General features: G+C 72.5%; 53 protein-coding genes (2 of these 53 cut by a window edge). 29 read left to right on the top strand and 24 right to left on the bottom strand.

Annotation, left to right across the window (positions count from 1 at the left end; genetic code table 11):
- The 5 genes from ACFQS1_RS03815 to ACFQS1_RS03795 form a co-directional block, all read left to right on the top strand.
- On the top strand, positions 1–331 hold the final stretch of the coding sequence (locus ACFQS1_RS03815; protein WP_378964583.1) for a S1 family peptidase. The gene continues 1,523 nt to the left of window position 1, outside the view; the window shows 331 of its 1,854 coding nt (coding positions 1,524–1,854); the start codon falls outside the window, past its left edge; its stop codon occupies positions 329–331.
- An 18-nt stretch (positions 332–349) separates the two neighbouring features.
- Positions 350–5,134, top strand: a complete 4,785-nt coding sequence (locus ACFQS1_RS03810; RefSeq protein WP_378964582.1) for a DddA-like double-stranded DNA deaminase toxin — start codon at positions 350–352, stop codon at positions 5,132–5,134.
- A gap of 115 nt (positions 5,135–5,249) precedes the next feature.
- Positions 5,250–5,789: a hypothetical protein gene (locus ACFQS1_RS03805; RefSeq protein WP_378964581.1), complete on the top strand. Its 540-nt coding sequence runs from the start codon at positions 5,250–5,252 to the stop codon at positions 5,787–5,789.
- A 197-nt stretch (positions 5,790–5,986) separates the two neighbouring features.
- On the top strand, positions 5,987–8,239 hold the full coding sequence (lon, locus tag ACFQS1_RS03800) for an endopeptidase La (protein ID WP_378964641.1): 2,253 nt from the start codon (positions 5,987–5,989) through the stop codon (positions 8,237–8,239).
- Between the two features lie 134 nt (positions 8,240–8,373).
- Positions 8,374–9,195 carry a hypothetical protein gene (locus tag ACFQS1_RS03795; protein ID WP_378964580.1) on the top strand — a complete coding sequence of 274 codons (822 nt, stop codon included), beginning with the start codon at positions 8,374–8,376 and terminating at the stop codon, positions 9,193–9,195.
- Here the strand turns inward: ACFQS1_RS03795 and ACFQS1_RS03790 are convergent.
- Positions 9,179–10,165, bottom strand: coding sequence for a quinone oxidoreductase family protein (locus ACFQS1_RS03790; protein WP_378964579.1), 987 nt, complete (start codon positions 10,163–10,165; stop codon positions 9,179–9,181). The two genes, ACFQS1_RS03795 and ACFQS1_RS03790, sit on opposite strands and share 17 nt — an antisense overlap.
- A gap of 74 nt (positions 10,166–10,239) precedes the next feature.
- On the opposite strand from ACFQS1_RS03790, the gene ACFQS1_RS03785 reads away from it, so the two are divergent.
- Together ACFQS1_RS03785 and ACFQS1_RS03780 are read left to right on the top strand one after the other, a co-directional pair.
- The gene (locus ACFQS1_RS03785) at positions 10,240–10,563 is read left to right on the top strand and encodes an ArsR/SmtB family transcription factor (RefSeq protein ID WP_378964578.1); all 324 of its coding nucleotides are present in this window, start codon (positions 10,240–10,242) and stop codon (positions 10,561–10,563) included.
- Between the two features lie 66 nt (positions 10,564–10,629).
- Entirely contained in the window at positions 10,630–11,898 is a 1,269-nt protein-coding gene (locus ACFQS1_RS03780; RefSeq protein ID WP_378964577.1) for a cation:proton antiporter, read from the top strand.
- 29 nt (positions 11,899–11,927) lie between these two features.
- Here ACFQS1_RS03780 and ACFQS1_RS03775 read toward each other — a convergent pair whose 3' ends face one another.
- The 4 genes from ACFQS1_RS03775 to ACFQS1_RS03760 are packed head-to-tail and all read right to left on the bottom strand — an operon-like array spanning position 11,928 to position 15,861.
- Positions 11,928–12,740, bottom strand: a complete 813-nt coding sequence (locus ACFQS1_RS03775; protein ID WP_378964576.1) for a carbohydrate ABC transporter permease — start codon at positions 12,738–12,740, stop codon at positions 11,928–11,930.
- A complete protein-coding gene (locus ACFQS1_RS03770) occupies positions 12,734–13,642 on the bottom strand; it encodes a carbohydrate ABC transporter permease (protein ID WP_378964575.1) in 909 nt (302 codons plus the stop codon). Before ACFQS1_RS03770 ends, ACFQS1_RS03775 begins: the two co-directional genes overlap by 7 nt.
- Positions 13,642–14,913 carry an ABC transporter substrate-binding protein gene (locus tag ACFQS1_RS03765; protein ID WP_378964574.1) on the bottom strand — a complete coding sequence of 424 codons (1,272 nt, stop codon included), beginning with the start codon at positions 14,911–14,913 and terminating at the stop codon, positions 13,642–13,644. Before ACFQS1_RS03765 ends, ACFQS1_RS03770 begins: the two co-directional genes overlap by 1 nt.
- Positions 14,914–14,931: 18 nt before the next feature.
- Positions 14,932–15,861 (bottom strand): N-acetylmuramic acid 6-phosphate etherase, encoded by a 930-nt coding sequence (locus ACFQS1_RS03760; RefSeq protein ID WP_378964573.1) that lies wholly within the window; start codon positions 15,859–15,861, stop codon positions 14,932–14,934.
- Positions 15,862–16,048: 187 nt separating this feature from the next.
- Here ACFQS1_RS03760 and ACFQS1_RS03755 point away from each other — a divergent pair, with 187 nt between their 5' ends.
- Positions 16,049–17,737 carry a serine hydrolase gene (locus tag ACFQS1_RS03755; RefSeq protein WP_378964572.1) on the top strand — a complete coding sequence of 563 codons (1,689 nt, stop codon included), beginning with the start codon at positions 16,049–16,051 and terminating at the stop codon, positions 17,735–17,737.
- A 5-nt stretch (positions 17,738–17,742) separates the two neighbouring features.
- Positions 17,743–18,660 carry a MurR/RpiR family transcriptional regulator gene (locus tag ACFQS1_RS03750; protein WP_378964571.1) on the top strand — a complete coding sequence of 306 codons (918 nt, stop codon included), beginning with the start codon at positions 17,743–17,745 and terminating at the stop codon, positions 18,658–18,660.
- Positions 18,661–18,692: 32 nt separating this feature from the next.
- Here the strand turns inward: ACFQS1_RS03750 and ACFQS1_RS03745 are convergent, their stop codons facing one another.
- On the bottom strand, positions 18,693–19,682 hold the full coding sequence (locus ACFQS1_RS03745) for an N-acetylglucosamine kinase (protein WP_378964570.1): 990 nt from the start codon (positions 19,680–19,682) through the stop codon (positions 18,693–18,695).
- Between the two features lie 209 nt (positions 19,683–19,891).
- On the opposite strand from ACFQS1_RS03745, the gene ACFQS1_RS03740 reads away from it, so the two are divergent.
- On the top strand, positions 19,892–20,449 hold the full coding sequence (locus ACFQS1_RS03740) for a hypothetical protein (RefSeq protein ID WP_378964569.1): 558 nt from the start codon (positions 19,892–19,894) through the stop codon (positions 20,447–20,449).
- A gap of 18 nt (positions 20,450–20,467) precedes the next feature.
- On the opposite strand, the gene ACFQS1_RS03735 is transcribed toward ACFQS1_RS03740, so the two are convergent.
- From ACFQS1_RS03735 to ACFQS1_RS03715, 5 genes are all read right to left on the bottom strand, one after another.
- Entirely contained in the window at positions 20,468–21,091 is a 624-nt protein-coding gene (locus ACFQS1_RS03735; protein ID WP_378964567.1) for a TetR/AcrR family transcriptional regulator, read from the bottom strand.
- 25 nt (positions 21,092–21,116) lie between these two features.
- Complete coding sequence (locus ACFQS1_RS03730; RefSeq protein WP_378964566.1) at positions 21,117–23,225, bottom strand: heterodisulfide reductase-related iron-sulfur binding cluster; 2,109 nt, start codon at positions 23,223–23,225, stop codon at positions 21,117–21,119.
- A 1-nt stretch (position 23,226) separates the two neighbouring features.
- The gene (locus tag ACFQS1_RS03725) at positions 23,227–24,297 is read right to left on the bottom strand and encodes an electron transfer flavoprotein subunit alpha/FixB family protein (protein ID WP_378964565.1); all 1,071 of its coding nucleotides are present in this window, start codon (positions 24,295–24,297) and stop codon (positions 23,227–23,229) included.
- A 20-nt stretch (positions 24,298–24,317) separates the two neighbouring features.
- Positions 24,318–25,103: an electron transfer flavoprotein subunit beta/FixA family protein gene (locus tag ACFQS1_RS03720; RefSeq protein ID WP_378964564.1), complete on the bottom strand. Its 786-nt coding sequence runs from the start codon at positions 25,101–25,103 to the stop codon at positions 24,318–24,320.
- 127 nt (positions 25,104–25,230) lie between these two features.
- On the bottom strand, positions 25,231–25,716 hold the full coding sequence (locus tag ACFQS1_RS03715) for a glutathione peroxidase (RefSeq protein WP_378964562.1): 486 nt from the start codon (positions 25,714–25,716) through the stop codon (positions 25,231–25,233).
- Between the two features lie 49 nt (positions 25,717–25,765).
- On the opposite strand from ACFQS1_RS03715, the gene ACFQS1_RS03710 reads away from it, so the two are divergent.
- Positions 25,766–26,983 (top strand): serine/threonine-protein kinase, encoded by a 1,218-nt coding sequence (locus ACFQS1_RS03710; protein WP_378964561.1) that lies wholly within the window; start codon positions 25,766–25,768, stop codon positions 26,981–26,983.
- 180 nt (positions 26,984–27,163) lie between these two features.
- Positions 27,164–28,168 (top strand): TauD/TfdA family dioxygenase, encoded by a 1,005-nt coding sequence (locus ACFQS1_RS03705; protein ID WP_378964560.1) that lies wholly within the window; start codon positions 27,164–27,166, stop codon positions 28,166–28,168.
- On the opposite strand, the gene ACFQS1_RS03700 is transcribed toward ACFQS1_RS03705, so the two are convergent.
- From ACFQS1_RS03700 to wrbA, 3 genes are all read right to left on the bottom strand, one after another.
- Positions 28,064–29,092, bottom strand: a complete 1,029-nt coding sequence (locus ACFQS1_RS03700; RefSeq protein WP_378964559.1) for a DUF6879 family protein — start codon at positions 29,090–29,092, stop codon at positions 28,064–28,066. The genes ACFQS1_RS03705 and ACFQS1_RS03700 overlap by 105 nt on opposite strands.
- 269 nt (positions 29,093–29,361) lie before the next feature.
- Positions 29,362–30,759 (bottom strand): MFS transporter, encoded by a 1,398-nt coding sequence (locus ACFQS1_RS03695; RefSeq protein WP_378964558.1) that lies wholly within the window; start codon positions 30,757–30,759, stop codon positions 29,362–29,364.
- A gap of 2 nt (positions 30,760–30,761) precedes the next feature.
- Positions 30,762–31,394: an NAD(P)H:quinone oxidoreductase gene (gene wrbA / locus ACFQS1_RS03690; protein ID WP_378964556.1), complete on the bottom strand. Its 633-nt coding sequence runs from the start codon at positions 31,392–31,394 to the stop codon at positions 30,762–30,764.
- A gap of 117 nt (positions 31,395–31,511) precedes the next feature.
- On the opposite strand from wrbA, the gene ACFQS1_RS03685 reads away from it, so the two are divergent.
- Complete coding sequence (locus ACFQS1_RS03685; RefSeq protein WP_378964555.1) at positions 31,512–31,979, top strand: MarR family winged helix-turn-helix transcriptional regulator; 468 nt, start codon at positions 31,512–31,514, stop codon at positions 31,977–31,979.
- 50 nt (positions 31,980–32,029) lie between these two features.
- On the opposite strand, the gene ACFQS1_RS03680 is transcribed toward ACFQS1_RS03685, so the two are convergent.
- Together ACFQS1_RS03680 and ACFQS1_RS03675 are read right to left on the bottom strand one after the other, a co-directional pair.
- A complete protein-coding gene (locus ACFQS1_RS03680; RefSeq protein ID WP_378964553.1) occupies positions 32,030–32,590 on the bottom strand; it encodes a Uma2 family endonuclease in 561 nt (186 codons plus the stop codon).
- Positions 32,591–32,620: 30 nt separating this feature from the next.
- Complete coding sequence (locus ACFQS1_RS03675; RefSeq protein ID WP_378964552.1) at positions 32,621–33,151, bottom strand: hypothetical protein; 531 nt, start codon at positions 33,149–33,151, stop codon at positions 32,621–32,623.
- A 137-nt stretch (positions 33,152–33,288) separates the two neighbouring features.
- Here ACFQS1_RS03675 and rph point away from each other — a divergent pair, with 137 nt between their 5' ends.
- From rph to ACFQS1_RS03655, 4 genes are all read left to right on the top strand, one after another.
- A complete protein-coding gene (gene rph / locus ACFQS1_RS03670; protein WP_378964550.1) occupies positions 33,289–35,874 on the top strand; it encodes a rifamycin-inactivating phosphotransferase in 2,586 nt (861 codons plus the stop codon).
- A 45-nt stretch (positions 35,875–35,919) separates the two neighbouring features.
- Positions 35,920–36,606, top strand: a complete 687-nt coding sequence (locus ACFQS1_RS03665; protein ID WP_378964549.1) for an HAD family hydrolase — start codon at positions 35,920–35,922, stop codon at positions 36,604–36,606.
- A gap of 65 nt (positions 36,607–36,671) precedes the next feature.
- Entirely contained in the window at positions 36,672–37,001 is a 330-nt protein-coding gene (locus ACFQS1_RS03660) for a tryptophan-rich sensory protein (protein ID WP_378964548.1), read from the top strand.
- Entirely contained in the window at positions 36,944–37,141 is a 198-nt protein-coding gene (locus tag ACFQS1_RS03655; protein ID WP_378964547.1) for a tryptophan-rich sensory protein, read from the top strand. Before ACFQS1_RS03660 ends, ACFQS1_RS03655 begins: the two co-directional genes overlap by 58 nt.
- Before the next feature lie 77 nt (positions 37,142–37,218).
- On the opposite strand, the gene ACFQS1_RS03650 is transcribed toward ACFQS1_RS03655, so the two are convergent.
- The 3 genes from ACFQS1_RS03650 to ACFQS1_RS03640 form a co-directional block, all read right to left on the bottom strand.
- Positions 37,219–38,334: an aminotransferase-like domain-containing protein gene (locus ACFQS1_RS03650; RefSeq protein WP_378964546.1), complete on the bottom strand. Its 1,116-nt coding sequence runs from the start codon at positions 38,332–38,334 to the stop codon at positions 37,219–37,221.
- 211 nt (positions 38,335–38,545) lie between these two features.
- Positions 38,546–38,779, bottom strand: a complete 234-nt coding sequence (locus tag ACFQS1_RS03645; RefSeq protein ID WP_378964545.1) for a type II toxin-antitoxin system antitoxin — start codon at positions 38,777–38,779, stop codon at positions 38,546–38,548.
- A 12-nt stretch (positions 38,780–38,791) separates the two neighbouring features.
- Complete coding sequence (locus ACFQS1_RS03640) at positions 38,792–39,673, bottom strand: SPFH domain-containing protein (RefSeq protein ID WP_378964543.1); 882 nt, start codon at positions 39,671–39,673, stop codon at positions 38,792–38,794.
- 63 nt (positions 39,674–39,736) lie between these two features.
- Here ACFQS1_RS03640 and ACFQS1_RS03635 point away from each other — a divergent pair, with 63 nt between their 5' ends.
- The 4 genes from ACFQS1_RS03635 (at position 39,737) to ACFQS1_RS03620 (ending at position 43,778) form a co-directional block, all read left to right on the top strand.
- The gene (locus tag ACFQS1_RS03635) at positions 39,737–40,654 is read left to right on the top strand and encodes an ABC transporter ATP-binding protein (RefSeq protein ID WP_378964542.1); all 918 of its coding nucleotides are present in this window, start codon (positions 39,737–39,739) and stop codon (positions 40,652–40,654) included.
- Entirely contained in the window at positions 40,651–41,820 is a 1,170-nt protein-coding gene (locus ACFQS1_RS03630; RefSeq protein ID WP_378964540.1) for an ABC transporter permease, read from the top strand. The genes ACFQS1_RS03635 and ACFQS1_RS03630 overlap by 4 nt, the downstream gene beginning before the upstream one ends.
- Positions 41,821–41,944: 124 nt before the next feature.
- Positions 41,945–42,463, top strand: a complete 519-nt coding sequence (locus ACFQS1_RS03625) for a CBS domain-containing protein (RefSeq protein WP_378964539.1) — start codon at positions 41,945–41,947, stop codon at positions 42,461–42,463.
- A 31-nt stretch (positions 42,464–42,494) separates the two neighbouring features.
- Entirely contained in the window at positions 42,495–43,778 is a 1,284-nt protein-coding gene (locus ACFQS1_RS03620; protein ID WP_378964538.1) for an ArsB/NhaD family transporter, read from the top strand.
- Positions 43,779–44,133: 355 nt separating this feature from the next.
- On the opposite strand, the gene ACFQS1_RS03615 is transcribed toward ACFQS1_RS03620, so the two are convergent.
- The gene (locus tag ACFQS1_RS03615) at positions 44,134–44,778 is read right to left on the bottom strand and encodes a response regulator (RefSeq protein WP_378964537.1); all 645 of its coding nucleotides are present in this window, start codon (positions 44,776–44,778) and stop codon (positions 44,134–44,136) included.
- The gene (locus tag ACFQS1_RS03610; protein ID WP_378964536.1) at positions 44,775–45,815 is read right to left on the bottom strand and encodes a sensor histidine kinase; all 1,041 of its coding nucleotides are present in this window, start codon (positions 45,813–45,815) and stop codon (positions 44,775–44,777) included. Before ACFQS1_RS03610 ends, ACFQS1_RS03615 begins: the two co-directional genes overlap by 4 nt.
- Before the next feature lie 110 nt (positions 45,816–45,925).
- On the opposite strand from ACFQS1_RS03610, the gene ACFQS1_RS03605 reads away from it, so the two are divergent.
- From ACFQS1_RS03605 to ACFQS1_RS03595, 3 genes are all read left to right on the top strand, one after another.
- On the top strand, positions 45,926–46,228 hold the full coding sequence (locus tag ACFQS1_RS03605; protein WP_378964534.1) for a potassium transporter TrkA: 303 nt from the start codon (positions 45,926–45,928) through the stop codon (positions 46,226–46,228).
- Between the two features lie 52 nt (positions 46,229–46,280).
- The gene (locus ACFQS1_RS03600; protein ID WP_378964533.1) at positions 46,281–47,636 is read left to right on the top strand and encodes an FAD-binding oxidoreductase; all 1,356 of its coding nucleotides are present in this window, start codon (positions 46,281–46,283) and stop codon (positions 47,634–47,636) included.
- 175 nt (positions 47,637–47,811) lie between these two features.
- Positions 47,812–49,356, top strand: coding sequence for a methyl-accepting chemotaxis protein (locus tag ACFQS1_RS03595; protein ID WP_378964532.1), 1,545 nt, complete (start codon positions 47,812–47,814; stop codon positions 49,354–49,356).
- A 15-nt stretch (positions 49,357–49,371) separates the two neighbouring features.
- Here ACFQS1_RS03595 and ACFQS1_RS03590 read toward each other — a convergent pair whose 3' ends face one another.
- The gene (locus tag ACFQS1_RS03590; RefSeq protein WP_378964530.1) at positions 49,372–50,625 is read right to left on the bottom strand and encodes a VanW family protein; all 1,254 of its coding nucleotides are present in this window, start codon (positions 50,623–50,625) and stop codon (positions 49,372–49,374) included.
- Positions 50,626–50,695: 70 nt separating this feature from the next.
- Here ACFQS1_RS03590 and ACFQS1_RS03585 point away from each other — a divergent pair, with 70 nt between their 5' ends.
- Positions 50,696–51,628: a DUF5996 family protein gene (locus ACFQS1_RS03585; RefSeq protein ID WP_378964529.1), complete on the top strand. Its 933-nt coding sequence runs from the start codon at positions 50,696–50,698 to the stop codon at positions 51,626–51,628.
- A 37-nt stretch (positions 51,629–51,665) separates the two neighbouring features.
- Positions 51,666–53,264 (top strand): sensor histidine kinase, encoded by a 1,599-nt coding sequence (locus tag ACFQS1_RS03580; protein ID WP_378964528.1) that lies wholly within the window; start codon positions 51,666–51,668, stop codon positions 53,262–53,264.
- Here ACFQS1_RS03580 and ACFQS1_RS03575 read toward each other — a convergent pair.
- Positions 53,251–53,616, bottom strand: coding sequence for a response regulator (locus tag ACFQS1_RS03575; RefSeq protein ID WP_378964527.1), 366 nt, complete (start codon positions 53,614–53,616; stop codon positions 53,251–53,253). The genes ACFQS1_RS03580 and ACFQS1_RS03575 overlap by 14 nt on opposite strands.
- A 134-nt stretch (positions 53,617–53,750) precedes the next feature.
- Here ACFQS1_RS03575 and ACFQS1_RS03570 point away from each other — a divergent pair, with 134 nt between their 5' ends.
- The gene (locus ACFQS1_RS03570; RefSeq protein WP_378964525.1) at positions 53,751–54,290 is read left to right on the top strand and encodes a hypothetical protein; all 540 of its coding nucleotides are present in this window, start codon (positions 53,751–53,753) and stop codon (positions 54,288–54,290) included.
- A gap of 41 nt (positions 54,291–54,331) precedes the next feature.
- Here the strand turns inward: ACFQS1_RS03570 and phoU are convergent, their stop codons facing one another.
- Entirely contained in the window at positions 54,332–54,982 is a 651-nt protein-coding gene (phoU, locus tag ACFQS1_RS03565; RefSeq protein WP_378964524.1) for a phosphate signaling complex protein PhoU, read from the bottom strand.
- Positions 54,983–55,080: 98 nt separating this feature from the next.
- On the opposite strand from phoU, the gene ACFQS1_RS03560 reads away from it, so the two are divergent.
- Positions 55,081–55,644 carry an RNA polymerase sigma factor gene (locus ACFQS1_RS03560; protein ID WP_378964523.1) on the top strand — a complete coding sequence of 188 codons (564 nt, stop codon included), beginning with the start codon at positions 55,081–55,083 and terminating at the stop codon, positions 55,642–55,644.
- On the top strand, positions 55,641–55,953 hold the beginning of the coding sequence (locus tag ACFQS1_RS03555) for a hypothetical protein (protein WP_378964521.1). It continues 470 nt past the right edge of the window; only the first 313 of its 783 coding nucleotides appear in the window; its start codon is at positions 55,641–55,643; its stop codon lies off the right edge, out of view. The genes ACFQS1_RS03560 and ACFQS1_RS03555 overlap by 4 nt, the downstream gene beginning before the upstream one ends.

Genomic DNA, 55,953 nt, shown 5'->3' with positions numbered 1-55,953 from the left:
CTGGATCTTCCCGCAGAGCAACGCCAACAGCTCCGGGCTGGCCACCGGCACCAACAGCACCTGTGTCGGCGTCGATCTGATCTTCAAGGACGTGGTGACCGGCGCCGAGTCGAACCTGCGCGACACCCTCGCCCGCGACCAGTACGGCGTCTACGCGCACCCGGCCTGGCGGTGCGGCAGCACGACGCTCGACACCTGGAACTACGTCAGCATCCCGCTCGGTGAGATCGCGAAAGGCAAGCAGATCGTCCAGTTCGACATCGGCTACGACCAGGCCGCCAACACCGGTGGGTACCGCGGCTTCATCGACGACATCCGCATCAGTCGCTAGGCACGGGGGCCCGCGAAAATGTTCAAGAGAATAGCGCCCGCGCTGGCGCTGGCAATGCTGTCCACAGTGGCCGCCGTGGGACTGGGCGCCGCTCCGAGCCATGCCGAGGCCGCGTCCTCGGCGAACACCGTTCCGTCCACGCTCGCCGAGGACTTCAGCTATCCGGGACAGGCGCCCGCCGAGGGCGTCCGGCTGGTCTCCGGCGACGGCAACATCGTGCAGGCCGCCTGCGCGTCCGGGCTCATCTCGGTCCGCACCGGCGCCGGCGACCTCTGCTTCCGGGTGCTGGGCCTGCCGGGCAACATCAGGCTCGAGGTCCCGTCCGTCAGCCAGATCACCGGCGACGGGCACGACATCGTGGCCCTGATCGAGCCCACCGGCTCCCTGCCGTCGTCGATCCACCTGAGCTCGGCGGCCATCACCCCGGTCGTCGGCGCCACCACCGACACGGTCCTGCAGCTCAACGCGGGCACGCCGTCCAGCCCCGCGAAGCCGGCCATCCGCTGGCCGAACTGGGACGTCGGCAACCTGCCCGACCGCGGCTGGTTCGGGCACACGAACTGGACGCAGATCCCGCGCTCGTTCGACGGCGAACCGGAGCGGGCGTGGTCCTGCCAGATGGGCGCGGAACTGCATCACGGCGGTCCGCGCTCGCAGGCCCTCGCCGCGTCGGCGCTGCTGCAGCCGACCGGTGACCCGGAGGACCTGGCCGCGGACTTCGAGGCCGCGCGGGACCTGGACACGGCCGACTATCCGCTGGGCGACGAGAGGCGGGCACCGCAGGAGGCGGCCTGGATCGCCCAGCTCGCGCCGCTGCCGGGCGCGGACGTGATCTCGCCGTCGTTCGGCTACCCGTCCGACGCCTTCCTCTGGCATCACGTCAACTTCGACCGGGTCTTCGACATCGTCCCGATGGCCAGCGACGCCACCACCGCCAAGGTGCGCGAGATCGTCACCGCGAAGGTGTCGACCGATCCGTTCCTGAAGGCGTACGCGGCGTACTGGGACGACGTCTTCCAGGCGTTCGGCGCGCCACCCGGCTACGGCGAGATCGCCGCGGTCGAGGGCCTGGCGAGCGTCACGGCCGACGACGCGCGCCGGTTCCTGCAGTACGGCGGCTTCCCGACGGCCGCCCCGGTCAAGGGCACGCCGGAGTTCCGGGTCGAGGTCGAGTCGGTCAAGGCGCGCTGGGCCTCCTGCGACATCACCAACCCGCCGGACCCGTACGGCGTGCTGACCGAGGTCGTCGCGACCGCCCAGGCCGAATGGAACGCCGAGCGCGACGCCCAAGCGGCCGACCGCAACACGATCGTCGACTCCCACATGGCCGCATGGGACGACATGCAGCAGGCCAACGAGGCCATGATCGAGTCGGTCGGGCAGGCGTGGGTCGCCGAGCGCGCCCTGGCCTGGCAGAAGCTGAAGCTCTCGACCGGCAAGCCGCTGACCACGGCCGAGCAGACCGCGCTCAACGCCGTGCTCAAGGGCGCGCAGGACCGCATCACCGCGCAGATCGCCCGGGCGAACGAGTACGTCGCCGCGGCGACCGCCGAGGGCGCGGACGCGGACGCGGCCCAGGCCGACGCCAACGCGAAGGCGACGGTCGCCGGATATCCGCTGGGCCGCGGGCTCACCTACGCGCACCAGTCGGTGCAGGTGACGAAGGCGCTGATCGGCGCGGCGACGTCCGCGGCGGCGGCGTCGGCCACCGCCTTGCAGGCGGCCAAGACGACGGGTACGACAAGCGAGGCGCTCTGGGCGCAGTCGCAGGCCGAGATGTACGCGGTGCAAGCGAAGTTCCGCCGGCAGGCGGCCGAGTACGCGCAGTACGAGGCACACCAGGCGGCCATCGCGGCGGCCGGCGAGGCGCAGAAGGCCAAGGCGGCGGCCGACCGGGCGCACCAGGACCGGCTGGACGCGGAGGCGGCCGAGGCGATCGCGAAGGACAAGGCCGCCGACGCGCACGCGAAGATGCTGGCGGCCAAGGCCGAGCGGGACAACGCGGCGGCCAAGCGGGCCGAGGCGGACCGGCAGCGGGGCAACGCGGCGGACGCGAAGACCCGGGCCGAGCAGCAGCGCGACATCGCGGTCGCCAAGCGCAACGAGGCCCAGGCCCAGGCCGGCGTGGCGTCCCGCAAGCGCCAGGACGCCGAGGCCGACGAGCGGTACGCGGCCGATCAGCGCAACATCGCGATCAACGCGGCGATCGCCGGGAACACGCTGGAGCAGCGGGCAGCGGCCGCCGAGGCGTACGCCGATGCCAGCGCGTCCAACGACAACGCGGCGGAGGCCCGGGCCCCGGCCACCGAGGCGCGGGCCGCGGCGAATGCGGCGACCAGCGCGGCCGGTAGGGCGCAGGCGGACGCCGACGAGGCGACCGCGGCGGCGGTGGCGTCCCGCAAGGCGGCCACGGAGGCGAAGGCGGCCGCCGATCGGGCGGATGCCAACGCCGACGCGGCCGAGGCGGATGCCGCGGCCACCGCGGCGCAGTTGCGGACCGCGCAGGCGGCGGCCGCGGATGCGATCTCCGCGTCGAAGGAGGCCGCCGCGGCGGTCGTGGCCGCGCAGCAGCAGGCGGCCACCGCCGCCGCCAAGGCGCAGGAGGCCCGGGACCAGGCCGAGCAGGCCCGGGTGCAGGCGAACCTGTCGCTGAGCGCCAGCGCCGACGCGCTGGGCCGGGCCACCGCGGCTGCCGATCAGGCGGCCGCGACCCGGGACGCCGCGCTGCGCACGTTCGCGGCGGCGGATGAGACGGTGGCGATGGGCGAGCCGTTCGCGCAGACCGACACGTCCGCGGGCATGGCCGTGCTGGTCGGCATGGACGCGAAGACCATCGCCGAGCAACAGTCCGCGGCCGCCGACGCGCGGGGGGCCGAGGCGGCCCGGGCCGCGCAGGCCGCGCACGACGCGGCGGCCCAGGCCGATGCCGACGCGAAGGCGGCGGCGGAGGCCGCGGCGCAGGCGGCCGACGACGCTCTCGCCGCGCAGCAGAGCGTCAAGGCCGCCGCGGCCGAGGCGAAGCGGGCGGCGCAGGAGGCGTCGCTGGCGGCGGCTTCGGTGGCGCGGACGGCGCAGTACAACGCCAACGCGCAGGCGGACGCCGCGACGGCGGCCCGCTACGCGGCCGAGGCCATCAGCGAGGCCGACGCCGCCTGGGACGCCGCCGACGAGGCCGAACGCGACGCCGCGGCGGCTCATGCCGCGGCCGACCAGGCGTCTGCGGCGGCCGCGGACGCCCGGGCCGCCGCGGACCAGGCCGAGAAGGACGCCGAAGCGGCGGAGGCTGCCGCTCAACGAGCGCTGGAGGACGCGCAGGACGCGCAGAACGCCGCGGCGCTGGCCGAGAAGAACGCCGATGCCATCGCGCGCGGCGAGCTCGGGGTCAGCTCGCCGACGGGCGAGGCCGGTGTGCAGGCGATCCCGCACGTGCAGGCCGAGATCATCAGCCAGACGCCGATCGTCTGCCCGCCGCTGAGCAACTCCCGGTTCTGCGAGACCGAGGTCACGTTCCGCATGGTCGGCACGATGGACCTGGTGCTGGTCACCTGCCCGGACATGCAGCAGACCTACTGCCCCGGGCAGGAGGTCACCGACCTGCTCAGCACCGTGCCGGTCAACGACCCGCCGGAGAAGAGAACGGTCCAGCTGGACCGCAGCGATGTCCTCAACATCTTGAAGAAGGTCCTCGGGTCGCTGGTCAGCGACTACGTCACCTGTTTCAAGGGCGTCACGGTCGACAACGGCCACCTCGACGGTGGCGAGGTCAAGGACTGGGCGACCGCGTGCGCCTGGGTCGTGGCCGACTTCGTGCTGCCGGCGGTGGTCACCAAGACCGCCCGTGCCATCAAGGCCGTGCGTATCGCGATGCGCACCGGCGTGGGCCTTCGCGAGGCGTACGAGGAGCTGCGGCTCGCCGGTGTGTCCGCCGGCACGATCGCGAAGGTCGAGAGCGAGATGTACGAGGCGGTGATCCGCCTCTGCGGCGGACACAGCTTCGCGGCGGACACGCCGGTGGCGCTGGCCGGGGGCGGAACACGCCCGATCAGTCGGCTGGCAGTCGGCGACCTGGTGCGGGCCACCGACCCGGTCACCGGGCACATGCGGGCCGAGCCGGTCACCCGGCAATGGGTCAACCAGGACACCGACCTGACCGATGTCACGGTGCGCGATGCCGCCGGCAACACGAGCGTCGTGCACACCACGCCGCACCACCCGTTCTGGGCGGACGGCTGGGTCGACGCCGAGGACCTGACCGAGGGCGACCAGCTGACCGGGGGAGCCACGGTCGAGTCTGTCCGCACCTACCAGGGTGCGGAAGCCATGTACGACCTCACGGTCGACGAGGTGCACACGTACTACATCGGGGCCGGCGGCGCCGATGTCCTGGTGCACAACGTCAGCTGCCCGGCCTGGGTCACCCGGGCCTTGCAGGCGCTCAAGGGCAAGCGGCTCACCACCGGGCAGATGTTCGACGACCAGGGCAACCCGGTATTTGTGGAGATGACCAGTGGCGCCGACTCGTCGACGCCGCTCATCGACGACTTCCTGGCCAGGTCACCGGACATCTCGGGCGGGCCGTGGTCGGCTGCCAAGGACACCGAGACGAAGTTCGCCTGGTGGCTGCGTACCAGGGAGGGCCCCGGCACGTACGACGTGGTCATCAACAACCCCAAGGGCCCGTGCACGCCGAACGGCTGCCAGCAGCTCGTCCCGGTGATCCTCAAGCCGGGCCAGATCATGCGTGTCTGGTATGGGGACGCGCCGGAGTTCGTCTCGCTGGTCGGCCGGTCGACGGTGCCCTGATCGGCGTCGCCGTGCGGTCATAGCGAACCGGAAGCGCGCGCCGTCCGGGCGGCGTGCGCTTCCACCGCGCGATCGGCGAAGATGTTCCTCCGGCAACGAGATGGTGTGGAGCGGAATGACGATCTGGGAAGTAATGGCGGACGCCGACCGGGAACGATGGACGTATGTGCCGTCGGTCAGTGTCGGGCCGCTGCGCTTCGGGATGAGCCCCGCCGAGGCGGCCGCCGCAATGGCGGGTTTCACCGCGACCCTCACCCCGATTCGGCCCGACAACGTCCTGCGGGCCGAGTTCCGCCGGGCCGCGGAACCGCCGTCGTCCCGCGGTGCGCTGGCGGCCTATTTCGTCGAATCCGACAGCCTCTTCTGCGTCGTGGTGGACGCTCAGTCGGGGCCTCAGGTCACTATCGACGGTGTCGAGTTGGTGGGCCGCGTGCCGTCGCGCGTGGAGGCTCAGCTCCTCGAGCTCATGACGGCGCGGGGCTTCACCCTGCGGTACCAGTGGGAGGGCAACCCGGAGGCCGAGGAACTGGGCCTGAGCATGCGCGTGCAACGAGCCGGTGACGTCGTCCTGACGCGTCCGGTCTTCGCGGTCTTCGGCGATCGGGCCGCCACGTTCTGGGACATCATGCCGAGCGACGAGCTGAAGGTCCATTGATCACACCGGCGGAGAGGGCGGCCGCTCAGGCGCTCGGTGCGAGGCGGTAGTCAGAATCATGTTCGCTCGCAGTGAACGCCGGAAGATCGGGCGGCCGGCCGCGGTTGAGTCGGCCGTACTCAACTTCTGGAGGTGCCCCGGTGGCGAGCAAGAGACTTCCCGTGCTGTTCCTCGACGACATCGTCCTGCTGCCGGGCATGGTCGTCCCGATCGCGCTGGACGAGGCCGCCCAGGCCGCCGTCGACGCGGCCCGCACCTCGGCCGGCTCCGAGCTGCTCATCGCCCCTCGGCTCGAGGACCGCTACGCCACCCACGGCGTGGTGGCGAGCGTCAAGCAGGTCGGCAAGTCCCGCGACGGCTCGCCGGCCGCGGTGCTGCGCACCGGCGTGCGCGCCCGCATCGGCAGCGGCGTGACCGGGCCGGGCGCCGCGCTGTGGGTCGAGGCCGAGCCGGTCGACGCCGGCGCCCCGGGCGAGCACGTCCGCGAGCTGGCCGCCGAATACAAGCAGCTGGTGATCTCGGTGCTGGAGCGCCGCGAGGCGTGGCAGGTCATCGAGTCGGTCAGCGCCATCGACGACCCCGGCGACCTGGCCGACACCGCGGGCTGGGCGCCGTACCTGTCCACCGACCGCAAGCGCGAGCTGCTGGAGACCCCGGACGTCGAGGCGCGGCTGCGGCTGCTCATCGAGTGGACCAAGGACTTCCTGGCCGAGTCCGAGGTGAGCGACACGATCGAGAAGGACGTGCGCGAGTCGGTCGAGAAGCGCAACCGCGAGTACCTGCTGCGCGAGCAGCTCAAGGCGATCCGCAAGGAGCTGGGCGAGGGCGAGGCCGACGGCACCGACGACTACCGCGCCCGGGTCGAGGCGGCCGACCTGCCCGACGCGGTCCGCGAGGCCGCGCTGCGCGAGGTCGGCAAGCTTGAGCGGGCCGGCGACCAGAACCCCGAGGCGGGCTGGATCCGCACCTGGCTGGACACGGTGCTGGACCTGCCCTGGAGCGTCCGCACGACCGACGCCACCGACCTCACCGCCGCCCGCGCGGTGCTCGACGCCGACCACCACGGCCTGGACGAGGTCAAGGAGCGCATCGTCGAGTACCTCGGCGTCCGCGCCCGCCGCGAGTCCCGTGGCCTGACGGTCGTCGGTGGCCGAGGGTCCGGCGCGGTGATCCTGCTGGCCGGGCCGCCCGGCGTCGGCAAAACCTCGCTCGGCGAGTCGGTCGCGCGCACGCTGGGCCGCAAGTTCGTCCGGGTCGCCCTGGGCGGCGTGCGGGACGAGGCCGAGATCCGCGGCCACCGCCGTACGTATGTCGGGGCCCTGCCCGGGCGCATCGTGCGCGCCATCCGCGAGGCCGGCTCGATGAACCCGGTCGTGCTGCTCGACGAGGTCGACAAGGTCGGCAGCGACTACCGTGGCGACCCGGCGGCGGCGCTGCTGGAGGTGCTCGACCCGGCGCAGAACCACACGTTCCGCGACCACTACCTCGACCTGGACCTGGACCTGTCCGACGTGCTGTTCATCGCCACCGCGAACGTGCTGGAGACGATCCCGCAGGCGCTGTTCGACCGGATGGAGCTGATCTCGATCGACGGCTACACCGAGAGCGACAAGGTCGCCATCGCCCGTGACTACCTGGTGCCCCGGCAGCTGGAGCGGGCCGCGCTGTCGCCCGGCGAGGTGACGGTGACCGAGGAGGCGCTCCGCGAGATCGCCGCCAACTACACCCGGGAGGCCGGCGTCCGGTCGTTCGAGCGGCTGCTGGCCAAGGCGTTCCGGAAGGTGGCACTGCGCGAGCTACCGGCCACGGTGGACGCCGCCGGCCTCAAGGAGCTGATCGGCCGGCCGCGGTTCACCCCGGAGTCGTCCGAGCGCACCGCGGTCCCCGGCGTCTCCACCGGCCTCGCCGTGACCGGGATGGGCGGCGACGTGCTCTACATCGAGGCGTCGCTGCTGCCCGGCGACAAGGGCGGGCTGTCGGTCACCGGCCAGCTCGGCGACGTGATGAAGGAGTCGGCGCAGATCGCGCTCTCGTACGTGCGGGCCCACGCCGAGGAGCTCGGCATCTCGCCGGAGCAGCTGGACCACCCGATCCACCTGCACGTGCCCGAGGGCGCCGTGCCCAAGGACGGGCCGTCGGCGGGGGTCACGATGACCACCGCGCTGGTCTCGCTGCTGCTCGGCCGCAACGTGCGGGCCGAGGTCGGGATGACCGGCGAGGTCTCGCTGACCGGCCGGGTCCTGCCGATCGGCGGGGTCAAGCAGAAGCTGCTCGCCGCCCAGCGGGCCGGGCTCACCGAGGTGTACCTGCCCAAGCGCAACGAGCCCGACCTCGACGAGGTCCCGGCCGACGTGCTGGACGCGCTGACCGTGCACATCGTCTCCGACGTACGCGAAATCCTCGCCACCGCCCTGGAGCCGGTCGCCACCGCCGTCGCCGCCGCGGCCTGACGCCTGCGTCGAGGGGCACGCCCGGCCGCCTGCCACCGCCCGCCGGCGGTGACCGGCGGCCGGATCCGTGTCGCCGCCCGGCTGGACCGAACGGATGATGCCCGCCGTTTCCTCTACCTATATAGAGTTCCCGCATGCTTACGCTGCGCGGCGTGCTTCACCTGCTCGTGGTGCTGGTCGCGCTGCTGGCGATGCTGGTCTGGATCGCCACCATCGACTATCCGCCGCTGGCCGCCATCCTGTACGTGGTCGTGCCGATCCTGGCCGGGGTGAGCTGGCAGGCGCGGCGGGCGGGCATGCTCGGCCCGACCGGCGACGGCGTCGCGGCCTGGCTGCTGCGCGCCGGCGGTTATTTGATCGCCGCCGGCATCGTGGCGGTGTCCCTCGCCCATGCCCATCTGGCGACGCTGGAAGCCGCCGACGCCGGTGCCGGCGTTCTCGGACTCACCACGATCACGGGCAGCTTTCTGATCGGGCTGGCGGTGGTGAGCGCGAAGCGCTCGGCGGCGACCGCGTGGGTGCTGGTCATCGGGTTCGGCGCCGGCCTGGCCGCGACCGTGGGGTGGCTGATCGTCGTGCTGGCCGACCCGCCGATCCCGGCCTCGGTCGGCTGGGCGCTGACCGCCACCGGCCTGGCCGCCGTCGTCGCCGTCCTGGCGGGCGCCGGCCGCTCCGACAGCACCGCGGGCGCCCTGCTCGCCGGGCTGCTCGCCGTGACGACGGCCATGGGGCTGATCTTCGTCGCCGTGCTGCTGCTGGCGCACTGGGGTCCGGACCGGCTCATCCCGGACATCACCCCGCACGCGCTGCCCGGCTACCGGATCAGCGAGAGCCGGATCGAGCTCGTCGACCCGTACGTTCTGATCTTGTTCCTCAGTGCGGTCGCGGCGACCGCGCTGGGCCTCGCCGCGGTGGTCACCCGCCGGCCGGTCGCCGGCGTCAGCCGACCTCGATGACGTATTTTCCCTTGCCGGCGCCGTCGGCGAGGGCCTGCTGGGCCTCCGGCGCGGCGGCCAGGCCGGAAAGGATCGTCGGGTCGGCGGTCGCCCGGCCGTCGGCCAGCAGGCCGAGGGCGGTGCTCATCGCGGCGGCGACCGTCGCGGGCTCGGCGGCGGAGAGCGCCTCCAGGCTGAAGCCGCCCACGGACGCGTTGCGGCGATACAGCGAGCCCGTGGGCGGGAGCGCGGCGAGCGCCGCGCCGGAGGCGTTGCCGAACAGGATGACGCGGCCGGCCGGCGCGAGCATCGCGAAGTCCTGATCGAGGTACGTGGTGCCCTGCGGGTCGAGCACGATGTCGGCGCCCCGGCCGCCGGTCGCGGCCCGGGCCTCGTCGGCCAGCGTGTCGCCGCGGACCAGCACGTCGGGGTAGCCCGCGTCGTGCGCGGCGGCGACCCGCGCGGGCGCGCCGACGGCGCCGATCAGGCGTGCTCCGCTGCGGACGCGGGCGACGTCGGCGAGGGCCCGTCCGACCGCCCCGGCGGCGCTGTGCACGACGACCACGTCGCCGGCGCGCACCCGAGCGACGTGGTCGTGCAGCAGGACGGCGGTGGTGAGCGCGCCCGGGACGGTGACGGCCGCGGCGGCGTCGAGCCCCGCGGGCAGCCCGACGGTGAGCGCGGCGTCGGCGAGGGCGATCTCGGCCAGGCCGCCGTTGTTGGTCAGCGCCACCACCTGGTCGCCGACCCGGTGCGCGGTCACCCCGCGACCGGTCCCGACGACGGTTCCGGTGATCTCGAGGCCGGGGACGAACGGCCACCGCGTGACGTATCCGGGGTCGCCCCGGCGGGCCATGACGTCCTTGAAGTTGATGCCGGCGTACGCCACGCGGACGGCCAGCTGCCCGGGACCGGGCGCGGGCGTGGCGAGCTCGGCGACGCGGGTGGCGCTGGTGTCGGATGCGGGGCGGTCGAACACGAGGGCCTGCATGGCTAGACTTCCTTTCGACAATCATCGAAGGTCTGCACCGGACCTTACCTTCGACGACCATCGAAAGAGCCGTGATGCCCGCTACACCTCGCCCGCCGCTGGTCCATCCGGACGCGAGCTCGCTGAGCCTCGTCGCCGTGCTGCACGCGCTGGCCGATCCCACCCGGCTGACGATCGTGCGGACGCTGCGCGCCGACCCGGAGCGGGCGTGCGGCACCTTCCCGGTCAGCGTCGCGCCGTCGACGCTGAGCCATCATTTCCGCGTGCTGCGCGAGGCCGGCGTGATCCGCCAGCGCGACGAGGGCAACCGGCGGTGGACGACGCTCCGGCTGGCCGACCTGGACGCCCGGTTCCCGGGCCTGATCGACGCGGTGCTGGCCACCCCGCCCGACGAGTAGCGGGCGCCGGCCGCTTCGCCGGCGAGGACAGGTATGCCGCGCGCCCCGAGCGGGCAGTTGTGGGCTGTGCAGAAATCAGACGTGGTGTTCGCGGTCGTCGGCGTCGGGGCGCTGCTCGCCGGCATTCTCCCGCGCCTGCTGGAACGGCGGCCGCTGTCGATGCCGATCGCCTTCCTCGGTCTTGGCATGCTCGCGTTCGGATTGCCGATCGGCCTGCCCGACGCCGACCCGCTGGCCCATCCGGAGGTCGCGGAGCACCTCACCGAGGTGGGCGTGATCGTCGCGCTGATGGGTGCCGGGCTGAAGATCGACCGGCCGCTCAGCCGCACGGGCTGGGCGTCGACCTGGCGGCTGCTGGCGATCGCCATGCCGGTCACCATCGCCGCGGTCGCCCTGCTCGGCTGGTGGTGGGCCGGGCTCGTGCCGGCCGCGGCGCTGCTGCTGGGCGCCTCGCTCGCGCCCACCGATCCGGTGCTCGCCTCCGACGTGCAGGTCGGCGAGCCCACCGACGAGGAGGACTCCGAAGACGAGGTGCGGTTCGCGCTCACCTCGGAGGCGGGGCTCAACGACGGGCTGGCGTTCCCGTTCGTCTACGCGGCCATCGCGATGGCGAGCACGGCCGGGCTGGGCTGGATCGGTGAATGGGTGTGGCAGGACCTCGTCTACAAGATGGTGGTCGGCATCGGCGGCGGCCTGCTCGTCGGAAAATTGCTGGGCTGGCTGTTCTTCCGGCCGCGCGCCGAGGCCCTGCGCCTGGCCCGGCATTCGGAGGGGTTCCTGGCTCTGGCCGCGACATTTCTCGCGTACGGCGTCGTCGAGGTGGCCGGCGGCTACGGCTTCCTCGCGGTGTTCGTCGCCGCCCGGGGCATCCGCGCGGCCGAGCGCTCGCACGATTACCACCAGGTGCTGCACGACTTCGCCGAGCAGGTCGAGCGGCTGCTCACCGTACTCCTGCTGCTGTTGTTCGGCGGCGCGGTGGTGGGCGGGCTGCTCAAGCCGCTCACCTGGCAGGCGGTCCTGGTCGGGCTGGCGCTGATCCTCGTGGTCCGGCCGCTGGTCGGGTTCCTGTCGCTGCGCGGGGCGCCGGGGCACGCCGCCGAGCACGGGGTGATCGGCGCGTTCGGGATCCGGGGGATCGGCTCGTTCTACTACCTGTCGTACGCGCTGACCCACGCGGCCTTCCCGGACGCCGATCTGATCTGGGCGACCATCGGCTTCGTCGTGCTGGTGTCGGTGGTGCTGCACGGCGTGGCGGTCACGCCGGTGATGCGGCTGCTGGACCGGGCGAACGAGCGCACCGGCGGCCCGGGCCGGTCGCCCGCCGCCACCGGGTAGGGCGGAGGGGAGCGCGGTCGGCCGGATCGCTAACGGCTCATGCCGGCGGTCAGGCCGGCCACGATCTGCTTGGTCGCCACCAGGAACAGCACCACCAGCGGCACGGTGGCGATCACCAGACCGGCGAACAGCGCCGACCAGTTCGTCTGGAACTCGCCGAAGAACTGGGTGAGGCCGACCGGCAGCGTGTACCGGTCGGTCGTGCGCAGCAGCACCAGCGGGAAGAAGAAGTCGTTCCACAGCGGCACGAACCGGAAGACGACCACCGTCGCGATGGCCGGCTTGACCAGCGGGACCATGATGCGGGCGAAGAGCCGCAGCTCGCCCGCGCCGTCGATGCGCGCCGCCTCCTCCAGCTCGCGGGGCAGCCCGCGGAAGAACGCCGACATGATGAAGACCGAGAAGGGCACGCCGGCGCCCGCGTACACCAGCACCAGCCCGAGCCGGGAGTCGACCATGCCGAGGCTGCCGAGCAGATAGAAGATCGGCAGGATGCCGAGCCGGATCGGCAGCATCAGGCCGGCCAGGAAGTACGCGATCAGCACGCCGCTGCCGCGGAAACGATAGCGGCCCAGCGCGTACGCGGCGGGCAGCGAGACCAGCACGTCCAGCGCGACGGCGCCGACCGTCACCAGGACCGAGTTGCGCACGTACGTGGAGAACGAGGCCTGGGTCCACGCGGTCGAGTAACTGCCGAAGTCCAGCGTGCTCGGCAGCCCGAGCGGGTCGGAGAGCACCTCGGTGTTGGGCCGCAGCGAGTCGAGCACCATGACGATCAGCGGGACGAGCGCGACCGCCGCGTACGCCCACAGGATCAGGTATCCGGCGAACCTCTTCACCACAGCGTCGCTTCCCGGCGGCGGACGACCCGGTTGGCCACCACGGCGATGCCGAATGTGAACAGGAACAGCAGCGCGGCGAGCGCCGAGGACTGGCCGATCGCATTGGAGCCGCCCTCCTGGAACGCGACGCGGTAGAAGATGAGCCCGAGGACGTCGGTGGCGCCGCCCGGCCCGGTGGGCTGGTTGCCCTGCGCGCCGGACAGCGAGTAGACGAGCTCGAAGGTGTTCATCGAGCCGATGAACGTCAGGATCGAGACGACGCCGATCGCCGGGAGCAGCAGCGGCAGCGTCACCTTACGGAACCGCTGCCAGGCGCCCGCCCCGTCGACCCGGGCGGCCTCGCCGTACTCCGGCGGGAGGCCGGCCAGCGCCGCCCCGAACAGCAGGATCGGGAAGCCGATGTACTGCCACGCGTTGACCAGGATCACCACCGGCAGCGCGGTGGCCGGGTCGCCGAGCCACGGCCGGGCCAGCGAGCCCAGCCCGGCCGCGTCCAGCCCGGCGTTGACCGGGCCGAAGGTGGGGCTCAGCAGCAGGCTCCACAGGTATCCGACGACCAGCCCGCCGATCAGGTACGGCACCGTGTAGACGGTGCGCAGGAACCGCCGGGCGGCCGGCAGTTCGAACAGCAGCACCGCGATCAGCAGGCCGAAGGTGTTCTGGACGACCATCGTGCCGGCGAAGAACGCCATGGTGTGCCAGAACGCCGGCCACAGCTGCTGGTTGAGCGGGAACGTGGTGAACAGGCTGGTGAAGTTGTCCACGCCGGCGAACCCGCCCCGGGCCGTGCCCCGCCATCGCCAGAAGCTGTCGGCGAGCGCCGACACCAGGGGATAGACGGTGAACACGGTGTAGAGCAGGAACGCCGGCAGCAGGAACCAGACGGCCACGCGCCATTTCATCAGGGTTTGAACCACTGCGCGACGCCGTTCTGGATGTCCCCGGCGACCTGGGCCGCGGTCTGCTGGCCGAGCAGCATCTTCTGCAGGCCGGCCGCCTGCAGGTCGCTGCCGAGCGGCGTGCCGTAGCGGAAGTCGACCAGCATCAGGTACGGCGTCGGATCCTTCTGGTACGCCTGGACCATCTGGCTCAGCAGCGGGTCGCTCGACTGCACGCCCTTGACCAGCGACACCTGCTTGAGGTCGTCGGCCACCAGCTGCCCGAACTCGGCGGTGGACATCCACTCGAGCAGCTCCAGCGCCTCCTTCTGGTGGGCCGACTTCGTGTTCAGCCCGTAGGACGCGTCCACCCAGCCCACCTGCAGCGGCCGGTCCACCAGCGCGCCCGGCGTCGGCGGCGCGTTGAAGACGCCCAGGTTGAGCTTGGGATTGATGGCCTTGAGCGGGGCGAGCGCGAAGGAACCCTCCGGAATCATGGCGGCCTTGCCGGTGGCGAAGAGCGTCTGCGCGTCGGCCTCGCCGAGAGCCATCAGGTCCTTGGGGAAGAAGGGCTTCAATTCATTGAGTACGCCCAGCGCGGCGACGTACTCGGGGTCGGTGAACTTCGCCTGTCCGGCCAGGAGTTTCTTCTCGAAGTCCGGCCCGCCGTAGCGGGTGGCCGCGAACGTGTCGTCGTACAGCGGCAGCAGCCAGGTGTCCTTGCCCGCCGCCGCGAACGGGGTGACGCCGCCGGCCTGCAGCGTCTTGGCCGCCGAGATCATCTGATCCCAGGTCGTCGGCGGCTGCAGCTGGTGCTTCGCGAAGATGTCCTTGTCGTAGTAGATCTGGAAGGTGGACATCTCCAGCGGCACGCCGTAGACCTTGCCGTCCTTCTTGCCGCGGATGCCGTCGAGCGAGGCGGTCTCGAAGTTCGACAGTCCGGCGACCTTGCCCTCCAGCGGCACCAGGTTGCCCGCCTCGATCAGTGGCTGCGCCCCGCCGTACGCGCGAAGTTGCGCCACGTCGGGGCCGCCGGCCTGGGTCAGGCCGGTGGAAAGAATGGTGTTGTACTCGGTGGATTTGTACGGCTTGAAGTCCACGGTGATGTGCGGGTGCGAGTCGTGGAACTTGGCGAAGATCTGCTTGTAGACGGCCGCGTCCTCCGGCCGCCACGACCAGACCGACAGGGTGACGTCACCGTCGTCGTCTCCGGAGGATCCCGTCGCGGTGCAGGCGGCGGTGGCGGCCATCAAGGCCGCGACCGCGAGAACCGCGAATCCGTTGCGCGCTCTCATCTGTGTGCCCTTTCGCAGTCAGCTTCTCCGTCCGGCGAGCGCCAGCGCCTGCCGCACCGCGCCGCCCGACTCGGCCAGCGCCCGGCGTGCCGCGTCGACCGGGATCTCGGCCAGCAGCGACACCAGCGCCACCCGGCCGTCGCCGCCGGCCCGCTCGGCCGCCTCGGCGCAGACCCGGGGATCGAGCCCGGTCGCCTCGACCAGGATCCGGACCACCCGGCCGCGCAGCTTGGCGTTGCGGGCGCCGACCGCGACCATCAGGTTGGAGAACGTCCGGCCGGTCCGGATCATCAGCGCGGTCGAGAACGCGTTGAGCAGCATCTTCTGCGCCGTGCCGGCCTTCATCCGGGTGGACCCGGCGACCACCTCCGGCCCGGTGGCGACGCCGGCGTGCACGTCGACCTCCGCGCCGAAACTCGCCGCCGGATTGGCGGAAATCAATATCGTACGGGCGTCGCGCGCGCGTGCCGCCCGCAACGCGCCGATCACGTACGGCGTGCGCCCGCTCGCCGTCAGGCCGACCGCCACGTCCCCGGGCCGCAGCCCGGCGGCGTCGGCGGCGCCGCTCGCCTCGTCGTCCTCGAGGTTCTCGATCGGCCGGCCCACCGCCTCGGTGCCGCCGGCGTGATGCGCGACGACCTGGGACGGATCGGTGCCGTACGTCGGGATCAGCTCGGCCGCGTCCATCAGCGCGATGCGGCCCGACGTGCCGGCCCCGAAGTAGTGCACGCGATGCCCGGCGCGCAGCGCCTCGGTGGCCAGGTCGACCGCCTCGGCCAGCGCGGGCAGCACGGCCCGGACCGCGCCCGCCACCTTGGCGTCCTCGTCGTTGATCATGCGCAGCACGTCGAGGGTGCCGGCGAGGTCGATGCCGACCGTGTCGGGGTTGCGCTCCTCGGTGGGGGCGACCACCCAGGGCGAGGCGGCGGGGGGATCGATCGGCGGCACGATAGAAACTTTCCACCATTCGCATCGATGCGTCAATAACTTACCAACGGGCCCGGCCGGCGGGTAACGTCCGCACTCACTCCGATCGGATCCCGCTACGGGGGCCCGCGGGTGGGCGTCGCGGATCCGGGTGCCGGCGACGCCCATCCGTGCGGGCCACGCCGCCCGCGGAAGGAGCGATGCGCCGATGATGTCCTGGCTCTTGACCGCCGCCGTGGCCGCCGCCCTGACGCCGGCGCCGCCCGCCGTGACCGCGGCCGACATCCACTTCACCCCGGGGCAGACCGTCCGGTACGGCAGCGCGGTGGAGGCCGGACTGATCCCCGGGTACGTGCACCGGATCGCCGGCGACATCGCCGCCTACACCAGCCCGTCGCCCACCTACCCGGAGTACGCGGGAGCGGTGGTCCTGGCCGCGCACAACGGCATCGTGGTCGCCCACGAGACGACCGGCTACGCGTTGCGCTACGCCGACGACAAGCCGACCGAGCTGCCGCCGGACCAGTGGATCCCGATGCGCCGGGACACCATCTTCGACATCGCCTCGATGACCAAGCTGTTCACCTCGATCGCCGCGGTCCAGCTCATCCAGGCCGGGCGCATCGGCCTCGACTCCCCGGTGGCCGATTACCTCCCGGCGTTCGCCGCCAACGGCAAAGGCGCCATCACCGTACGCAATCTGCTCACCCACACGTCGGGGCTGCCCCCGGACCCGGACCCGTCGCTGTGCGCCTATGCCACCGACGACGAGCGCTGGGCCGCCGTCTACGCAGTCGCGCCGACGGCGCCGCCGGACACGACCTATGTCTACAGCGACCTGAACATGATGACGCTCGGCCGGGTCGTCGAGGTGGTCACCGGGCAGACTCTCGACCGGGTGGTGGCCCGGCGCATCACCGGGCCGCTGGGGCTGACCGACACGATGTTCAACCCGCCCGCGTCGCTGCGGCCGCGGATCGCCGCCGAGGAGTATCAGCCCTGGACCGGCCGGGGGATCGTGTGGGGCGCCGTGCACGACGAGAACGCGTACTGCCTCGGCGGCGTCTCCGGGCACGCCGGCGTCTTCTCGACCGCGCGGGATCTGGCCGTGCTCGCCCAGACCATGCTCAACGGCGGGCGGTACCGGCACGCGCGGATCCTCTCCGAGCCGGGCACCCGCCTGCTGTTCACCAACTTCAACGAGGCGTACGCCGGGCACGCGCACGGCCTCGGCTTCGAGCTCGACCAGCGGTTCTACATGGACGCGCTCAGCTCGCCGGTGACCGCGGGACACACCGGGTACACCGGCACCTCGATCGTCGTCGACCCGCTGTCCCACTCGTACGTCATCCTGCTCAGCAACCGGGTGCACCCCAGCCGGAACTGGGGCAGCAACAACCCGGCCCGCCGCGCGGTCGCGCGCGACCTCGCGCTCGCCCTGCCGGTCCGGCCGGTGTCCGGCCGGACCGCGTGGTTCTCCGGGGCCGCCGACGCCACCACCTCGACGCTGACCGTGCCGGTGAGCGGCGCCCGCCTCGCGTTCGACCTCTGGTACGACACCGAGGCGACCGACGTGGGCTACCTGGAGTCGTCCGCCGACGGCGGCGCGTCGTGGCAGCTCGTGCCGTTCGCGCTGCGGGCCGGCGCCGACCGGTGGGCCACCGACGGCACGTTCTCCGGTTTCGCGGGCCGGCGGTGGCTGTCCGCGTCGGCCACCCTGCCGGCCGGGGCGACCGAGTTCCGCTGGCGCTACACGACCGACCCGGCCTATCAGGGGCGCGGGGTCCGCGTCGACGGCATCCGGGTGCTCGGCCCGCACGGCACGGTGTTCGACGACCGCCGCCCGGCGGACGCGGCCCGGGTGCGGCTCGACGGATGGGAGTCTCGGCTACGTTGAGCGCCATGGCCCGTACGCGTAAGACCGCTCCGCCGCGCTCGGCGACCGCGACCGCCGTGCACATCCGCGCGTTGCTGCCGAGCCTGCAGCCGTCGATGCGGCAGGTGGCCGAGCGGGTGCTGGCCGACACCACGGCCACGGCCGGCCTGACGGTCACCGAGCTGGCGGTCGCCTCCGGGGTCTCCGAGGCGACCGTGGTCCGGTTCTGCAAGGCGATCGGCTTCGCCGGGTATCCGCAGCTCCGGCTGGCCCTGGCCGCCGAGGCCGGGCGGGCCGAGGGCGCCGACCGCAACGGGCGCGAGATGGACACCGACATCCAGCGCGGCGACGACCTCGCCCGGGTGGTCGAGAAGATCGCCTTCGCCGACGCCCGCGCCGTCGAGGAGACCGGCGCCCAGCTCGACATCGTCGCCCTCGGGCGGGTCGTCGAGGCGTTGGTCCGGGCCGAGCGGGTCGACCTGTACGGGGTGGGCGCCAGCGCGTTCGTCGCTCTCGACTTCCAGCAGAAGCTGCACCGCATCGGCCGGGTGGCGTTCGCCTGGCCGGACACCCACGTCGCGCTGACCAGCGCGGCCCTGCTGCGGCCCGGCGATGTGGCGATCGGGATCTCGCACACCGGCACCACCACCGACACCGTGGACGCGCTGACCGAGGCCCGCTCGCACGGCGCCACCACCGTCGCGCTGACCAACTTCCCGCGCTCGCCGATCGCCCGGGCCGCCGAGCACGTCCTCACCACGGCCGCCCGGGAGACCACGTTCCGCTCCGGCGCCACCGCGAGCCGGCTCGCCCAGCTGACGGTGGTGGACTGCCTGTTCGTGGGGGTGGCCCAGCGGACGTACGACCGGACCGTCGCGGCCCTGGACGCCACCCGGGCCGCGGTCGGCTCCCGCCACCGGCCGACGCCGCGCCGGGCCCGCTAGGTCCCCGACGCCCCGGCCGCGCCACCGGCCGGCTAGCTCGACTCCTGCCCGAGGAGTGCGTGGACCTCGGCGAGCCGCTCGTCCGGCCACTGCGGGCGGAGGCTTCGCACCGCCAGCCAGGCGGCCCCGGCGATCCCGTCGGCCGGGGTCAGCACCTCGCCGCCGAACCGCTCGGCGATCAGGCGCCGCACGCGCCGGCCGACCGGAGCGTCCGGCTCGCGCACCACGCTGCCGTTGAGCACCAGCGGATCGGCGTCCCGGGGCCCGCGGATGTCGCCGACCAGCCGGACCAGCCGAGCGGCCGCGTCGTCGCAGATGGCGGCGGCCACCGCGTCCCCGGCCGCCTCGGCCTCGACCACCACCGGCGCCAGCGCGGCCAGCTCGACGGGCGGCCGGGCCGCGACCGCGCGGATCAGCCCGGACCGCAGCCGGTGCGCCGGGTCGGCCGGCGGCGCGGCGAGCAGCCGGGCGGTGACCGCGCCGGCCAGGGCGGTCGCCGGTCCGGTTCCGCCGATCGCGGCGATGGCCGCGCGGACCGCCTCGCGCCCGATCCAGTACGCCGACCCCTCGTCGCCCAGCAGCCAGCCCAGTCCGTCGGCGGTCGCGGCGGTGCGGCGGTCGCGGATCCGTACGGCCATGGCGCCCGTGCCGGCCAGCAGAATCGTGCCGTCGGGGTGGGGAGTGGCCGAGCAGAAGGCCACCTCGGCATCGCCGACGAACACCGGCCGGGCGGTGACCCCGGCCGCGGCCAGCGCGCCGGCGAAGGCTTGCGCGGCCCGCTCGTCGTCGAGCGTCGCCCGCCCGGCGACGCCGATGACGACGGCCCGCACGGCGCCCGGCTTGAGCCCGGACAGGGCCAGCCGGGCCGTCGCGCCGAGCTCGGCGGCGGCCCGTCGCACCCCGTGCGTGGTGGGGTTGCCGCCGGCGCCCGCCACCGTGGCCAGCCGGGCTCCGGCGCTGGTCGCCACCGTGAGGCGGGTCGAGGTGCCACCGAGGTCGGCCCCGATCACCAGCTCGTCCATGGATGTGATGTTCCCTTCGGCCGGCGGGAGCGTCGACCAGCAGGCTACGTCGTCGATGGCTCCGCGCTCCGGCGTGCCGCGGTGATCGGCGGCATAGGTAGAACGTTCGGTCTTGACAGGGTCGGGCTCGGCCGTCATCGTTAGCCGAGACAGAACGTTCGTTCTCCCACGTGCCGCCGGGTTCGGTCCGCGGCCGCGAAAGGATCGCCATGGCCACCCTCGCCGCACCCGGCATCTCGACGACGGCGGCTGCCCTGCGCCGGCTGTACTTCGTCCGCTTCGCGTTCGCCCTGGTCTGGGCGGTCGTGATGCTCCCGCTGGCCGAGCACCTCGACCCGCTCACCGGCACGCTGCTGGTGATCTATCCGTTGTTCGACGTGGCCGCCGCCGTCGTCGACGCCCGCGCGTCGCGGGCCACCGGGTCGCCCGTGCTCCTGTACGTCAATGTCGCGGTCAGCACGCTCGCCGCGGCCGGGCTGGCCGTCGCCGCCGCCTCCGGCGTCCCGGCGGTGCTGCGGGTGTGGGGCGCCTGGGCGGTCGTGGCCGGGCTGGTGCAGCTGGTCGTGGCGGTGCCCCGCCGCCGGATGGGCGGCCAGTGGCCGATGATCGTCAGTGGCGGGATCTCGGTGCTGGCCGGCGGATCGTTCATCGCCGCCGCGGCCGCGGACGACCCGGCGCTGACCAGCGCGGCCGGCTACGCCATCCCCGGCGCCGTCTTCTTCCTGATCGCCGCCATCCGGCTGGGCCGCGCGGCGAAGAACAACTGACGCGCCGGACAGCGCCGCTCAGCCGGCTGGTTCGGCCGGGCGGCGCTCGCCGTGCACCCGGACCAGGCCCTCGATGCCCTGCCGGAATGTCTCGGCCACCAGCGCCGGGTCGAAGAGGCAGCCCGCCGCCATGGCGCCGTCGCGGAGCATCGCGAAGTGCCGCGCGGCCGCATCCGACGAGTCCTCGGCGACCTGCGCCAGCAGCGTACCGAGCGTGTCGAGGAACCATTGCCGGTGGGCGATGATCTCCCGGTGCACGGGATGGGCGGCGTCCGGATACTCGGCCGCGGCGTTGAGGAACGCGCATCCCCGGAAGCCGGGGGACTGGATGGTGCGCGCGACGAAATCGGCGATCGCCAGCAGGCCGCCGGCCGGCGAGGGATGGGCGGCGATGGCCGCCTGGATCGCGCCGCGCTCCATCCGGTGGACCTCGCGCAGGTACGTCAGCACGAGGTCTTCCTTGCCCGGGAAGTGCCGGTAGAAGGTGGCCCGGGTGACCTTTGCCTCGGCGATGATCCGGTCGACGCCGGCCTGGTGGATGCCCTCGGCGTAGAAGATGCGGGTCGCGGTGCTCAGCAGCCGCTGCCGCGCTGCGGAGGGCCGGGTCTCCGAAGGCCGGGTCTCGGGTTCGCGGTGCGCCATGCGCCCACCTTAGCGGATAGAACGTTCAGTCTACGGCGCGGATCGAGCGCAGCAGCACCCGCGAGACGTCGACGACCTGGAGCTCGTCGGGGGCCTTGCCCTGCTGTTTGCGGACGGCGGCGCCGTCGGTGAGCATGACGATGCAGAACGGGCAGGCCGCGGTGATCAGCTCCGCGCCGGTGGCGATCGCCTCGTCGGTGCGGGTCTCGTTGATGCGTACGCCGATCGTCTCCTCCATCCACATCCGGGCGCCGCCGGCGCCGCAGCAGAACGACGTCTCGCGGTTGCGGGGCATCTCGGTGAGCCGGACGCCGGGGACACCGCCGAGCAGGTCGCGCGGCGGCGCGAAGACGCGGTTGTGCCGGCCGAGGTAGCAGGGGTCGTGGTAGGTGACCGCGGCGTCGACCGGGCGCACCGGCACCAGCTTGTTCTCCGCGACCAGGCGGGACAGCAGCTGGGTGTGGTGCAGGACCTCGTAGTCGCCGCCGAGCTGCTTGTACTCGTTGCCGAGCGCGTTGAAGCAGTGCGCGCAGGTGACCACGATCCGCTTGGCGCCGGCGGCGTCGAGGGTCTCGACGTTCTGCTTCGCCAGCTCCTGGAACAGCAGCTCCTGGCCCAGCCGGCGGGCGGCGTCGCCGGTGCAGGTCTCGGCGCCGCCCAGCACCATGAACTCAACGCCGGCCTCGTGCAGCAGCTCGGCCACCGCGCGGGTGGTCTTCTTGGCGTTCTCGTCCAGCGCGCCGGCGCAGCCGACCCACAGCAGATGGTCGACGTCCGCGGGCAGGGTCTGGCCGTCGCCGAGGACGCGTACGTCGAAGGGGAGCCCGGCCGTCCACTCCAGCCGGGCCTGCGCGCCCCGGCCCCACGGGTCGCCGCTGCGCTCCAGGTTGCGCAGCAGCGTGTGGGCCTCCTTGGGGAACTGCGACTCGATCAGGACCTGGTATCGCCGCATGTCGACGATGTGGTCGACGTGCTCGATGTCGACCGGGCACTGCTCGACGCAGGCGCCGCAGGTCACGCACGACCACAGCACGTCCGGGTCGATCACCCCGCCCTCGTCGGCCGTGCCGACCAGTGGGCGCTCGACCTCGGCGAGCACATCCTTGGGCAGCGCCGCCCGCTGCTCGTCCGAGCCGGCCAGCAGGTAGGGCGCCTTGGCCATCGCGTGGTCGCGCAGCCCCATGATCAGCAGCTTGGGGTTCAGCGGCTTGCCGGTGTTCCAGGCCGGGCACTGCGACTGGCAGCGACCGCACTCGGTGCAGGTGCCGAAGTCGAGCATGCCCTTCCAGGTGAAGTCCTCGATGACCCCGCGGCCAATCTTGTCGTCCTCGCCGGGGTCCTCGAAGTCGACCTCTTTGCCGCCGGAATACACCGGCAGCAGCGGGCCCAGCGCCCGCGGGCGGCGGGAGAACGCCACGTTGAGCGGCGCCAGGAAGATGTGCAGGTGCTTCGAGTAGAGCACGAGCACCAGGAAGCCCAGCACGATCCCGAGCGAGGCCAGCAGCCCGGCCGTCTCCAGCACGTCGTTGGCGGTTGCCCCCAGCGGCGCCAGCAGACGGGCGACGGCTTCCGAGGCAAAGGCGCCTTGGGCGTACGGGAAAACGCCGTTGTTGATCTGTGCCCCTCGGTACAGAAGCAGGGTCCACATCACGTTGAAGATCATGAAAAGGACCAGCCAGGCGGGTCCCAGATGGGAGCCGTAGAACCGGGACCGGCGGCCCTCGCGCTCGGGGCGCTGGGTCAGGCGCAGGACGGCGAACACGGCCAGGCCGGCGAGCACCGCCACGACGAAGAGGTCCTCGAGGAACCCCAGCCAGGCCTGGGTGCCGATCAGCGGGATGTGGAAGTCACGCTGGAACAGAGCGCCGAAGCCCTCCACGATCGTGGCGAGCAGGATCGTGAAGCCCCAGAAGACGGCGAAGTGCGCCACCCCGGGAACGGTCCACTTCAGCAGCTTGCGCTGGCCGAGAACCTCCGTCGCCACCGCCTCGGAGCGCTTGCCCACGCCGCTCGTGCGGCCCGGTTCGACCGGCTGCCCCGAGCGCGCCAGACGGTAGAGCAGGAACGCACGGCGACCGGCCACGGCGAGCGCGACCGCCGTGATCACCAGGCCGAGCACGAGTCGCAGGACCACGCTATTCCTCCGCAATCAGGGGTAGGGCCCGCCGCCGTTCGATCTCGGCGAGCAACTCCGGAACGACCTGGTGCACGTCGCCGACCGCGCCGAGGTCGGACAGCCGGAAGATCGGCGCCTGCGGGTCGCTGTCGATCGCGACGACCGTGCCGGCGCCGCGCATGCCCGCGCGGTGCCGCAGCGACCCGGAGATGCCCAGTGCCAGATAGAGGCTGGGATGGACCACCTGCCCCACCTGGTCGACCTGCATCTGCGGCGGGCACCAGCCCTGCTCGGCGGCGGCGTGCGACCCGGCCGGCACCCCGTCCAGCGCCGCGGCGAGCCGCCGGACCAGCTCGAACCCCTCGGCGGAGCCGACACCGCGGCCGCCCGCCACGATCACCGCGGCGGTCGACAGGTCGCGCGGACGCGCGCGGTGCCGGGCGACCTGCCGGACGGCGCGCACGCTCCGCGGAAAGGTCAGCCGCACGGTGGTGACCACCGGTCTCGCCGGCGCCGGGGCCGGGGTGATCGCGACGTGCTCGGTCCGCACCGCGAGCACGGGGACGCCGCGGACCACGCTGGACTCCACCCGCCACGCGCCGCCCTGCACCGACTGGACGGCGACCGGGCCGTCGGGGCCCGCGGTCACGTCGACGACGTCGCTGAGAAACCCGGAGTCCAGGCGCACCGCGACGCGCCCGGCGATCTCCAGGCCGTCGCGGTCGGCGGCGACCAGGATCGCGGCGGGCCGGTGCCGGGCCAGCCGGACCAGCATCTCGACCCGGGCGGCCACCGGGTGCTCGTCCATCTCGGGCGCGGTTGCCGCGTAGATCGTCTTGGCGCCGAAGCGGCCCAGCGTGGCCGCGCTCGCCGGGCCGCCGGCCACCGTTCTTGGCGTGCGGGCCTGTGTCGCCCCGTTCTTCCCGCCGCCGGTCACCGTCGCCGGCGTGCCGGCGCGGGCCCGCGTAGTCCCGTTTGCCGGGGCGCCGGCCACCACCGCCGGCGTGCCGAGGCGGCGGGCGAGGGTGAGCAGCGCGCACGTGGCGCGGGCCGCCCGGCCCGGACCGGCCAGAACCAGGACCTCCGCCATGCGTGCCTCCCGCCCTCGGCCTACAGGAACTGGCGCTCGGCCAGGAAGTCGGCGAGGCGGATCGCCACGCTGGTCGGGTCGCCCATGGCGAGCGCGTCGGGCCGGCCGCCCGAGCGAGGCGTCGCCGCGCGGACGACGCACGCCGAGCCGGCCAGGCCCACCTCCGCCGGATCGATACCGAGCGTGTCCAGCCCCCAGACGGCGATCGGCTTGTCCCGGGCGTCGAAGCGGGAGACGTACCGCGGGTAGTGCGGCTCGCCGCACCGCTCGGTCACCGAGATCACCATCGGCGGCGCGGCGACGAACACCCGCCGGTCGCCGCACCCGTCGTCCCGGTGGATCTCGACCTTGCGCTCGCGCACCAGCAGCCGGTCGGCGAAGCAGAGGGCCGGCACGCCCAGGCGCTCGGCGACCATGGCCGGCACCGCCGACATCCCCGAGTCGGCCGAGGTGGCGCCGCACAGCACCAGGTCGAACCCGAGGCGGCGGACCGCGGCGGCGAGCACCCGGGAGGTGGCCAGCGCGTCCGACCCGTGCAGCGCCTCGTCGCGGATGTGCACGGCCGCATCGGCGCCCAGCACGAGCGCGGTGCGGAGGGCGTCGGCCGCGCCGGGCGGCCCCATGGTGACCGCGGTGATCTGGACGTCGCGCCGGCGCACCGCCACCTGGAGGCTCTGATCGACGGCGCACCAGTCGGCGGCGTTGAGCCCGCACGGGCCGGCGTCGCGGATCACGGTGAGGTCGGGCGCGAAGGACAGGCCGTCGTCCGTGGACGGCACCTGCTTGACGAGCACCACGATCCGCATCGCGTGGACCTCCCGGCCGGCCCCGCACACGGGGCTGAACGAGAGTTTAGGGCGATCGTTGTCGATCTGGCCAGAGCCGCGGCGTCCCGCGGGTCGCCGCACGGGCCGGCGCCCTCGGGACCCGGTGTCAGGCCGGCAGGGCCGCCTCGATCGCGGTGACCACCGACTCGTCCTCGGGCTCGGTGCGCGGGCCGAACCGTACGATCGTGCCGTCCGGCCCGACCAGGAACTTCTCGAAGTTCCAGCGGATGTCGCCGGTGTATCCCTCGGCGTCCGGCACGGTCACCAGCTCGGCGTACAGCGGGTGCCGGCGGTCGCCGTTGACCTCGATCTTCTCGGTGAGCGGGAAGGTCACGCCGTAGGTGGCCGAGCAGAACTCGGCGATCTCGTCGGCGGTACCCGGCTCCTGGCCGCCGAACTGGTTGCACGGGACGCCGAGGACGGTGAAGCCGCGCCCCGCGTACCGCTCCTGCAGTCGCTCGAGGCCGTTGTACTGCGGCGTCAGGCCGCACTTGGACGCCACGTTCACCACGAGGGTGGCGACTCCGGGCCGGGGGCCGAGCTCGATCGAGGGATCGGTCCCGCCGGGGATCGTCACGTCGAAAATCGTCATGAAGATCAGAGTAGTGCGCCGGGTTTGCCGCCGATCCCGGTGGATATGAATGCCGGTTGTGGAGATCGGGCGAATGATCGCCGGGCGTTACCGCCTGGACAAGCAGCTGGGCCGCGGCGGGATGTCGGTGGTCTGGCGGGCCGACGACGAGGTTCTCGGCCGTCAGGTGGCGGTCAAGGTGCTTTCCGCCGAGCTCGCCGGCAAGCCGTCGCTGCGCGACCGCATCCGCGACGAGGCCCGCACCGCGGCCGGCCTGCGGCACCCCGGCATCGTCTCGGTCTTCGACTACGGTGAGTTCGCCGAGGACGGGCGGACTCTCTCGTACGTCGTGATGGAGCTGGTCGACGGCTGCTCGCTGGCTGATCGGCTGGCCGCCGGCGGCGCGCTGCCCTGGCCGGAGGCGGTGTCGGTCGGCGCCCGGGTAGCGGCCGCGCTCGCCGCCGCCCACGCCGACGGGATCGTGCACCGCGACGTCAAGCCGGCCAACGTCATGGTCACCTCCGGCGGTGTGAAGCTGGTCGACTTCGGCATCTCCGCCGCGGTCGGCGACCTCGACGGCCCCGGCGGCGAGCTGCTCGGCACGCCCGCTTACCTCGCGCCCGAGCGGGTCGAGGGCAGCCCGGTACGCCCCGCGACCGACGTCTATGCGCTCGGCCTGCTGCTGTACGTGGCGATCGCCGGCCGGATGCCGTGGGACGCGTCGACCGCCACGCAGATGCTCAAGGCGCACGTCTACACCGATCCGGCGCCGCTGCCGAAGGTGCCCGGCCTCCCCTCCGAGGTCGGCCGCATCCTGTCGCGCTGCCTGGCGAAGCGCCCCGGCGACCGCCCGTCGGCGGCCGAGGTGCGGCGTGCCCTGGACGAAACGGCCGCCGACGACGGCCCCACGCTGCCCCTGCAGTTCGCCCGCGTCCGTGGCCGCCGCCCGGCCGCGGCCGGCATTGCCGCCCTGCTGCTGGCGGCCGGCGGCGGCGGTTGGTGGTTGCACGACAGCGTGAACACCCCGGCCGGCGCCGCATGCGCCGCGACCCAGACCTGCGCGGCGGCGAACACCCACCAGCCGGCCTCGCCGTCGGCTACCGCGCCGACCGCGAGCCCGCGACCCTCGGCTCCTCCGGTCAAGATCGAGATCGTGGTGCAGCGGACCGCGCAAAAGGCGCGGACCACGGCCGCCGCCGCGCCGGCCGCCCACGCGCCGGCCGGCCCGGCGAAGGCGAAGGACAAGGCGAAGGGAAAGTCCAAGGCCAAGCCACCGAAGCCCAAGTAGCCGACCGGAGAACGCATCCGTTCAAACGCAGGGCCATCGCACCTATATGCGCGCCTCGGTGAAGTTGCCGGGCGGCTGCATCAATGGACGCCGTTCAGCGTAAGGTTTGGTGAAAACCTGACGGACCGCTTTGTCCGTTTCGTTGTGCAGCTTCGGTGTGAAGATCAGCGGAGGACAGCGGTGTCTGAGAACGCGGTGCGGCCGATCAAGCGAGTGCAGCTGTCGCCGTCCGACGGTGCTACCGTGCGTAGCCTGGCAAGCAGCGTCCTTTCCGGGGTCCCCGGCGAGTCACCCGCTGACCGGCTCCGTCGCTTGGCGTTACTGAGCCAGGAACTGCCGGTGGCTCTGCGCCGCACGCTGGTCGATTTCCGTCTCTCCGGCGCGGCCGGCATTGTGCTCAGCGGGCTTCCCTTGGTCGACGCCGACCTCGGCAGCAGCCCGCCGGTCGCCGAGACGGCGCCGAGTCGCAACGAACCCGCTCGAGCCGATGCCATGCTGCTGCTCGTCGCGTCGTTCCTCGGCTATCCAATCTCGCAGGCCGGAGTGGACGACGGTAAGCTCGTGCGAGACATCAGTCCGATGCCCGGCCACGAGACGACCCAGCTCGGCTCCAGTTCATCAGGGGAGCTAATGTGGCACAACGAAGATGCCTACCATCCGTTGCGACCCGATTGGATTTGTCTGCTGTGCCTGCGGAATCCTGACCGGACGGCGACGAGCTTCATCCCGATCTCCGACGTGCCGATCGACGAACCCACCCGCTCGCTGCTGTTCCAGCGGCGCTTCCACATCGAGCCCGACTCGTCGAACGTGAGCAGCGCCGCGGCCCCCAAACCTCAAGCCGTCGCCGTGCTGACCGGCGACCGGCGCAGGCCGTTCGTCCGCCTCGATCCCGCATTCATGATCCGTGACTCCGCGGACGGTGCGGCGTGCGAGGCGCTGGAGACCGTGATCAAGGCGGTCGACGAGCGTCTCCAGGATGTACGACTGGCGCCGGGCGAGCTTCTCATCATTGACAACCTTCGCAGTGTTCACGGGCGGCGCGCCTTCACGGCGCGCTATGACGGTCGTGACCGGTGGCTACGGGTCGTCCACGCGGCGGCCGACCTGCGTCGTTCCGAGGGATTCCGCGTTGGTGATCACGGGCGTGCGGTTATCGCCGACGCCGGACTGCTGGAGCGGTGAGGCTCTGCGCCAAAGCTCGTTGAACCGATCGACACGATGCCTGGTGGTGTCCTCGTCGAGCACGATGCGCGTGGTGAGCCGCCACGGCGCGCCAGGTACCTCGCGAGTGACCGGTGTCGTGTCGTAGCAGAGCTGTTCATCGAAGATGACGAAGTCGGACAGGCCGCCGTCCTGTCCCGCCTCATTGCCTTCGATGTAGCGGACGTCTACCCCGGCACTGCGCTGCATGGCGAGGATGTGGCGCACGTCCGGATCGAAAATTAGTTCGGGCGACTCGACGATGAAGACGCGCCGGATCTTCACGCCGCGGCGGACCGCGTCGCGCTGCAGGTCGAGATAGCGCGCGCCGAGATCGCTCAACCAGAAGCCGGCCTCGAACCCCATGTTGATGGTGGTCCAGCTGGTTGCTAGCAGAGATTTCCGCAAACCCCGCGTCAGCGCCAGCATGAGCTCTCGATCCTCGCCGTCGTAAAAGATCTCGTGCCCCTCGGACAGCGACTGCAACAGGTTGGCCAGCCGTTTGGTCTCGCTTGCGGCGAGAGATTCCACCAGCGGCAACGCGGTCGGCCCAATGTGCGCCGACCGGCGGATCAGCTGCATGAGCAGATCACGCGGGATGGCCGACTGCTCGATCTCGCTCATCAGCTCGGTCGCCTCGTTGACGCCGGCGAAGCCGCGCTGGATCATGCGCTCCAAACCCGCCACGACCGTTTGCTGAATGCGTTCGGACTCGTCCAGACGACGTTCGACGTCGATCAGATACTGGACCAGGAGCGCGACGCCGCCGATGACGATGGTTACGACCAGCTGATCGGCGAGGCTGACGTCGAGAACCTTGTCGAGCAGTCCGGTCACGCTGAAGCTGAGGAAACCGGCCAGCAACGTCCAGGCGATTTTGCGCAGGAGGTTCGTGCGATGCGCCATGCGGGGTGCCCCCTCTCACCCCGATGGTAGCGACGTCAACCAATGCGTGGTGTCTCTCCGTAGCGCGGACTAAGCGGACAGTTATCGTGCGTTGCCCAAGTTCGAAAGCTGAAACCCAAGCCGCCGAAGCACAAATAGCCGAGCGGCGGTCACCGCCAACCGAGCCGGCAGACGGCCGCGATGGTGAAGAACAGCCCGGTCTTGATGACTGTCTTTCCTCGTCCCGGCGTGCCTCGGGGAGCGATTGTCGAACAGGGTCGGCATGACGATCAGCCCGCATCCGTCGACGGTGGCCGGCGGCGGGCCAGCGCGGCCGCCGCGAGGACCGTCAGGCCGACGGCCAGGGCGAGGGCGACGCGCATCCCGCCGACGGCGAATCCCGAGCCGGCCCAGACGAGGGTGGCCAGCGCCGGCCCGAGCGCGATGCCGAGCTGCCGGGCGAGGTTGACCGACGCCGATGTGGTGCCCAGCAGGTCGGGCGGTGACTGGGACATGGCCATGGTCTGGGCCGGTCCGAGGGCGAGCCCGAGACCGGCGCCCGTCACCGCGAGGCGCCAGACCAGGTCGGTGGTGGTCCAACCCGGGTCGAGCGGGACGAGCAGAGCGGTCCCGGCGATCACCACGCCGAGGCCGGCGAGGGCCGTCGGCCGGGCACCCCACCGGTCGGCCAGAATCCCGCCGGCCGGGGCCACGACGACCTGCGCGGCCGGCAGTGCCAGCAGGATGGATCCGGTGGTGCCGGCCGAGGCCTGCAGCGCCTGGTGCAGGTAGAACGGCACCAGGAACTGCACGAGCAGCAAGCCGGCGAAGACGGTCAGCATCGCCACGTGCAGCGCGGCCATGCCCGGCCGGCGTACCAGGTCGATCACTGCCCGGCTGGCCGGGAGCCGCGTCCAGACCGCCACGAACGGCACGGCGACGACGGTCAGGGCGAGCCAGGCCAGCCCATGGCCGGCGCTCAGGAACAGCGACAGCATCAGGGTGGCGGCGGCGGCCCCGAGCGTCGCGAACTCCCACACCGCATCCCGGTCGGGCGCGCGGAGCGGCCGGCCGGCCGGTGCCTGGGCCCACGAGATCCCGATCAGCAGGACGCTGATCGGCAGGTTGACGTAGAAGATCCACGGCCATCCCGCGGCTTGGGTGAGGTACCCGCCCGCGGTGGGACCGCAGAGGGCGCCGAGCGACCCCAGGGTCGCCACGACGGCCATGGCGCGACCCCGGGCCGCGGGCCGCACGGCGCCGGCGGCCAGGCTGAACGCTTGGGCGATCATCAGCGCCGCGAAGATTCCCTGTCCGGCCCGGGCGGCGATCAGCCAGCCCAGACCGGGCGCGAGCCCGGCGGCGAGGCTGCTGACGGCGAATCCGGCGACGGCGAAGACGAGGGCGGGTCGGGCGCCGACCCGATCCAGCCAGCGCCCCGCGGGCAGGCTGACCGCGATCATCGGCAGCAGGAAAGCCAGCAGCACCCACTCGGCCGCTCCGGCGCCGAAGCCCAGGCCGGCCCGCATGGTGGGCAGCGCGGTGGTGACGACGAAGGTGTCGAACTGGGCCAGGAAGATCAGCAACGCCGCCCCGACGACCAGCCACCAGCGGTTGGGCCCGGCTGCGGCGGAGGCGGAGTCGGCGTCGGACCGGTTCGGATGGGCTCGTGATCTGGTAGTGGACATGGTCAGCGCCCGCTCGCGGCCAGCGCCGATCGCGGCGAGACCAACCGGCTCGCGATGTCGACGAGGCGACGGCCCTGATAGCGGGCCGCCTCCAGGGTCGCCGCGGAGGGCAGCTCGTTCGCGCCGCTGATGAACGAGGTCCCGTACGGATTGCCGCCCGCCGCGTACACCAGGGGATCGGTGTAGCCGGGCGCGACGATGACGGATCCCCAATGGATGAACACGCTGTTGAGCGAGGCCAGCGTGGTCTCGTTGCCGCCGTGGGTGTTGTGCGCCGCGGTGAACGCGGTGACCGGCTTGTCGACGAACACGCCTTCGCGCCACAGCCCGGCGGTGCTGTCGAGGAAATGCTTGAGCTGCGCGGAGACATTGCCGAAGCGGGTCGGCGTGCCGAACGCGTAGGCATCCGCCCACTCCAGGTCGTCGAGCGTGGCCTCCGGAACAGCGGTCGCGACGGTGTCGAGGCGCTCCGGCCGGATGGCATCGGCGTTGATCGCGGCCTCCGGCACGAGCTCCGGGACGCGCCGTAACCGCACGTCCGCTCCCGCGGCGGTCGCGCCGTGCGCCACGGCCTGGGCGAGCCGGTGCACGCCGCCGGTGGCGCTGTAGTAGATGACCGAGACCTTCACTGACATTGAGATCAGCCCCTGAGTGAAGTAGGGTAATAGTTAGGCGCATAACGTTATGCGCCTAACTATCTGCCGTCAAGCTATCTACCGTCAAGCCATCTACGGTCAAGGGAGCCGGCCGCCATGGACAGTGCGCAGGCCCACGCGTTGAACTCGGCGATCCGGGCGCTCACCCTGCGCCACCGCGCGCGAGCGGCCGAGCTGCTCGCAGAGCTCGGGCTGCATCCGGGTCAGGAGTTCGTGCTCATGGCGCTGGCGGCCAAGGGGCCTCAGGTGCAGCGCCGGCTGGCCGAAGAGATCGGTTGCGAGCCGCCCACCATCACGCACATGGTCCGCAAGCTCGAGGCGGCCGGCCACATCGCTCGCGTGCCGTCCGCCGACGACCGCCGGGCGACCATCGTGGAACTGACGCCGCAGGGCCGGGGGCTGCTGGGCCGCCTGGACGAGGTGTGGCTGACGCTGGCCGCGGAGACCGTCGCGGGAATCGCCGGGACGAGTCCGGGCCAGATCATCGACCTGCTGAGGGACATGGCGGCGAACCTGCGCCCGGCCGGCGACGCGGCGGTGCTCGAGCCCCCGCACGCGATCTGACCGGCTGCGCCGCGATCGGCGCGCCGCGTCGGCGCCGGTGCGGCAGCGTGTCAGTCGAGGTGGTCGCTGGGGCTGGTCTGCAGCAGCCAGGCCAGCGGCATCTTCGCGCGTTCCGCGTAGGTGGCGTCCGAGGAGAGTTGATACAGAGTCACCGTCTGGGCATCGTCGCGGTCGACGACCCAGTACTGCGGGATGCCCGCCGCGGCGTATTCGCGACGCTTGGTGACCTCGTCCATGGCCTCGGACCCCGGCGAGACGATCTCCACGACGAGGAGCAGGTCGGCGACCGACAGCCAGACCGCGCGCGGCGGCGCCTTGCTCCAGACGCTGATGTCCGGGATGCGGCCTCCGTCTCGTCCCGGGCCGGGCCCGGGAATACGGATGCCCGCGACCTGGAGCACCTGATCAGCAGGCCAGCCGGCCATGAGCAACCAGGCGAACAGCCGACTTGCGATCTGCGCATGCTCCGAGTCGGCGGGCGGCATGACGGACAGCACTCCCTCAGGACTGGTCTCGTATCGGTGACCGTTCGGATCCGCGGCGTTCATGGCCGCCAGGTCGTCGAGCGTCACCATGGCAGGCATGTGCATCCCCACGGTTTCCGCGCTCATGGGCACATCGTACGAGATCAGGCAGCGACCTCAATGCGTGTACGGCTCCAGGCAGCCGAACTCCGCGCCCGCGCCGGTGACCTCGACCAGCAGCCGGTCCGGGCGGACGTCGCCGATCACGCAGCCGGCGTCGGGGAAGTGCACGGCGAACACCGCGCCCGGTGGGGTCCGCATCTCAGTCACCTGCACGTCGTCCGGCGGGAGACCCAGCCCGAGCAGGGCGTCGCGGGTGGACGCGGGCGCGAAGTCGCCGGCGGTGCGCAACGCGGCCAGCTTCGGGCGGATGCGGGCGGCCAGGGCGTCCCCGGTGCGCTGCTCGTCCGGGGTCAGCTCGTGGCGCTGCTTCCAGCCGTTGTTCTCGGCCTGGTGCGGCGCGCCGTCGCCGGGCGGCAGAGTCTGCTCGGGCAGGGCGGCAGAGGCGGCGGCAGAGGGGGAGGCGGCGGAGGCGGGTGACGACGTGCTGGGCGAGGGGAGTGGCGCGGTGTCGCCGTCTCGAGTGCCGGGCTGGGCGCAGCCGGCGAGGGCCAGGCCGAGCACCGCGGCCGGGAGCCACCTTCGCATGATCGGCATCGTAGAGGGCGGAGTCCACCCTCTCCTCCCACTCCAACATATAACACATGGGGTGGCTTGCGGCAAGGCCGGTGTCATAGCGCAGAATCGTCCACCGGAGCCACGACCTGCGACTATGGGGGACCTTTATGACCGGGCAGTATGTGCTGGACCTGCGGGACGTCGGCGAGGCGCAGGTGGCCGTCGTCGGCGGCAAGGCGGCGAACCTCGGGGAACTGGCGCGCGTCGAAGGCGTACGTGTGCCGCCCGGATTTTGCCTGACGACCGCGGCCTTCCAGCGGATCCTGAGCGACGCGCCCGCGCTCGACGACCAGCTGGATCGGCTGTCGCGGGTGGCTCCGGGGGACCGGACGGCGATCGCCGGGCTGAGCGCGGAAGTCCGGCGGACGATCGAGGAAACGCCGATCCCGGGCGACCTGGCGGAGGAGGTCACCGCGGCGCTGGCCGAGCGGGGCGAGGCGGCCTACGCGGTGCGGTCCAGCGCGACGGCCGAGGACATGCCGACGGCGTCGTTCGCGGGGCAGCAGGACACGTATCTGAACGTCGTGGGGCCGTCCTCGGTCCTCGAGCACGCGCGGCGGTGCTGGGCGTCGCTGTTCACCGAGCGGGCGGTGATCTACCGGCTGCGGAACGGCTTCGACCACCGGAAGGTCCACATGGCCGTGGTGGTGCAGCAGATGGTGTTCCCGCAGGCGTCCGGCATCTTGTTCACCGCCGATCCGGTCTCCGGCAATCGCCGGGTGGCCACGGTGGACGCGGGGTTCGGGCTCGGTGAGGCGCTGGTGTCCGGCCTGGTCAACCCGGATGTCTACCGGGTGCGCGACGGCGCGATCGTCGACCGGATGATCGCGGCCAAGCAGCGCAGCATCGAGGCGGCGCCGGACGGCGGCACGAGGACCACCGAGATCGACCCGCGACGGCAGGAGCAGCCCGCGCTGACCGACGTGCAGGTCGTCGACCTCGTACGGCTCGCCCGGCGGATCGAAGCCCACTTCGGGCGCCCGCAGGACATCGAGTGGTGCCTGAGCGGCGACGGCTTCGCCATCGTGCAGAGCCGGCCGATCACCACGCTGTTTCCCGTTCCGGAGAGCGGCGACGAGGAGAACCGGGTCTATCTCTCCACCGGCCACCAGCAGATGATGACCGACGCCATGAAGCCGCTGGGCATCTCCATCTGGAAGCTGACCGCGATGGCGACGTTCCACGAGGCCGGCGCGCGGCTGTTCGTGGATGTCACCCGCCAGCTGGCCGCGCCGGCGACGCGCGCGGGCTTCCTCGACCTGATCGGCCGCGGCGACCCGCTGTTCCGGGACGCGCTGGAGACGCTCATCGCCCGGGGTTTCGTCCGGGAGGCGCCGGATCCCCAGCCGGCCGCGGCGCCGCCGCGCCGGGAGGTCGCCCCGATCGCCACCAACCCGGCCATCGTGGCCGAGCTGATCGCGCGCAGCCGGGCGTCGCTCGCCGCCCTGAAGCGCGGCATCGCGGGCAAGACCGGGCCGGCGCTGTTCGAGTACCTGACGGAGGCCTTCGCCGAGCACAAGCGGGTGCTCACCGACCCGCTGAGCATGCAGGCGATCATGGCGGGCATGCAGGCCACCTGGTGGCTCAACGATCATCTGCGGGAGTGGCTGGGCGAGAAGAACGCGGCCGACACGCTCACCCTCTCCGCCCCCGACAACATCACCTCCGAGATGGGGCTCGCGCTGCTCGACGTCGCCGACGCGATCCGGCCGTACCCGGAGGTGGTGGCGTTCCTGGAGGGCGTCGCGGACGACGGATTCCTGGAGGAGCTGCCGAAGCTCGCGGGCGGGGCCGAGGCGCGCGACGCGATCGAGGACTACCTCGGGAAATACGGCATGCGCTGCGCCGGCGAGATCGACATCACCCGGCCGCGCTGGAGCGAGCGTCCGACCACGCTCGTGCCGCTGATCCTCGACAACATCAGGCTCTTCGAGCCGGGCGCGGCCACCCGGCGCTTCGAGGAAGGCCGCCGGGCGGCCGAGAAGAAGCGGCAGGAGGTCCTGGAACGCTTGCGGTCGCTGCCGGGTGGCGATCAAAAAGCAGAGGAGATCGTACGGATGATCGAGCGCCTCCGGACCTTCACCGGCTACCGTGAGTACCCGAAGTACGACATCGTCAGCCGCTACTTCGTCTACAAGCAGGCGCTGCTCGCCGAGGCCGAGCGCCTCGTGGCCGGCGGCCTGCTGGCCGAGAAGGAGGACATCTTCTACCTGACCTTCGATGAACTGCGCACCGGCCGGCCGGACGCCGGGCTGATCCGGCGGCGCAACGAGGAGTTCCGGTCCTACCAGGCGCTCACCCCGCCCCGGGTGCTCACCTCCGAGGGCGAGGTGCTCGACGGGGCCTACCGGCGCGACGACGCCCCGGCCGGCGCCCTGGTCGGCCTGCCGGTCTCGGCCGGCGTCGTCGAGGGCCGGGCCCGGGTCATCCACGACATGGCCGAGGCCGACCTGGAAGCCGGCGACATCCTGGTCACCGCGTACACCGATCCCAGTTGGTCCCCGCTGTTCGTCGCGATCGCCGGCCTGGTCACCGAGGTGGGCGGGCAGATGACGCACGGCGCGGTGATCGCCCGCGAGTTCGGCCTGCCGGCCGTGGTCGGCGTGGCGGGGGCGACCCGCTCGATCGCCGACGGGCAGCGGATCCGCGTGCACGGCTCGGACGGTTACGTCGAGATCCTGCCCAGCGCCTGACGCAGGAACCTCGACGATCGGCCCGGCGACGTAGAGTGGGCCGTCGTGACCGCTTCGACGCCCCGCTTCGCCGCCGTGCTCTTCGACTGCGACGGCGTGCTCGTCGACTCCGAGCCGATCACCAACGGCGTCCTGCGCACCATGCTGATCGAGCTGGGCTGGGACATCTCCGAGCGGACCTGCGTCGAGCTGTTCGTCGGCCGGGCGCTGCGGGACGAATGGGCGGTGATCCTCGAGAACACCGGGTTCCGGATCGACGACGCCTGGCTGGCGGCCTTCCGCGACCGGCGGGACGCGGCCCTGCGCGCGCAGCTCGTCCCGATCGTCGGCGCCCAGGAGGCGGTCCGGTTCGTGGCCGCGCTGCTGGGCGACCGGTTCGCCTGCGTTTCCGGCGCCGACCGGGGCAAGATCGAGATGCAGCTCAAGATCGCCGGGTTGGACCGGTACTTCGGCAACCGGGTCTTCAGCGGCATGGAGGTGCCGCGGAGCAAGCCCGCTCCCGACGTCTACCTGGCCGCCGCGCGGGCGCTGCGGGCCGACCCGGCCGCGGCGGTGGTGATCGAGGACTCGGTCGCCGGCGTCACGGCCGGGGTCGCCGCCGGCGCGACGGTTCTCGGCTTCGCGCCCCCGGGCCCGGCCCACGCGACGCCGGAGGTGTTGCGCGCGGCCGGGGCGAGCGTGATCTTCACGAGGATGTCGGAGCTGCCGGGTCTGATCGCGCACCCGGCGTAGGCGAACTGCCGGTGGCCGCGGTGCGGGCGGGGTGTGGACCACGCCTGGGCGGGTACCGAAGCCGCATGCGACTGCCCACTCTCGTCAAGACCTCGGCCGCGGTGGCCGCCGCGGCGGTGACCGGGTCGCTGGTCACCCGGCCCGACTCGCGCTGGTACCGGTCCCTCGACAAGCCGCGCTGGCAGCCGCCACCGGCCGCGTTCCCGATCGTCTGGACCGCGTTGTACGGCCTGCTCGCCGTCGCCGGTGCGCGGGCCCTGGACCGTGCCCGGGCGCGGAGCGGGCCGGCTTCGCCCGGAGCTTCGGCACGAACCTGGCCCTCAACGCCGGCTGGACGGTGGTCTTCTTCGGCGCGAAGGCGCCGCGCGCCGCGCTGGCCGAGATCGCGCTGCTGAACGCGTCCAACCTGGGCCTGCTGAACCGGGCCTGGCGCCTCGACCGGCCGGCCGCGGCCGCGATCGCCCCGTACGTGGTGTGGACCGGGTTCGCCACCGCGCTGACCGCGTCGATCGCGGCGCGCAACCCGGGCCGGTAGCAGCAGGTCCGCCGCGGCAGCCGGGCGCGGCAGTCAGGAAGGCCGGGCCGTCGCATGCCGAGCGGCGCCCGCTGGGATCACCGGCTGTCCGCCAGGGCGGCGCCGAGCCGAGCCGCGGCCTCCGTCAGGTCGGCGGGTGCCAGGTGCGAGAAGCTGAGCCGGATGCGGTCCGCGCCGCCGGCGCCGTCGACGTAGAAGCGCGACCCGGGCACGAACGACGTGCCCCGCCGCTCGGCTCGAGCCAGCAGCCGGGTGGCCGCCAGGCCGGGCGGCAGCGCGACCCAGAGGAACCACCCGCCGCCCGGCGCGGTGACCGGCAGGTGCGGGCGCAGGGCCGCGACCAGGGCGTCCCGCTGGGCGCGATACTCGGCGCGGATCACGGCGACGTGCCGGTCGTACGCGCCGGACGCGACGAAGCAGGACATCGTGGTGGCGACCGCGTGGTTGACGCCACCGCCGCTGTCCACATATCCCAGCGCGGTGAGGCGAGCGATCAGCGGGGGAGCGGCGTTGACCCAGCCCAGGCGCAGGCCGGGCGCGACCGTCTTGGCGAAGGTGCCGAGCCGGACGACGCCGTCGCCGCCGGCCAGATCCCACAGCGAGGGCGGCGCCGGGCCGTCGTATCCCAGCTCGCGGTAGGTGTCGTCCTCCAGCAGCGTCAGGCCGCTCCGCTGGGCAAGGGCGACGAGGGCGCGCCGCCGGTCGAGCGGCAGGCTCCGGCCGGTCGGGTTGGCGAACGTCGGCACCAGATACAGCAGCGGGACGCGGCGGCCCTCGGCGCGCAGCGTGGCGAGCATGCGGGTCAGGGCGTCGGGGTCCGCTCCGGCCGCGTCGGCGGGGGCCCGCATCAGCCGGGCGCCGGTGTCGGCGAGGATCCGGAACGCCAGGTGATAGGTGGGGGAGTCGACCAGGATCACGTCGTCCCGCCCGGCCAGCAGCGAGGCCACCAGCGCCAGGCCGTGCGAGGCGCCGCCCGTGACGAACGTCCGGCCGGCGGCGGTGCGCAGGCGCGCGCTCAGCCACTCCACCAGCGGGGCCGGGCCGGCCGCGGACCCGTACGTGAGCTGCCGCCAGCCGAATTCCCGGGCCGCGACGGCGCCGGCCGCGGCCCATTCCTGGACGGGCAGCAGGCCGGGACGCGGATGCCCCCACCCCAGATCGAGGATGCCGGGCCGGTGCTCGAACTGAATCATCGGAACCGATCTCAGCCTACGCTCCGGGGATGGCCGCCGTTTTCGCGTACGGGTCGCGGGACGCCCGGGAGGGCAACTACCGGCGCATCGGTGTCGAGGTCGACGGGTTCGGCCGGCCTGCCGGCGCCGTCACCCCTGCCGGCGCCGGTCGTCGGCCTCAACCGCGTTCGGAGATGACTGTCTGGCCCACGCCGGTCACGAGCCAAGACCATCACGCGGTGGGATCGCCGGCCTCGTCCGGCTCGCCGGGTGCGTTCCGGCTCGGGCGGCCGGGGCGGCGCATCCGCTTGGCGTTGCCGGGCAGCCGGCCCTCGGCCTGCAGCGCCTGGCGCAGCAGGTACTCGATCTGCGCGTTGGTGCTGCGCAGCTCGTCGGCCGCCCACCGGGCCAGGGCATCATGCACGGCCGGGTCGAGCCGCAGCAGGATGCTCTTGCGCTCTGCCATCGCCGGCCCGGGTCAGTGGTAGAGCGTGCCGGTGTTGACGACGGGCTGGGTGTCGCGATCGGCGCACAGCACGACGAGCAGGTTGGAGACCATCGCCGCCTTCCGCTCCTCGTCGAGCTCGACGATCGACTCCTCGGACAGCTTGGTCAGCGCCATGTCGACCATGCCGACCGCGCCCTCGACAATCCGCTGGCGCGCCGCCACCACGGCGTTGGCCTGCTGGCGGCGCAGCATCGCCTGGGCGATCTCGGGCGCGTACGCCAGGTGGGACAGCCGGGCCTCGACGATCGTCACCCCGGCCGGCGTGACCCGGGCGCTGATCTCCTCGGCGAGCTTCTGGGTGATCTCGTCGGCGCTGTCCCGCAGCGACGTCTGGCCGGGCTGATGCGCGTCGTACGGGTACGAGTTGGCGATGTGCCGCACGGCCGTCTCGGCCTGGATGGCGACGAACTGCTCGAACTGGTCGACCTCGAACACCGCCTTGGCCGTGTCGCTGACCTGCCACACCACGACGGCGGCGATCTCGATCGGATTGCCGTCGGCGTCGTTGACCTTGGTCACCTCGGTCTGGTGGTTGCGGATGCGGGTGGAGACGCGCCGCCGCGTGGTGAACGGGTTGACCCAGCGCAGCCCGGTGGCCCGGACGCTGCCGGTGTACCGCCCGAGCAGCTGGATCACCCGCGCCTGGCCGGGGGCGACCGGGGTCAGCCCGAGCAGCAGGACGGCGGTGACCGCGATGATCAGGATGCCGGCCACGACCGTGACGTCGGTGCCCTGGGCCATCAGGACGACGCCGACGATGACGACGATCCCGCCGCGCAGGATCGGAATGCCCGGCGCCCCGTCGGCGCGGCGCTCCCGGGTGGTTTCGGCGACGTTGGTTTCGGCGACCATCCTCGTCCCCTCCTTCGCGCGCCGGGGTTGCCCGGCTCCTATCAAAGTGATATCACATTTTGTGTGACACGCCAGTTGGAGATAGATGGGGTCAGCAAGCGCTACGGCGACGTGGTCGCGCTGCAGGGCATCACGTTCGAGGTGCGCGCCGGCGAGATCTTCGGCCTGGTCGGCAGCAACGGCGCCGGCAAGACCACCGCGATGCGCATCGTCCTCGGCGTGCTCGCGGCGGATTCCGGCGCGGTCCGGTGGGACGGCCGGGCGCTCGACCGCGACACCCGCCGCAAGATCGGCTACATGCCCGAGGAGCGCGGGCTCTATCCCCGGATGAAGGTCGCCGAGCAGCTCATCTACCTGACCCGCCTGCACGGCATGTCGCCGGCGGCGGCGCGCGCCTCGGTGGACGACTGGATGGAGCGGCTGGGCGTGGCCGGCCGCCGCGACGACGACGTGATCAAGCTGTCGCTGGGCAACCAGCAGCGCGTCCAGCTGGCCGCCGCGCTCGTGCACGACCCCGAGATCCTGGTTCTCGACGAGCCGTTCTCGGGCCTCGACCCGGTGGCCGTCGACGTGATGAGCGGCGTGCTCCGCGACAAGGCCGACACCGGCGTACCCGTGATGTTCTCCTCTCATCAGCTCGACCTCGTCGAGCGTCTCTGCGACCGGGTCGGCATCGTCCGGCAGGGCCGCATGGTCGCCGCCGGCACGGTCGACGAGCTCCGCGCGGGCGGGCCCGAGGCGCTGATCGTCACGGCGCCGGACGCACCAGCCGGCTGGGCAGCCGGGCTGCCCGGCGTCACCGTTCTCGATCAGTCCGGCGGCAGCACCCGCCTGACCCTCGACGACGGCGCCGACGACCAGGCGGTGCTGCGGGCCGCGCTCGCCACCGGGCCGGTGCGCGAGTTCGCCCGCAGCCGCCCGTCCCTGACCGACCTGTTCCGGCACATCGTCAGCGCGCCCACCGAGGGAGAAGCAGCATGATCTGGCTGATCGCCGGCCGGGAGATCGGCACCCGGCTGCGCTCCAAGGCCTTCCGCGTCGCCACCGTGGTCAGCGTCCTCATCCTGGTCGCCCTCGGGCTGATCGCGAAGCTCGCCGACAACGGCCCGTCCTATCAGGACGTCGGCATCACCCCCGGCGCGGCCGCGCTCAGCGGCGCGGTCACCTCGACCGCCGCCTCGATCAACGTCGACATCCGCACCCACGACGTCGACGAGGCCACCGGGCGCGCGCAGGTGCGCGACGGCAAGCTGGACGCGCTGCTGATCTCGGACACCTCGCCGGTCCAGGTCGTGGTCAAGACCGAGCTCGACGGCGGGCTCGAGTCGGTGTTGCAGCTGGTGGCCCAGCGCACCGTGCTCGACCAGCAGGTCAAGGACCTCGGCGGCGACCCGGCGAAGGTCGCGGCGTCGGTCTCCGCCGCGACGGTGACCGTCACCGCGCTCACCCCGCCGAAGAAGAGCAACAGTCAGCAGCTGATCCTCGGCATCCTCACCAGCATCCTGATCTACATGGCCCTGCTGCTCAACGGCCAGGCCGTCGCCCAGGGCGTGGTGGAGGAGAAGACCAGCCGGGTCGTGGAGATCATCCTGGCCACCGTCCGGCCCTGGCAGCTGATGGTGGGCAAGGTCCTGGGCCTCGGCGTCGTGGGGCTCATCCAGGTGGCCGTCATCGCCCTCTCCGGCGTCGCCGTCGGCCTCGCCACCGGCTCGCTCGACCTGCACATCAGCGCGGCCCTGAGCACCGTCATCTGGCTGGTCGTCTGGTTCCTGCTCGGCTACACCGCCTATTCGCTGGCCTTCGCCGGGGTCGCCTCGCTGGTCTCCCGGCAGGAGGAGGTGGCCGCGGTGGTGACGCCGGTGATGATGCTGCTGATCGTCGGCTACGTCATCGGCATCTCGATCCTGCCCGCCAACCCGGACTCCGGGTTCGTGGCGGTGCTGTCGCTGATCCCGGTCTTCGCGCCCACCCTGATGCCGGTCCGGCTGGCGCTCGGCGTGGTGCCGGCCTGGCAGGCCGCGGTGTCCCTGGCCGGCATCATCGTGGTCATCCCGCTGCTGCTCTGGATCGCCTCCCGCATCTACAGCAACGCCGTGCTGCGCAGCGGCGCCCGGGTCCGGCTGCGCGACGCCTGGCGGGCCGCCTGAGCCAGGCTGGGAGTGCATGGCGGCACCCACCCGAAATGGGTTCCGGCACGGATGGAGGGCGGACGCCCTCGGCACGAGACTGGAGAGAACCGATCTTCAGACCCGCGTGCGGAGGTAGCCGACCATGAGTGCAGCGGATACGCGGGCCCGGCTGTTCGGCGGCCGGATCGAATGGGCAGGTCTCATGCAAGCACGCGACATCGCGGTGCAGGTTCCCACGGTCACCGTCGACGACCCGGTCGCGCGGGCGGTGCAGGTGATGGCGGTCGGCCGGCTGCCGGGGCTCATCGTCGTGGACAACGACGACCGGCCCCGCCTGGTGCTGCCGGGCACCCAGGTGCTGCGCCTGGCCGTGCCCGGGTCGTACCAGGAGGACGCCGCGCTGGTGCGGACGATCGACGAGCATCATGCCGACCGGTTCTGGTCGGAGCTCGGCGAGCGCACCGTCGGCGACTGCGTGCCCCGCCCGGCCCCCCGGCCCGTCACCGTCCAGGCCGACGCCACCCTGCTCGAGGTCGCGGCGATCATGGCCCGGCAGCACAGCCCGCTCGTCGCCGTCGTGCACGCCGACGGCAAGCTCATCGGCGCGATCACGCTCGATCGCCTGATCACGAGCCTGGCGGTGTTCGGTCCGGACGAATGAGCGGCGCACAGTCCGGCCGGGCGGGTGACCGGTGAGCGCGGCCCTCGCCCTGGCGATCTTCGTGGTCGCCTTCGCGCTCATCGCCTCGGAACGCGTCGACAAGGTCAAGGTCGTCCTCATCGCCTCCGGCGCCATGGCGGCGCTGCGGCTGATCCCGGGCGCGGAGGTCTTCCACTCCGAGCACGAGGGCATCGACTGGAACGTCATCTTCCTGCTGTTCGGCATGATGATCATCGTTGGGATCATCCGGCAGACCGGGGTTTTCGACTTCCTGGCGATCTGGGCGGCCAAGCGGGCGCGCGGGCGGCCGTACCGGTTGATGGTGATGTTGATGGTCATCACCGCGATCGCCTCGCCGTTCCTCGACAACGTCACGACCATCATGCTGGTCGTGCCGGTGACGATCGTGGTCTGCGACCGGCTCGGCATCTCCGCGAAGCCCTACCTGATCGCCGAGGTGCTCGCCTCCAACATCGGCGGCGCCGCCACCCTCATCGGCGATCCGCCGAACATCATCATCGGCAGCCGGGCCGGCCTGACCTTCGGCGACTTCCTCGTCCACATGGCGCCGATCGTCACCGTCGTGTTCGTGGTGTTCGTGCTGGCCACCAGGCTGCTGTTCCGCAAGTCGTTCCAGTACAACCCGGACCGGGTCGCCGCCGTGATGGCGCTCAAGGAACGCCGCGCGATCACCGACCCGGCCATGCTGCGCCGCTGCCTGGCCGTGTTCGCCGGGGTGATCGCCGCCTTCGCGCTGCACTCGGTGCTGCACCTGGACGCCTCGATCATCGCGCTGCTCGGCGCCGGGGTGATGCTGCTGGTCACCAAGGCCGACGTCACCGAGACGCTGCGCGAGGTGGAATGGCAGACGCTGGTGTTCTTCGCGGGCCTGTTCGCGATGGTGGCCGGCCTGGTGCACACGGGGGTGATCGAGACGACCGGCAGCTGGGCCGTCGAGGCGTTCGGGGACGACTACTTCGTGGCCGCGACCGTGCTGCTGTTCGGCTCGAGCGTGGTGGGGGCCTTCTTCGACAACATTCCGTACGTCGCCACGATGACCCCGATCGTCGAGGGCCTGGCCGAGGCCGCGCCGGACGCGCAGACCGGCCGGGCGCTGTGGTGGTCGTTCGCGCTGGGCGCGGACTTCGGCGGCAACGGCACCGCGGTGGCGGCCAGCGCCAACGTGGTCGCGCTGGGCATGGCGGCGCGCACCAAGCACCGCATCACGTTCTGGGAGTTCACCAAGTACGGCATCGTCGTGACGGTGTTCAGCACCGCCCTGGCGTGGGGCTACGTCTGGCTGCGCTATTTCTAGACGCCATCGCGGGCGCGGCCCGCGCTCTCGGTTATACCCCCACAAATCACCCAAGATGGTCGCCGCCCCGGGTCCGGCCGGAAGATCTTGATAAATGCCGGTTCTCCGCACGCGGCAACTCATCAAGCCGCCGCCGCCCGCCACGATCCGCCGCGGAAATAAGGCGATAAATCGGGCGAGCGCGGCCCGCGCCGCGCGGCCCGCGCCGGGCAGCGAGCGCCGTCGGCGGGATCTTGGTGACTTCCGGCGCGCGGCGAGCAGCGATTCATCATCCTTGCCCACCGTCACCCCAGCTGCGTCCGACATCACCGCGCCCGCACCGGGACGTGCCGGCCGCGCTTGCGGGCCGCGGCGGTCACGGCTCGATGAGGCCGGCCCGGATGGCGTACCGGGTCAGCTCCAGCCGATCGCGCAGCCCGAGTTTCGCCAGCATGTTGGCGCGGTGCCGCTCGACCGTCTTGACGCTGATCACCAGCAGGTCGGCGATCTGCTTCGAGGAGTGCCCCTCGGCGACCAGCTTGAGGATCTCCTCCTCGCGGTCGGTGATCGCCTTGGCCGGGATCGCCTGGCCGTCGTGCGCCCGCTCGACGAAGTTGCGGATCAGGGCGGTGACCGCGCCCGGGTACAGGAACGGCTCGCCGCGCATGGTCGCCCGGCACGCCTCGACGAGGTCCCGGTCGGCCACCGACTTGAGGACGTAGCCGGACGCGCCGACCCGCAGCGCCTCGAAGAAGAACTGCTCGTTGTCGTACATCGTCAGGATCAGCACCCGCGTGTCGGGCAGTTGCCGGGACAGCTCCCGGGCCGCCTGCAGGCCGGTCATCCGCGGCATGGCGATGTCGAGCACCGCCAGGTCGGGCCGCTCGGCCCGGGCCTTCTCGATCGCCTCGGCGCCGTCGGCCGCCTCGGCCACCACGCACAGGTCCGGCTCGCCGTCGAGGATCAGCCGTACGCCCCGGCGGACCAGCGCGTGGTCGTCGGCCAGCAGAATGCGGATCATGCCGGATCCTCTCGCTCGGCGCCCGGCCCGCGCGGCGACGCGGGCACTCGCAGGCGCACGGTGGTGCCACCGTCGTCGGCGTCGCCCACCGACAGGTCCGCGCCGATCAGCATCGCCCGCTCCCGCATGCCGCGCAGGCCGGCCCCCTCGAGCGCCCCGCCCAGCCCGCGCCCGTCGTCCTCGATCCGCAGCTCCACCCCGCCGCCCGCGCGGCGCAGCGTCAGGCGGGCCTGCCGGGCCCCGGAGTGCCGGGCCACGTTGGTCAGCCCCTCCTGCCCGACCCGGTAGAGGACCAGCTCGGCGTCCCGGCCGAGATCGGGCAGGTCGGGATCGCTCTCGAAGCGGACCTTGACGCCGGACGCGGTGAACTCGGCGGCGAGCGACTTGAGCGCGGTGGCCAGGCCCAGCTCCTCCAGCACGCCCGGACGCAGCCGGCGGGCGATCCGGCGGATCTCGTCGAGGCTGTTGCGGGTGGTCTCCTGCACCTGGAGCAGCTGCTCGCGGACCGCCGGCGGCGACTGGGCGGCCACCCGCTTGAGGTCGAGCAGCACCGCGGTGAGCGTCTGCCCGATCTCGTCGTGCAGCTCCTGGGCGATCCGCCCGCGCTCCTCCTCCTGCGCCGAGAGCGCCCGGCCGGCGCTGATCGCCCGCTCCGCCTCGAGCCGGTCGAGCATGGTGTTGAACGTGCTGATCAGCTCGGCGACGCCGCCCGCGCCGGTCGCGGTCAGCCGGCGGCCCGGCCGCAGCAGGTCGGTGGTGGCCATGGTCCGGGTGAGGCGGGCGAGCGGGGAGAGGCCGATGCGGACGATCGCCGCGTTGATCGCGAGCATCGCGGCGAGGCCGCCGCCGAGGATGAGCGCCTCGCGCACCAGGACCGGGGTGGAGACGGTGACCGGGCCGGCCAGCAGCAACGCGGTCGCGCCGAGCAGCACCGCCGCGTTGAGCAGGAAGATCCGCCAGAACAGGGAATGCCGCATGATCTCCTCGTCGATACCGCCGGCCTTCCAGCGTGCCCGGTCCGCGCCGCGATCGTCCATCCGTGCCGGCACCCATATCCGGTCCGGCGGCGGAATGGGTGTGCGCACCGATGGGCGGCGGCGGCCCGCATCGGTCACGGTGGAATCCGGCTCGACCCGGGAGGCACATCATGATCATTGAACGCGCCGACCTGCCCGGCATCGGCACCGGCTTCGTCGCCGCCACGGCGCGGGACCGCCGTATCGGCGTCGTCGTCCACCGTACCGGCCGCCGGGACCTGGTCGTCTACGATCCGGAGGACCCGGACCGGGTGGCGATCACGGTGACGCTCGACGCCGCCGAGGCCGAGTGCGTGGCCCACCTGCTGACCGGCACGACCGTCGTCGAGCGCCCGGCGCTCTCGGTCGGCACGCCGGCCCGGCGATGGGGCCCGCCACGCACCCGGAGCCGCACCCGTCCGGCCACCGGCTGACCGCTCGTCCGGGAGCATTGCGACGCGTCGGGGCCGATGCGAAGATCCGTCGATGCGCCCCGACCTCACGGCACTTCGCGACAGCTTCCGCGGCGACGTCATCTCCGCCTACGACCCGGGTTTCGAGGCCGCTCGCGTCCTGTTCAACACCCGGATCCGCACCCGTCCCGCGGTGCTGTGCCGCTGCGCCGACACCGCGGACGTCGTGACCGCGGTGCGCTTCGCCCGCGACGCCGGGTTGCCGGTGGCCGTGCGCGGCGGCGGGCATCACGCGAGCGGACTGTCGCTCGTGGACAACGGCGTGGTGATCGACGTCGGCGGGCTGCGGGACATCGCCTTCGACCGGGCGGCCGCGACGGTCACGGCCGGCGCGGGCGCCGGCTGGCGGGAGATCGACCAGCACACGTACGCCGAGGGCCTGGCCGCGCCGGGCGGCGAGTGCCCGACCGTCAGCAACGCGGGGTTCAGCCTCGGCGGCGGTTACGGCCCGCTCAGCCGCCGCTTCGGGCTGGGCTGCGACCACATCGTCGAGGCCGAGCTCGTCGACGCCGGCGGCCGGGTCCTGCGGGTCACCGAGGACGAGCACCCCGACCTGCTGTGGGCGCTGCGCGGGGCGGGCGGCGCGGGTCTCGGCGTGGTGACCCGGCTGCGCTACCGGCTCGACCCGGTGCCGGCCACCATGGTCGGCGGCTTCATCAGCTGGCCGATCGAGCAGGCCGGCGCGGTGCTGCGGCTCTACCGCGACCTGTACGCCGACCGCGACGACGACCGCCTGGCGCTGTGCCTGCTGCTCAGCGCCGACCCGGCCCCCGAGATCTCGCTGTACGGCCTCTACGTCGGCCCGCTGTCCGAGGGACATGAGGCGCTCGCCCCGATCCGGGCGTTCGGCACGCCGTCCGCCGACCACATCGGCGAGCTGTCCTATCCGGACCTCATGCACGCGCTGGGCGAGGAGATCCCGTACGGCCTGCAGTCCCGCTGGACCGGCGGCTACTTCCGCGAGCCCGGCTTCGGCGACGACGCCATCGGCGCCATGGTGGACGCCTTCGCGCGCCGCCCCTCCGCGTACTCGATGGTCCGCTTCGACCTGCTGGCCGGCGGCGCCGTCGCCCGCGTGCCGCCCGGCGCGACCGCGTTCGTGCACCGCTCGGCCGTGCACTACGTCTCGGTGATCTCGCTGTGGCAGCGGGACGAGGACACCGCCGCCAACGTCGCGTGGGCCGACGACCTGGCCGGCGCGCTGCGCCCGCACCTGACCGGCGAGGTCTACCAGAACTACGCCGACACCGGGCTGGCGGATTGGGCGAGCGCCTACTACGGCGCCAACTACCCGCGGCTGCGCCAGGTCAAGGCGCGCTACGACCCGGACGACTTCTTCCACCACGCCCAGAGCATCCGCTTGCCGTGACCCGAGCCGCTGCCGCGCAGGTGACTGCGACCGGCGTCGACCCCAGCGGCACGAGCGGTCCGGCAGATTCGCGATTCTCGCCCTGTTGCCGAGCTCCGGGTGCTGCCATGGAGTCAAGCGATCATCGGGGTCAGGAGACGGCATGGGGTTCGTGCGTCGTGTGTCAGGCCGGCTCATGCTGGCGTTTCTGGCGCCTCTGCTGGTGTTGTGCGTCGTCGGTGTGATCACGTATCGCAACACCAGCCATCTCCGGCAGACCAGTGGCCTGGTGTCGCACACGTATCAGGTGCTGGAGGCGCTGGAAACGATCACCGGCCGCCTCAAGGACGCGGAGACGGGTCAACGCGGCTTCCTGATCACGGGCCAGGACGGTTATCTCGCCCCGTACGAGGCGGCGCTGGCCGCGATCACCGGCGACATCGACGCCGTGGCCGCGCTGACCAAGGACAACGCCGATCAGCAACAGCGCGTCGCGCAGCTGCGGCCGCTGGTGAGCGCCAAGCTGGCCGAGCTGAACGAGACCATCGACCTGCGCCGGGACAAGGGTTTCGAGGCGGCGCGTGCGGTGGTGCTCACCGACAAGGGCAAGGCGGTGATGGATCAGATCCGGACGGTGTTGTCGGACATGCGCGACGCGGAGGCGGGTCTGCTGTCGGTCCGGGACAAGGAGTCGGCGCAAGCCGCGACGCAGTCGCACGCCGTCATCGTGGTCGGCGTGCTGCTCGCCGCGGTCCTGGTGGTCGTGGCGGGCGGTCTGCTGGCGCGCAGCATCCTCCGGCCGTTGAATGCCCTCACCCGGCGCATGCGGGAGATCGCCGAGGGCGAGGGTGACCTGACGCAGCGGGTCGACGACTCCGGCCGGGACGAGTTCGGCGCGCTGGGCGCGGTGTTCAACCAACTGATGGGCAAGCTCGCCGCGACCATGGGCAGCATCGCCGGGCAGGCCCGCGGGCTCGCCGGCGCCATCCAGGAGCTGACCGCGGTGTCGGCGCACATCGGCGCCGCCGCGGATCAGACCGCGTCGCAGGCGACCACCGTCTCGGCGTCCGCCGAGCAGATGCGCGGCACGGTGGGCACGCTCGCCGCGGGCGCCGAGCAGATGGGCGCTTCCATCCGGGAGATCTCCACCAACGCCACCGAGGCCAGCCGCATCGTGGCGCAGGCCGTCGATGTGGCCGGAAACGCCAAGGCCACCGTGACCCAGCTCGGGGAGTCCTCCGGCGAGATCAGCAACGTGGTGAAGCTGATCAACGCCATCGCCGAGCAGACGAACCTGCTCGCGCTCAACGCCACCATCGAGGCCGCGCGCGCCGGCGAGATGGGCAAAGGCTTCGCCGTGGTGGCCTCCGAGGTCAAGGACCTCGCCCAGGAGACCGCGAGGGCGACCGATGACATCACCGGGCGCATCTCGAGCATCCAGACCGACGCGGACGCCGCCGGCGAGGCCATCGCGCAGATGAGCGACATCGTCATCCAGGTCAACGACTACCAGACCACCATCGCCTCCGCGGTGGAAGAACAGACCGCCACCACCGCCGAGATGGCCCGGAGCATCAGCGACGCCTCCGCCACGACCGATCAGATCGCCGCCAGCGTCGGCACGGTCGCCACGGCGGCGTCGCAGACCAGGCACGCGGTCGGCGACATTCAGGGCTCCGTGAGCAGCCTGGACGGGATGAGCACCGGACTGCGGTCCGCCATCGACCAGTTCCGGTACTGAACCCGTCCGAGGTGGTCAGTCCAGGCCCTCGTAGGTCCAGCGCAGGGTCGCCGAGCCGGTCTTGCGGTCGCCGTCGTGGACGGTGCGGGTGACCCGGATGCTGAAGCCGCCCTCGGCGCCCACCGGGTTGCGCGGGCCCGTCTCGGAGACCACCCTGCGGTCGCCGGTGTGGCCGTACAGGCCGACCGTGACCGAGGTGCCGGTGGTCTTCACCCGGATCACGACCGGCGCCTCCGTGTCGTTGCGGAAGACGTTGTCGATGTTGCCCCAGTCGAGGGTGGCCTCGCGGCCGGGCGGGTAGCGCGAGATGTACTTGCTGTGCGGCTGGTGCTCGAGGCTGGGCAGGCCGGCGAACCAGACGGCGTTGAACAGCGTGGTCGAGAACTGCGAGACGCCGCCGCCCAGCTGGTCCTCCAGTTCGCCGTCGACGATCGCGGGCGCCGGCACGAAGCCTTTGTCACGAGTGCGTTCGCCCACCTTGTCATTCAGGGAGAAGGTCGCACCGGGCGCGACGACGGTGCCGTCGACGAGCTTGGCGATCAGGTGGATGTTGGTCACCCGAGGGGCGCAGCAGGGATGGTGAGTGGTGAACGTGCCGATCAGCTGGTCGACGCCGGCCAGGTTGGCGGGCTTGATGCCGGGCGCCACGGGCGTGCTCGGCACCGACGCCTCGGGCAGGCCGGATCGGATCGCCGGCACCAGAGCGGCGGCGGCCGTCGCCGGGTCAAGGGTCCAGCCGGCCCGCCCGGCGGTCCGGGTGACGCCGGCCGTGGTGGCGGTGAAGGACGTGTCGCCCTTGGCCTCGAGCCGGGGCGACGGGGCCGCCAGCTTCACGACGGCGTCGACCGCGGCCCGGCGGTGCTCGGCCAGTGCGGCCTCCAGGGTCGCGGAGTCCACGGTCAGGCTCGCCGGGAGGGCGGCGGCCGAACCGGCCAGGCCCGCCCGCACGGTCGCCTCGACGTCGAGCGTGACGCCCGACGCGGCGGGCGAGAAGGTGAAGGTCTGGCCGGTGCCGGTGACCCGTACGGTGAGCGGCTGCTCGACCCGGGCGCGCACGGCCGACTCGACCGCCGCCCGCAGCTCGCGCTCGTCGAGGCCGCCGACGGCGACGCCGGCGATGGTCCGGCCGGGCGGGGCCAGCCGGGCCCGCCGGGCCATCACGACCAGGGTGACCACCGCGGCGACGACGAGCACCACCAGGGCGGCCGAGATCAGGATCCACAGGCGCGCATACCAGGGACGCTTGACCTCGTACACCGTGCTGACCATGACAAGATCGTGAACGATTGCCGCGCCGCGCACAGCGGTGGCGATCACATCCACCGGAACAGGGGCTCAGATGACCGGCGCATGGCCGCGGCTGCGGGTGGCCGACTGGACCGACACCCGGAACACGCTGCACATGTGGACCCAGATCGTCGGGAAGATCCGCATGGCGCACGCCCCGTCGGTCAATCACTGGTGGCACGTCACGCTCTATCCGACCGCCCGCGGGCTCGGCACCTCTGCCATCCCGTACGCGAACGAGGTCTTTGATCTTGAATTCGACTTCGTCGACCACGTCCTGCGGATCCGGGTGAGCGACGGGCGCCACCGGCAGGTCGCCCTCGAGCCCAAGCCGGTCGCCGTCTTCCACGCGGAAACCATGGCGGCGCTCGCCGGGCTCGGCATCGAGACGACCATCCACGCGGTCCCCAACGAGGTCGAGCCGGCCATTCCGTTCGCCGAGGATCAGGAGCATGACGCGTACGACGGGGAAGCGGCGCGATTGTTCTGGCGTCAGCTGCTCCAGGCGGACCGGGTGCTCGGACGGTTCCGCACCGGGTTCGCCGGCAAGGCCAGCCCGGTGCATTTCTTCTGGGGCGCGATGGACCTGGCGTACACCAGGTTCTCCGGCCGCGGCGCGCCCCCGCATCCCGGTGGCGCGCCGAACTGCCCGCCGGAGGTGATGCGCGAGGGCTACTCGCACGAGCTGGCCAGCTGCGGTTTCTGGCCGGGCGGCGGTGCGGAGGGCGCGTTCTACGCGTACGCCTACCCCGAACCGCCCGGCTACGCGGATCGGGCCGTGCTTCCGGCCGCGGCCGGCTACGACCGCGGGATGGGCGAGTTCCTGCTCCCGTACGAGGCGGTCGCCGAGTCCGCGGACCCGGACCGGACGGTCGGCGACTTCCTGCGATCCACCTTCGCGGCCGCGGCCGATCTCGGCGGATGGGATCCGGCGCTGACCGGGGCCCTCGCCGGCCTGACGGTCGCTCGCAAAACCGTGGAGTAGCGGCGGTGGTCTCGGGGAAGATGGTTGGCTCCCCCATGTGGGTCCCACGGAGTCGGCGACGGCGGGCGCGAGCCATATCGTGCAGGTGTGTCCGTGGCGGGGATCGGAACGGCCGGCCGGCAAGCTGGCCGCGATGGTCGCGCGGGCGGCGGGCGCGTCGATCGCGCTGATCCATCTGTCCGACGACGGCGCGTTCCTGTACCTGGCGGGCGCGTACGGAGTGCCCGACGAGTGGATGCGGCTCGGCCCCACGCCGGTGAACGCGACGCTGGCCGGGCTGGTGCTGGCGCAGGGGCAGCCGATCGTCATCGGCGACATCACGACCGACTCGCGGGTGCCGCCGGAGGCGCCGGCGCTGAGGCTGGGCGTGCGGGCGTACGCGGGTTTCCCGATCCGGGATCCGGGGGACCGCATCGTCGGCGTCTGCACGGCCGTGGACTTCCAGCCCCGGCAATGGTCGCCGGAGCAGCTGGCGGCGGTCGACGAGGCCGCGCAGGCGTGCACCGAGCTGGTCGGCGCGCAGCAGCGGACCGACACGCATCGCCGCTTTCTCGAGGCGATCCTGCAGCACCTGCACGTGGGCGTGGCGGCCTGCGACGAGAACGGCCTGCTGGTCTTCGCCAACGACGCCATCCAGGAGCTGGCGGGCGCGATGCCGCCCGGTGACCACATCCGCGACTGCGCCGAGCGGCACCATCTGATCGACCGGCAGGGCCGGCTGATCCCGCCCGAGGCGTCGCCGCTGTGCCGGGCGATGAACGGCGAGCATCTGCGCGATGCCGAGTTCACGGTCAGCGTCCCGGGCGAGGCGGCCCGGACCGCGCTGGCCGACGCGCAGCAGATCACCGGCGCGGACGGGCGGCGGCTCGGCGCGGTGGTGGCCGTGCGGGACATCACCGACCAGCGCCGCGCCGCGGAGCTCGCGGTCGCGCTGGCCCGCAGCAAGGAGGACTACCTCGCGCTGATCGGTCACGAGGTGCGGACCCCGCTCACCTCGATCGCGGCGTACATCGAGATGCTCCGCGAGTCCGACCCGGCCACCGCCGCCGACGACCTGCCCGGCACGCTGGAGGTGCTCGGCCGCAACAGCGCCGCGCTCCGGCAGATCATCGACCAGCTGCTCGACCTGGCGGCGCTCGACGGCGGGCACGCCGACCTGGCCCGCGAGCCGATCCGCCTGGCCGACGTGGTCCGGGCCGCGGCCGAGGCGGCCCACCCGCTGGCGTCCGCCGCCGGCGTCGCCGTGACCCTCGACCTCGGCGCCGAGACCACGATCACCGGCGATCCGGTACGGATCCGGCAGCTCACCGATCAGCTGCTCGGCAACGCCATCAAGCACACGCCCGGCGGCGGTCACGTCACCGCCGCCCTGACCCGGCCGGACCCGGACGCCGTCGAGCTGACGGTGACCGACACCGGCCTGGGCATCCCCGACGACGAGCGGGACAGGCTGTTCGTTCCGTTCCACCGCACGGAGCTCTCGCGCCGGCACGGCATCCCGGGCAACGGGCTCGGCCTCGCCGTCTGCCGCGCGGTGGTCGAGGGCCACCACGGCACCATCCGGCTGATCCCGACCGACGGGCCGGGCTCGCGGATCGTCGTGCGCCTGCCGGTGTCGGCCGCTACCGGCGGCTGAGCGCCTCCTCGACGCAGTCCACCAGCTCGCGGGGCAGGAACGGCTTGGGCAGGACCGCGGTCGCCTGCGCCTGCTCGGGGCGTGGGTCGCCGGGCACCAGGCTGCCGCTGACGAAGATGACCGGCAGGTCCGCCGTCGCCGGGTCGGCCCGCAGCGCCAGGCAGAGGTCGACGCCCGACATCACCGGCATGTCGATGTCGCTGACCACCACCCCCGGCCGGTGCTCGCGGACCGCCTCGAGCGCCTCCGACCCGTCGGCCGCTTCGATCACCTCGTATCCGGCGCGGCGGAGAATTCTCGCGGCGATGGCGCGAATGTCGAGGTCGTCCTCGGCCAGGACCAGCGTCGTCATGCAGGGATTCCTACCGCATGTAGGAACCGGGCAGGACGGATTCCGGCGGACATCAGCCGTGCCGACCGTCCCGCCGCCGTGGCGGCTACCGCGAATCCGCTTCCCCGGCGCCTGTTCGCGGATACGCTCGCCCTGTGCACGTGACCGTCGAGGTGGGTACCCAGCTCGATCCTGACGTCAACTGGCCGACCGGCGCCGCCCTGAGCATGCCGGCCGGCGAGCCCGTGCAGCTGATGATCTTCCTGAGCCACCCGCACCAGCTCGAGGTCGAGGCCGTCTCGGCGGCGCCGACGCAGTTCGCGTGGGTCGACGGCGCGGACGCGGCGGTGCTGCTCTACCGGCTGGGCCCGATCCTGTCCTGGTCGCAGGTGCCGTACTCGCCGCATCTCGCCGACCCGGACGAGTCCCCGCCGGGCGTCGGCCCGGACGCGGTGGTGCGGATCGTGCTGGTCGACCGCGACACCAACACCGTGAAGGCCCTGCACGCCGTCCGCTGGCCGGCCGAGTTCGCGGCCACGGTGCGCGCGTCGGTGGAGCGGATGTGGGCGGCGCCGTTCAGCCGGTTGGCCTACGAGCACGTCCTCGCCGGGCTGCACCGCCGCTACCCGACCCCGGAAGACCTGCTCACCGACCGCGCCGACGCGCACTGCACCGCCACCCCGGCCCGTTCCTGACCACTCATCGGTCGTCCGGTGGCCGAGGGTGCCGAGGCGGATCAGCCCCGTTCGGGCGTCTTGCCGGTGACCAGGACGATGACGTGGTGGCCCACGTTGACGGCGTGGTCGGCGTACCGCTCGTAGTAGCGGCCCAGCAGCGCCCCGTCGACGGCGGCCTCGACGCCCAGCGGCCACTCCGGGCTGAGCATGACCTTGAACAGCCGGCGGTGCAGCTGGTCCATCGCGTCGTCGTCGCTGTCGAGCCGGGCCGCCAGCGCCGCGTCGTGGTCGGCCAGCGCCGAGACGATCTTGCCGGCCAGCTCGTCGGCCTCCGCGCTCATCGCCCGGAACAGGCCGGCCAGCTCGGGCGCGACCGCCGGCACCGGATGCCGGCGCAGGGTGGCCCGGGCGACGTGGGCGGCGAGGTCGCCCATCCGCTCGAGGTCGGCGGCCGCCTGCAGCGCGGTCAGCGCCACCCGCAGCTCCTCGGCCACCGGCTGGTGCCGGGCGATGAGGTCGAAGACCCGGTCGTCGACGACGCGGTAGAGCACGTCGATGTGCGCGTCGCCGTCGGTCACCCGCTGTGCGAGGGTGTGATCGGCCGTGAGCAGCGCCGCGCTGGCCTGGCGCATCGCCTCCCGGACCGCCTTGGCCATCGTGACCAGCGAGCTGCTCACCCGGGCGAGCTCGTCGTGAAAGTCGCCGCGCATCGGCAAACCCTATGCGTCCGGGCGTACCGAAAACGCATAGTGACGCAGGTCACAGTGAAACGCGAGTCTCCGGCGCTGCGGGGGTCGTCTTGCTGGGCGTGAAACGGAGTCCGGACGCGGCCGACGAGGGCGAGCTGGTGCGCCGCACCGCCACCGGCGATCGGCGCGCCTTCGACGAGCTCTACCGGCGCACGTCGCCGTGGCTGCTGGCCCGGCTGCGCCGCCGGTGCGCCGACGAGGACGTGGTCGCCGACGTGATGCAGGAGACCTACCTGGCGGTCTGGCGCGCGGCCGGCAGCTTCGGCGGACCGGCCAAGGAGGGCAGCGCGGTCGGCTGGCTCTGGTCCATCGCCGCGCACCGCCTGGTCGACGCGTTCTGCCGGCGGGCCCGGCAGAACGACGTGCCGGCGGTGGCGCTGGCCGAGACCGTCGCGCCGGCCGCCGAGGAAGAGGTCATGTCCGGCCGGGTCGGCCACGAGCTCGAGCAGGCCCTGCTCGTGCTGCCGCCCGAGGCGCGGCAGGTGCTGCGGGCGATGGTCCTCGACGGCCTGTCGGTCCGGGAGACGTCGCTGCTGCTGGGCGTGCCGGAGAGCACGGTGAAGTCGCGGGCCCGGCGGGCCCGGATCGCCCTGCGCGAAGCATTGGGGGAGGCGCTGTCATGACGACGCATCCGAGTCCGGCCGCGATCGCCCGCTACGCCGACCCGGCGGCCGACCTCGACGAGGTCACGATGTGGTCGGTCGAGGTGCACCTGGAGGAGTGCGCGGCCTGCCGGGCGCGGCTGACCGGCAGCCCGGAGCTGCTCGAGCGGGTCGCGGCCGCGGTGGACCGCGAGATCGCCGCCGGGCCCGCCCCGGCCCGCCGCCGGCGCTGGGGCGCGGCCCGCCATCGCTGGCTGGTCTGGCACCTGGCGCCGTGGCTGCTCATGACGGTGGCGGTGCTGGCGTGCGCCGTCCTGTTGCAGGCGCTGC

The sequence above is a fragment of the Paractinoplanes rhizophilus genome, from assembly GCF_042664765.1.
GTDB lineage: Bacteria > Actinomycetota > Actinomycetes > Mycobacteriales > Micromonosporaceae > Actinoplanes > Actinoplanes rhizophilus.
The sequence above is the reverse complement of the archived record's forward strand: the minus strand, read 5'-3'. Positions and strand labels throughout refer to the sequence as shown.

Coding starts and splice junctions, on each gene's coding strand:
- ACFQS1_RS03605 (WP_378964534.1), top strand. CDS start 45,926: ATGATCATTGAACGCGCCGACCTGCCCGGCATCGGCACCGGCTTCGTC.
- ACFQS1_RS03625 (WP_378964539.1), top strand. CDS start 41,945: ATGAGTGCAGCGGATACGCGGGCCCGGCTGTTCGGCGGCCGGATCGAA.
- wrbA (WP_378964556.1), bottom strand. CDS start 31,394: ATGTCAGTGAAGGTCTCGGTCATCTACTACAGCGCCACCGGCGGCGTG.
- phoU (WP_378964524.1), bottom strand. CDS start 54,982: ATGCGCGGCGACTTTCACGACGAGCTCGCCCGGGTGAGCAGCTCGCTG.
- lon (WP_378964641.1), top strand. CDS start 5,987: ATGGTCGTCCCGATCGCGCTGGACGAGGCCGCCCAGGCCGCCGTCGAC.
- ACFQS1_RS03750 (WP_378964571.1), top strand. CDS start 17,743: ATGGCCCGTACGCGTAAGACCGCTCCGCCGCGCTCGGCGACCGCGACC.
- ACFQS1_RS03640 (WP_378964543.1), bottom strand. CDS start 39,673: ATGGTCGCCGAAACCAACGTCGCCGAAACCACCCGGGAGCGCCGCGCC.
- ACFQS1_RS03805 (WP_378964581.1), top strand. CDS start 5,250: ATGACGATCTGGGAAGTAATGGCGGACGCCGACCGGGAACGATGGACG.
- ACFQS1_RS03715 (WP_378964562.1), bottom strand. CDS start 25,716: ATGACGATTTTCGACGTGACGATCCCCGGCGGGACCGATCCCTCGATC.
- ACFQS1_RS03795 (WP_378964580.1), top strand. CDS start 8,374: ATGCTTACGCTGCGCGGCGTGCTTCACCTGCTCGTGGTGCTGGTCGCG.
- ACFQS1_RS03645 (WP_378964545.1), bottom strand. CDS start 38,779: ATGGCAGAGCGCAAGAGCATCCTGCTGCGGCTCGACCCGGCCGTGCAT.
- ACFQS1_RS03725 (WP_378964565.1), bottom strand. CDS start 24,297: ATGGCGGAGGTCCTGGTTCTGGCCGGTCCGGGCCGGGCGGCCCGCGCC.
- ACFQS1_RS03650 (WP_378964546.1), bottom strand. CDS start 38,334: ATGATTCAGTTCGAGCACCGGCCCGGCATCCTCGATCTGGGGTGGGGG.
- ACFQS1_RS03600 (WP_378964533.1), top strand. CDS start 46,281: ATGCGCCCCGACCTCACGGCACTTCGCGACAGCTTCCGCGGCGACGTC.
- ACFQS1_RS03680 (WP_378964553.1), bottom strand. CDS start 32,590: ATGAGCGCGGAAACCGTGGGGATGCACATGCCTGCCATGGTGACGCTC.
- ACFQS1_RS03745 (WP_378964570.1), bottom strand. CDS start 19,682: ATGGACGAGCTGGTGATCGGGGCCGACCTCGGTGGCACCTCGACCCGC.
- ACFQS1_RS03595 (WP_378964532.1), top strand. CDS start 47,812: ATGCTGGCGTTTCTGGCGCCTCTGCTGGTGTTGTGCGTCGTCGGTGTG.
- ACFQS1_RS03770 (WP_378964575.1), bottom strand. CDS start 13,642: ATGAAATGGCGCGTGGCCGTCTGGTTCCTGCTGCCGGCGTTCCTGCTC.
- ACFQS1_RS03610 (WP_378964536.1), bottom strand. CDS start 45,815: ATGGACGATCGCGGCGCGGACCGGGCACGCTGGAAGGCCGGCGGTATC.
- ACFQS1_RS03675 (WP_378964552.1), bottom strand. CDS start 33,151: ATGCGAAGGTGGCTCCCGGCCGCGGTGCTCGGCCTGGCCCTCGCCGGC.
- ACFQS1_RS03740 (WP_378964569.1), top strand. CDS start 19,892: ATGGCCACCCTCGCCGCACCCGGCATCTCGACGACGGCGGCTGCCCTG.
- ACFQS1_RS03785 (WP_378964578.1), top strand. CDS start 10,240: ATGCCCGCTACACCTCGCCCGCCGCTGGTCCATCCGGACGCGAGCTCG.
- ACFQS1_RS03710 (WP_378964561.1), top strand. CDS start 25,766: ATGCCGGTTGTGGAGATCGGGCGAATGATCGCCGGGCGTTACCGCCTG.
- ACFQS1_RS03765 (WP_378964574.1), bottom strand. CDS start 14,913: ATGAGAGCGCGCAACGGATTCGCGGTTCTCGCGGTCGCGGCCTTGATG.
- ACFQS1_RS03585 (WP_378964529.1), top strand. CDS start 50,696: ATGACCGGCGCATGGCCGCGGCTGCGGGTGGCCGACTGGACCGACACC.
- ACFQS1_RS03575 (WP_378964527.1), bottom strand. CDS start 53,616: ATGACGACGCTGGTCCTGGCCGAGGACGACCTCGACATTCGCGCCATC.
- ACFQS1_RS03720 (WP_378964564.1), bottom strand. CDS start 25,103: ATGCGGATCGTGGTGCTCGTCAAGCAGGTGCCGTCCACGGACGACGGC.
- ACFQS1_RS03735 (WP_378964567.1), bottom strand. CDS start 21,091: ATGGCGCACCGCGAACCCGAGACCCGGCCTTCGGAGACCCGGCCCTCC.
- ACFQS1_RS03685 (WP_378964555.1), top strand. CDS start 31,512: ATGGACAGTGCGCAGGCCCACGCGTTGAACTCGGCGATCCGGGCGCTC.
- ACFQS1_RS03615 (WP_378964537.1), bottom strand. CDS start 44,778: ATGATCCGCATTCTGCTGGCCGACGACCACGCGCTGGTCCGCCGGGGC.
- ACFQS1_RS03790 (WP_378964579.1), bottom strand. CDS start 10,165: ATGCAGGCCCTCGTGTTCGACCGCCCCGCATCCGACACCAGCGCCACC.
- ACFQS1_RS03660 (WP_378964548.1), top strand. CDS start 36,672: ATGCGACTGCCCACTCTCGTCAAGACCTCGGCCGCGGTGGCCGCCGCG.
- ACFQS1_RS03700 (WP_378964559.1), bottom strand. CDS start 29,092: ATGGCGCATCGCACGAACCTCCTGCGCAAAATCGCCTGGACGTTGCTG.
- ACFQS1_RS03695 (WP_378964558.1), bottom strand. CDS start 30,759: ATGTCCACTACCAGATCACGAGCCCATCCGAACCGGTCCGACGCCGAC.
- ACFQS1_RS03755 (WP_378964572.1), top strand. CDS start 16,049: ATGATGTCCTGGCTCTTGACCGCCGCCGTGGCCGCCGCCCTGACGCCG.
- ACFQS1_RS03630 (WP_378964540.1), top strand. CDS start 40,651: ATGATCTGGCTGATCGCCGGCCGGGAGATCGGCACCCGGCTGCGCTCC.
- ACFQS1_RS03810 (WP_378964582.1), top strand. CDS start 350: ATGTTCAAGAGAATAGCGCCCGCGCTGGCGCTGGCAATGCTGTCCACA.
- ACFQS1_RS03590 (WP_378964530.1), bottom strand. CDS start 50,625: ATGGTCAGCACGGTGTACGAGGTCAAGCGTCCCTGGTATGCGCGCCTG.
- rph (WP_378964550.1), top strand. CDS start 33,289: ATGACCGGGCAGTATGTGCTGGACCTGCGGGACGTCGGCGAGGCGCAG.